Genomic DNA, 45,148 nt, shown 5'->3' on the forward strand with positions numbered 1-45,148 from the left:
TGTACGGCCCCGAGACGCTCGCCCAGGTGGCGGAGCAGTCGCAGCAGATCGCGGCGCTGCTGGACTCGGCCGATGACGTTCCGGTGCGAATCGTCTGGAAGCCGGTGCTCACCGATTCCGCGTCGATCCGGGCGCTCGTGCTCGAAGCGAACGCGGCAGAGCGCGTCATCGGCCTCATCGCCTGGATGCACACGTTCAGCCCGGCCAAGATGTGGATCGCCGGTCTCGACGCGCTGCAGAAGCCGCTCGCACATCTGCACACGCAGGCGAACGTCGAGCTTCCGTGGGCCGACATCGACTTCGACTTCATGAACCTGAACCAGGCGGCGCATGGCGACCGTGAGTTCGGCTACATCCAGACCCGGTTGGGTGTGCCGCGCAAGACTGTCGTGGGTCACGCCAGCGACGCCCGGGTGCGGTCGGAGATCGCCACCTGGCAGCGCGCCGCCGCGGGCCTTGCGGCCGCACGCTCGCTCAAGCTGGCGCGTTTCGGCGACAACATGCGCTTCGTCGCCGTCACCGAGGGGGACAAGACCGAGGCCGAGCTGCGCTTCGGCGTGCAGGTGAACACCTGGGGCGTCAATGACCTCGCCGCCGCCGTGGCTGCCGCGGAGGAGTCGGACATCGACGCGCTCGTCGCGGAGTACGAGGAGCTCTACGATGTGGTGCCCGAGCTCCGCCGCGGTGGCGAGCGTCACCAGTCGCTTCGCGATGGCGCAGCCATCGAGATCGGTCTGCGCTCTTTCCTTGAGGAGGGTGGCTTCGGCGCCTTCACGACCTCGTTCGAGGACCTCGGTGAGCTCAAGCAGCTGCCCGGACTCGCGGTTCAGCGCCTGATGGCCGAGGGTTACGGCTTCGGTGCCGAAGGCGACTGGAAGACGGCCGTGCTGGTGCGCATCGCGAATGTCATGGGCGCGGGCCTCCCCGGCGGAGCGAGCCTCATGGAGGACTACACCTACGACATGACGCCGGGCGATGAGCTCATCCTCGGTGCGCACATGCTGGAGGTGTCGCCCGCGCTCACCACCGCGCGTCCGACGCTGGAGATCCACCCGCTGGGCATCGGCGGCAAGGATGACCCGGTGCGGCTCGTGTTCACCGCCGATTCCGGTCCCGCCGTCGTCGTGGCGATGAGCGACATGCGCGACCGCTTCCGCCTCACCGCGAACGTGGTCGAGAACGTCGAGCCTCGCCAGCCGCTGCCCAACCTTCCGGTGGGGCGCGCGGTGTGGAAGCCGGCACCCGACTTCACCACGAGCGCTGCAGCGTGGCTCACCGCGGGCGCGGCGCATCACACCGTGATGTCCACCGCCGTGGGCCTGGAGGCCTTCCGGGACTTCGCCGACATGGCCGGGGTCGAACTCCTGGTGATCGACGAGGACACCACGCTTCCCGCGTTCCAGCAGCAGGTGCGCTGGAACCAGGCTTACTACCGCCTCGCGCAGGGGCTTTGAGCCGCTGAGAGGTGGAAAACACCGCTCCGACGCGCGTCGGAGCGGTGTTTTCCAGCTTCCATGCCAACAAATGCAGAATGCCCGCCCCAGCAAAGGGGCGGGCATTCTGTCGGAAGGCTCAGAGAGCGGCGACCTGCTTGGCGATCGACGACTTGCGGTTCGCAGCCTGGTTCTCGTGGATGACGCCCTTGCCGACGGCCTTGTCCAGCTTCTTGGACGCGTTCTTCAGCGCGGCCTCAGCGGCGACCTTGTCGCCCGCGGCGATGGCCTCACGCGTGCGGCGGACGGCATTCTTCAGCTGAGTCTTGACGGCCTTGTTGCGCTCGCGGGCCTTCTCGTTGGTCTTGTTGCGCTTGATCTGCGACTTGATGTTTGCCACGTGTGGTCTGACTTTCGTTCCGAATGGGATGAGGTGTGTCGAGCGGCAGAGAGAGGGCTGTCCTCGACGATGTGAGGGCGAACCCACACACAAGTCAAAGGCCGAGTCTATCAGCACAATGCGCATGCTTCCGACCGCGTCGAGCAGGAACGCTTGACGCGGCACCGCTGGTGCGGAGTATCGTCCGAACAGACACCCGAGTTCACTCGCACGACGCTGTCCGAGGAGATGCATGTCCGACCTTCCCACCACCGCCGATCCGCTTGCCGCCTTCCCGCCAGGATTCCGATGGTCCACCGCCACCAGCGCCTTCCAGATCGAGGGGGCTCGCGACATGGATGGTCGGGGTCGCAGCATCTGGGACGACTTCGTGGACTCCGGTCGGATCGTGGATGGCACCACCGCAGACGAGGGGCCGCAGAGCTATCACCGCTGGGGCGAGGACGTCGCGCTGCTGCGGGAACTCGGCGTGGACCGGTACCGCTTCTCGATCTCGTGGGTGCGTGTCCAGCCTGACGGTGTGCGCGGCGCGAACCCGGCGGGTCTGGACTACTACTCACGCCTCGTTGATGACCTGTTGGAAGCCGGGATCACCCCGTTCCCGACGCTGTATCACTGGGACCTCCCGAGCTCATTGGAAGCGCAGGGCGGGTGGCTCAACCGCGACACCGCGCTCCGATTCGCCGACTACGCTCGGCTGGTCGCAGATCGCCTCGCGGATCGCGTGCGCCACTGGTACACGATCAATGAGCCGGCCATGACCACCCTGCAGGGATACGCGGTGGGCACGCTGGCGCCGGCCCGAACGATGCTCTTCGACGCACTTCCGACCGCGCATCACCAGCTCCTCGCCCACGGGCTCGCGCTGCGCGTGCTGCGAGCGGCGGGAGCTCATGAGGTGGCCATCGCGAACAACCACACGTTCGTGCGTCCGTTGCATGACACCGAGGAGGATGCGGGGGCAGCGGCCGTCTACGACCTGCTGCACAACCGCCTCTTCGCCGATCCGGTGCTGACCGGACGCTATCCCGACCTCGCCGCCCTCGGACTGCCCGAGCTGCCGGTGCGCGATGGCGACCTCGATCTGATCTCGGCGCCGCTGGACGGGTACGGCGTGAACTTCTACAACCCCACGACAGTCACCGCCGATCCCGGGCTGGTGCCTTTCACCATCGTGCCCACCCCCGGTGCGCCGGTGACGGGATTCGGGCCGGAGTGGCCGATCGTGCCGGAGGCGCTCACCGCGCTGCTGGTGCAGCTCCTGGACCGATACGGGGCCACCCTGCCGCCGGTGATGGTCTCCGAGAACGGAGCCTCATTCCCCGAACCGGACGAGCCGACGACCGTAGACGATCGCGACCGGATCTCGTATCTGCAGGGGCACATCGCCGCGATCGGAGACGCGATCCGCGCCGGCGTCGTGGTCGACGAGTACACGGTGTGGTCCCTGATGGACAACTTCGAGTGGGCGGACGGTTTCACCCAGCGTTTCGGGCTGGTGCACACAGACATCGCCACCGGAACCCGCACGCCGAAGGCGTCGTATCGCTGGTACCGCGACCTCATCGCTCGGAGCCGGCCGTGACGGCCGTGGCGGGGCGCTCACGCGTGACACGCGGGTGGATGGCGCTGTTCGCCGTCGCCTGGCTCGCGATCTGGACCGTGCAGCTCACGCCGGTGCAGCTCCTGCTGCCGACGCAGCTGGACACGCCGGACGACGCGAGCGGATGGATCAGCGGTGTCGTGTCCACGGGAGTCGTGCTGGGCGTCGGTGGCCTGGCCGGTGTGATCGCCGGTCCGCTGGCCGGCGCGATGTCCGATCGCACGCGTTCGCGCTGGGGGCGGCGACGGCCGTGGGCGCTGGCCGGTACGTGGATCGCGGCGGTGTGCCTGGCGGTCACCGGCTTCGCCTCCGGGCCGATCGCCGTGGGCGCGTCGTGGACCGGCGTGTCCGTCGGCATCGCCGTGGTGTCAGCCGCGCTCACCGCGATGATCGCCGATCAGCTCCCGGACGCACAGCGGGGAGTCGCGGCATCGCTGGCCAGCTCAGCGCAGGCCGTCGGGATCATCGTGGGCGTCGGCACCGTCGTGGTGCTCGCACTCACGGTGGACGTGTCGTATCTCGTGCTCGGCGGCTTCATCGCCGTGATCGGGACGATCGCGGCCCTCGTGCTGCCCGATCCGCCGGGTCACGCGGCAGCAGCATCCGGTGGCGGCGGCGTGCTGCGTTCGCTGCGCGACCGGGACTTCGGCTGGATGATCTCGGGCCGACTCGTCGTGAACATCGGGAACGCCCTCGGCACCACGCTGCTGCTGTTCTTCCTGATGTACGGGCTCGGGCAGGGCGCGGCGGCAGAGGACAACCTGCTGATCGCGATCGTCGTCTACACGGTCTTCGTCGTCATCGCGTCGTTCGGCTCGGGGTGGTGGTCCGATCGCACCGGGAAGCGCCGGATGCCCACTGTCGTGAGCGCCATGATCCAGGCGGTCGCGTCACTGCTTCTGGCCTTCGTTCCCAGCTGGGAGATGACTCTGGTCGCGGCTGCGCTGCTCGGCGTCGGTTACGGCGCGTTCATGACCACTGGCCTCGCCCTGGCCACCGACCTGCTTCCCGACGAGACGGCACACGCGCGTGATCTCGGCCTGGTCACGGTGTCCGCCGCGCTCGGACAGCTGCTCGGTCCTCTCATCGGGGCGGCGCTGGTTGCCGCGGCAGGCGGATTCTGGCTGCTGTTCCTCGGCGGCGCGATCCTGTCGGTGCTCGGCGGGCTGATGACGGCCGGAGCGCGGGAGCCTCAGGCGGTGCGCGCGCCCTGATCGATGGTCGCGAGGGCCAGGTCCAGCAGCGCGTTGAACACGCGCGGACGCATCGCCGTGACCAGGTGCGAGGTCTTGGGCACGACGATCATCTCCGCGTGCGGGACGAGACGCGTGAAGAGCTGCTCATTGAGGCGGAGCTGATCGAACTGGCCGTTGATGAACCAGGTCGGAATCGCGATGCGAGGAAGCGCCTCGACCAGATCCAGCCGTGCGAGTGAGCGCAGCGCCGCGTCCTGCGCCGCGAGAGCGTAGCCGCCGGCACCGAAATCCTCCCGCGTCTCCTCCGGCAGCGTGGCGGCGAGCACCTGGCGGGTCAACCAGGCGCCCTGATCCGGCAGGGAGTTGAACCCGCCGGCGAGGAGGCGATAAGTCGCCAGGCCCGCGCCGCGGGGGAGCGCCGTGCAGGACGCGCCGATGAACGCGGTCACGGGAGGAGCGGTCTCGGCACCGACATACGCGGTGGTGAGCAGGCCGCCCATCGAGTGACCCACCAGCAGAACGGGGCCGCGCTCTGCCGCCCGCTGCACGGCGTCATCGATCGTCCGCCACGCTTCGTCGAAGGTGAACTGCTCGGACATCCGCGTCCCGTGCCCGGGAAGATCAAGGGCGACAGCCCTGGCACCGCGGGCGGAGAGATGATCCAGCTGCGCACGCCACATCGTCGCCGAGGTGCGGATGCCGTGCACGAGAACCACCTGCGTCACCATGCCGCCAGCGTAGTCAGCGTGCCCGACACGGGGGACGCAACGCTGCCGCGGCTGGAGATGCCGCTGGACGGCGTGAACGGGAGCACCGTGGACTTCGCCGACGAGTCGCGCGACATCTTCGTGAGTCTCTGACCGAGACTCGGAGCGGATAGACTCGTCCGGATATGTCACCACGCGCCCTGAAGCCGCTCCAGCCCGCCGCGACGCCGCCGGAGCAGATCCGAAACTTCTGCATCATCGCGCACATCGACCATGGCAAGTCGACCCTCGCCGATCGCATGCTCCAGATCACGGGATCCGTCTCTGACCGCGACATGCGGGCACAGTACCTGGATCGGATGGACATCGAGCGCGAGCGCGGAATCACCATCAAGAGCCAGGCTGTGCGCATGCCCTGGTCGCGCGACGGTGAGACCTTTGCACTGAACATGATCGACACCCCCGGCCACGTCGACTTCACCTACGAGGTGTCGCGTTCGCTGGCCGCGTGTGAGGGCGCGATCCTCCTGGTCGATGCGGCGCAGGGCATCGAGGCGCAGACGCTCGCGAACCTGTACCTGGCGATGGAGAACGACCTCACCATCATCCCGGTGCTGAACAAGATCGACCTGCCTGCTGCAGACCCGGAGAAGTTCGCGGCTGAGCTTGCCAACCTCATCGGCGGCAAGCCGGAGGACGTGCTGCGTGTCTCCGGAAAGACCGGCATGGGCGTGGAGGAGCTGCTCGACGCGATCGTGGCGCAGATCCCGGCACCGGTCGGAGACCCGGATGCCCCCGCGCGCGCGATGATCTTCGACTCCGTGTACGACGCCTATCGCGGCGTGGTGACCTACGTGCGCATGGTGGACGGCAAGCTGGAGCCGCGCGAGCGCATCCAGATGATGTCGACGAGGGCCAATCACGAGGCGCTGGAGATCGGCGTCTCCAGTCCCGAGCCGGTTCCCACGAAGGGGCTGGGCGTCGGGGAGGTGGGCTACCTCATCACGGGCGTGAAGGATGTGCGCCTGTCGAAGGTCGGCGACACCGTCACCAGTGCGCGCAAGCCCGCCGAGACCGCGCTCACCGGATACACCGATCCGAAGCCGATGGTCTTCTCCGGCGTGTACCCGATCGACGGATCCGACTATCCGGAGCTGCGCGAAGCACTCGACAAGCTGAAGCTGTCCGATGCGTCGCTCGCCTACGAGCCGGAGACCTCCGTGGCGCTCGGCTTCGGCTTCCGCTGCGGCTTCCTGGGGCTCCTGCACCTGGAGATCATCACGGAGCGTCTGGCGCGTGAGTTCGGACTCGACCTCATCACCACGGCGCCCAGCGTGATCTACGAGGTCACCACCGACAACAACCAGCACGTGACAGTCACCAACCCCAGCGAGTATCCCGACGGCCGGGTCGCCTCGGTCGCCGAGCCGATGGTGAAGGCGGCGATCCTCACGCCGAAGGACTACGTCGGCACGGTGATGGAGTTGTGCCAGTCGCGTCGCGGCACCCTCCTCGGGATGGACTACCTGTCCGAAGACCGTGTCGAGCTGCGCTACAACGTGCCGCTGGGTGAGATCGTCTTCGACTTCTTCGATCAGCTGAAGAGCCGCACGCAGGGCTACGCGTCCCTGGACTACGAGCCGGCCGGTCAGCAGGAAGCCGACCTGGTGAAGGTGGACATCCTGCTGCAGGGCGAGAAGGTCGACGCCTTCAGCTCGATCGTGCATCGCGACAAGGCCTACGCCTACGGCACCATGATGACCGAACGGCTGCGCAAACTCATCCCGCGTCAGCAGTTCGAGGTGCCGATCCAGGCCGCCATCGGTGCGCGCATCATCGCGCGTGAGAACATCCGCGCCATCCGCAAGGACGTGCTCGCCAAGTGCTACGGCGGTGACATCAGCCGCAAGCGCAAGCTCCTCGAGAAGCAGAAGGAGGGCAAGAAGCGCATGAAGATGGTCGGTCGCGTCGAGGTCCCCCAGGAGGCGTTCATCGCCGCACTTTCGGGTGACATCGAAACCAAAGACAAGTAAGCGCACACTCGTGTTCTCGAACGCGCGTTCACCTCGGTGGGCGCGCGTTCGTCGTCTGCGGAGGACGCGTTGAGGGCGGCGGCACGCCACGGGCGTGGATGCCTCCCACAGGCGAGGTCACGTTAGGCTGTACTTCATGCGGCGCGGAACGTTCAGGGACGAGACGGTGGACTATGCCGCCGTCGGAGCGACCCAGGCACCGGATCTGATGCAGTATCCGCCGGAGAAGAGCATCCCCGCCGAGGAATCCTGGCGCCTCGGCAGCGGTGAAGCACGTTTCCGGTCCGCATCGGAGGACCTGCTGAGCTGGGTGGCGCAGAAGGCCGCCGGAATGCAGCTGGAAGACATCCGACCGGCATCAGGACCGGCTTACCAGGGCGTCAGCTTCGACGATGAGGGCCACCCCATCACCCCCAGTCGCACGCAGGCCGAGCAGCGCTATGACGCGGACGGCACGCCGTACGTCGGTGCGGGCATGACCGTGCGCGCCCACGGGCGCGTCGGCGGGCACAGCGCCGAGGGCGAGTACCGCGTGATCTTCGTGGTGGAGGACAAACGACGCGTGGGCTTCGGCCTCGGGACCGTGGGCGACTGCGTCGTCAGCGGCGAGGAGTCGTTCATGATCGAGTGGTACTCCAACGACGAGGTGTGGTTCACCGTGCGTGCCTTCGACAGCCCGCGCGCGTTCCTGTACCGCACCATCCCCGGACTGACCAAGCGTCGTCGCAAGGCGCTGTTCACGCAGTATCTCCGTGCCATCTCGCCGCTTTACGCGACCACCACGTCCTGATGGGCGGACCCCTCGTCGACGGTGATCCGGTGCCGTCGGACGGCTCGTTGCCGCCCGGCACCCGCACCTTGAACGACATCGACTTCGGTGTCTACCTGCACGTCCCGTTCTGTCGGGTGCGCTGCGGCTACTGCGACTTCAACACCTACACCGCCACCGAACTGCGTGGCGCCAGGCAGGATGCGTACGCCGACACCCTGCTGCAGGAGGTGGCGCTCTCACGTGCCGTGCTGGCCGGGGTGGGGGAGCTGCGCCCGATCAGCACCGTGTTCTTCGGCGGCGGGACTCCCACGCTCCTGCCGGCGGGAGACCTCACCCGCATGCTCGACGGTGTGCGCGAAGCGTTCGGCATTCGGGAGGGCGCGGAGATCACGGTGGAGGCGAATCCCGACACCGTCACCGATGAGATGGTCGCGGAACTGCGTGCAGCGGGCGTGAATCGCATGTCGATCGGGATGCAGTCCGCGGTCCCGCACGTGCTGGCCGCGCTGGAGCGCACGCATGACCCCGCCAACGTCCGCACCGCCGTGGCGGCGGCCAGACGCGGCGGCCTGGATGTGAGTGTGGATCTGATCTACGGCGCGCCGGGAGAGTCGCTGGACGATTGGAGCGCCTCGGTCGAGGCCGCGCTGGCGCTGGAGCCCGATCACATCTCCGCATACGCCCTGATCATCGAGGACGGCACGAAACTCGCGCGTCAGATCCGTCGCGGCGAGGTTCCTGCACCGGACGATGACCTGCAGGCGGACATGTACGAGCTGGTGGATAACCGACTCGGCGTCGCCGGCTACGACTGGTACGAGATCAGCAACTTCGCTCGCGGAGATGAGCATCGATCCCGCCACAACCTGGCCTACTGGCAGGGCACGGACTGGTGGGGCTACGGGCCGGGGGCACACAGCCACATCGCCGGGACCCGGTTCTGGAACGTCAAGCACCCGGCCGCCTATGCGCAGCGCCTGGATGCCGGGCTCTCGCCCGCACACGCCCGGGAGCAGCCCGATGCGGAAGCCGCTCGGCTGGAGCGGGTGCTGCTGCAATCGCGGATCCGCTCCGGCCTTCCAATCACGGAGATCGCGCCCGAGTTCCGCGCGAACGTCGCGGGGCTCATCGCCGATGGTCTGATCGAGCCAGGTGCGGCACTGCGTGAGCAGCGCGTGGTGCTGACGCGCACCGGTCGGCTCCTGGCCGACGCCGTGGTGCGCGCCCTCACCGAATAGGCGTCAGATCCAGCCCTTGTCACGCGCCACGCGGGCTGCCTGGGCTCGATTCTGCGTGCCTGTCTTGCCGATGGCCGACGAGAGGATGTTGCGCACCGTGCCGGCTGACAGATAGACCTCCGCCGCGATCTGCGCGATCGTGCTGCCACCGTCGGATAGCCGCAGCACCTCCTGCTCGCGCTCGCTCAGCGGGCTGGCACCCTCGAACAGGGAGGCCTCCGCCAGTGCTGGGTCGACGACGCGCAGACCGTCGTGCACCCGACGTACGGCGTGTGCGAGCTGAGCTGCCGGCACATCTTTGGCGAGGAGTCCTGACGCTCCCGCATCGAGGGCCTCGCGCACGTAGCCGGGGCGCGCAAACGTGGTCACGATCAGCACACGCGTGTTCGGGCTGGCCTCGAGCACCAGGCGCGTCGCGGTGATGCCATCTATTCCCGGCATCTGGATATCCATCAGACACACGTCGGGGCGCAGCTCCCAGGCACGTTGGGATGCCTCCTCGCCCGTGGCGGCCTCTGCCACCACCGTCAGATCGTCCTCAAGGTCCAGCAGCGCGCTCATGGCACCGCGAACGAGCGCCTGATCGTCGGCAAGCAGGAGGCGGATCTGCCCACTCACCAGACCACCCCCACTCTCGTGCCGCCGGTCGGCGCTTCCTCGACGGTGAGCAGGGCACCGGCTGCAGTCGCACGCTCGTGCATGCCGCGAACGCCGTTGCCCGCGGGTTCCCGCACACCGCGTCCGTTGTCCTCGACGCGCAGCACGCCGGGTTCGATGTGGATGTGGACGCTGTCGGCATGCGCATGTCGGACGATGTTGGTGGTGGACTCGCGGAGGATCCAGGCGGCAGGGATCGCCTGTGCCGGCGACAGGGTAGTGGCCTCGCCGGTGACGGACACGCTCACGCCGGCCGATTCCAGCGTGGCGGTGCTCTCCCGGATCTGCTCGTCGAGTCGCGTTCCACGCAGGCCCGTCGCGGTGGCACGCACGCCCTGGATAGCCTCCGTGCTCAGGGCGACGATCTGCGTCAGCTCCCGGCGGGCCCGGTCCGGGTCCGCCGCGATGAGTCGCTCGGCGAGCTCCGCCTTCAGCTTCACCGCCGTCAGCGTGTGGCCCAGAAGGTCATGGACGTCACGGGCGATGGAGACGCGCTCGTCCGACGCGGCGAGTTCGAGCCGCACCTTGTCAGAGGCGATGGAACGCCCGATCAGCCAGCTGGTGACGCTGTTGATGGCGGCCATCAACAGCACGACGGCAAGGATCTGAAGGTGCTCCAGCACCCGTCCGCTGACGGCCGTGATGAGCACGGCGATCAGGACGGCGCTGACCGTCGTGATCGGATGCCACAGCCCCCGCAAGGCGTAGGTTCCGTAGGCCATGAGGTAGGGGACGAAGCTCAGCACCTGCGTCTCGATGGCGGGCAGCGTGATCAGCGCACACACGATCTGCACGCCGAACAGCACGATGGCCGTGCGCCCGCTGGGCCCCCACGCCGTCCGCATTCCCGCCACGAATCCCAGGACGTAGACGACGGCGAACGTGATGGTTGCGGCCCATCCGGCGATGATCCACGCCGACGGCGCCGGCGAGGAGATGAGCGAAAGCGCCGGATAGATGAGGAACACCATCCAGACGACGGCCATCAGCCAACCCCACCGCTCCCACGGCGACGTGTGCGTCTTCGCGCCCGGCTCGGGGTTGGTCATGTGCCCCACCCTACCCAGCGTCACCGACGACGCCGCGAGCGCAGAACCCCGAACCGCACCAGCAGCACGAACACCGCGGTCCAGGCGACGACATTCAGCAGCAGCGCCCACAGCGGATCCGTTCCACCGTCGACGAGAGCGCCCTCGGTGGCCGGCCAGCGCACGAGGGCGACGTAGCCGTACATCGGCGTCCATTTCGCCACGTCCAGCATCACGCCCGACAGGGGCACGAACACATTGCCGAAGAAGCCGAAGAAGGTGATCGAGATCGAGGCGAGCGCCGCCGCCGAGTCGGAGTTGAAGGCGAGCCCGACGCCCAGGCCGTACAGGCCGAACATCAGGCCGATGCCGAGCGACAACGCCGCCGCGGCCGGCCATCGCCAGGCGTCCGCTGCTTCGGCGCCGGTGGCGATGCCCGCGATGAAAACGAGCAGCACCGACAGGGCGGCGAACGAGACGGCCGCCAGCACCTTGGTCACAGCGTAGGTCGACATGCTCATCGGGGTCAGTGCGAGCTGACGACCCCACCCCTGGCCCACCTCGGATGCGGCCAGCGAGCACAGCGAGCTCATGGCTGTGGCCGTTCCGTAGGCGCCCATCGACACCATCACGTAGAAGGAGACGTTCGCCTGTCCCACGCTCTCGGAGGCGTAGGACATGCTGGCGCCGAACAACAGGTACATCGCCACCGGCATGCCGATGGTGAAGGCGAGGGTGTAGGGATTGCGGATCTGACGGACGAGCTCGGTGCGAAACAGCGCGGGTGCGACGATGGTGCTCATGACGGTTCCTCCGTGAGCGAGGTGAACGTGGATTCCAGGGTGGGAGCGGCGATCTCCAGATCGGTCGCGCCGAGTGCGAGCAGTCGCCCCGCGAGTTCGTCGGAAGCCGAGGTGCGCACCGTGAGACGGTGGGCGTCCACCCTCACCTGCGCGACGGCGTCCTCTGCCCGCAGCCGGTCGGCCAGTGCCGCGATGTCATTCGGAACCGTCGCCGAGACGGTGCGGCCGCCAAGCGACGCGCGCAATTGGGCCGTCGGTCCGTCGGCCACGATCCGGCCCCGATTCATCACCACGGTGCGCCGGGCGAACTGCTCCACCTCCTCGAGGTAATGGGTCGCGAACACGATGGTGCGTCCGGCGTCCGCATCGGCGCGCATCGTGTCCCAGAAGCGGCGGCGAGCCGTGACATCCATCCCGGCGGTCGGCTCGTCCAAAACCAGGACATCAGGGTCGGGAAGAAGAGCGAGTGCGAACTTGACGCGCTGCTTCTCACCACCCGACAGCCGGCCCACCCGTCGCTTCGCGAGGGGGGTCAGATCGGCGCGATCCATCACCTCGCCGATGCGCTGCGAGACGTGGTGCAGGCCCGCGATGACGGCGATGGTTTCGCGCACGGTGAGGTCGGAGAGCAGCCCGCCGGTCTGCAGCACCGCCGAGAGGCGGCCGCCGCGGACCGCGATTCGTGGGCTGGCGCCCAGCACCTGCACGTGGCCGGCATCGGGTTCGCTGAGACCGAGCAGCATGTCGATCGTCGTGGTCTTGCCGGCCCCGTTGGGGCCGAGCAGCGCCGTGACCTCGCCGCGCTCGATGCGCAGGTCGATGCCGTCGACAGCGGTCATGAGCTGAGCGCCGCGACCGAATCGCCGGACGGCTCCGACGACATCGAAGGCAGGCGCTGTGTCGGTCCGTTCTCGGCTGGACCCGGCGGCCGTGTGGTGAGTCATGAATCCAGCAAACCGGAGCACCACACCGGCGTCAGGAGGGAGATGTCATGACCTGGACGTGACGAATGTCATGCGCGAGAGGGGGGTGCCACCCTCACCTGCGAGAATGGCCGGATGGATGAGAACCCCGGATCGAACCTCAGCGCTGAAGTGATCGACGGCACGTTCGACCTGGCCCGCGAGGGCCGCGTAGCACCTCTCGGCGAGATGATCGACGCCGGGGTCCCGATCGACACACGGAACACCCGCTCGGACACCCTTCTCATCGTGTCCGCCTACGCGCGCCAGGCAGACGTCGTTCGCGAGCTGCTCCGGCGCGGTGCCGCACTGGACACCGAGAACACCATGGGGCAGACGGCGGTGTCGTGCGCGGTCTTCCGCGGCGATGCCGAGATCCTGCGTCTGCTGCTGGAGGCCGGCGCGAATCAGGACGTCGGCTTCCGCACCGCCGCGCAGATCGCCGAGCAGTTCGGACAATCGGAGATGTCGACGATCCTCGCGGAGTACGCCGCACGTTCCTGAACGCGCTCAGCGCATCGCGTCCACCACGGCGGCGCGCCGCACCGGCTCCGTGCGCGAGTGGGTGTCGAACACCCGCGTGAGTCGGTCGGCGTCATACGCGGGCCAGCCCGGGTCACCGGTGTGAGCGAAGGCGACCCACGCGGAGTGCATCTCGTCGGCCAGCGACTGCGGCGCGCCAGCCCCAGCCATCCGCTTCGTCTCCGCGTCGCCCAGCGCGTCGAAGACGAATCCGAGTTCGAGAGCGTGCGCGGCGCGCAGATCCCGGACCGGACTCGGCCACGCGAACTCGTACACGAAGGTGGGCGCGGGTCGAGCTGCTGCTATCCGCAGCATCGGCGCACGCAGCAGGAACTCCGTCGCGATCTGACCGAACACCTCACCGACGGACGCGTTGGGCCACACCCGTCGGCAGGCGGCCACGGCGGCTGCGGGGATCCGCAACGCGAGCCGGGCGAGGAGCAGCTTCGTGGCCGTGATGGACTGCAGCGCAGCGGGCGGGAACCAGAGGCGATACTCGTCCGTGTTTGTGCCGATCAGCACCGGGATGTCGACGTCCACGATCGCAGCCTCGGGTTCGCGGGGCAGGTCATCGGACAGCGCGAGGGTGAACGCGGGAGCACCCCCGATCGGGGACGACCCCGCGGCCTGCGCTACGCGCGCGGCGACGATCGCCTCCGGCGCCAGTTCCGCGAACGCCGCGCTGTTCGGTGCCACACCGAGGCGTTTCGCGAGAGCGCGTGTGATGCGCCCGGCCTTCTTCGGCTTGCCGGCCGACAGCGGTCCGGACTGGATGATCGCGCCGGCCGCGAGGTCTCGGGTGTCCGCCATCGACAGCAGAGCCGCGACGAGGGCGCCGCCGGCCGACTCGCCCATCAAGGTGATGCGCGCCGGGTCGCCGCCGAACGCCGCGATCTCCGCGCGCACCCAGCGCAGCGCGGCCGCGGCGTCGGAGACACCGAGGTTCAGCGGGGCATCGTCGTCGAAGACGGAGAACCCCTCCGAGCCGAGCCGGTAGTTGATCGAGACGAAGACGATGCCGTCACGGGCGAAGGATGCGCCGTCATAGGTGGACAGCGCCGCGGCACCGCGCTCCAGCGCGCCGCCGTGAATCCAGAGGATCACGGGCGCACCGTCTGCGGCCGTCGGACGCCAGATGTTCGCGGTGAGAATCTCCTCTCCCGCAATCTCGACAGAGCCCAGCAGCTCGGCCGTGGCGCCCTGATATGGCGCCTGCGGAGCCGTCGGTCCGAAGGTCAGAGCGTCGCGCACACCCTCCCACGCTGAGACGGGCTGCGGGGGTCGGAACCGGTTCGGGCCGAAGGGCGCGGCCGCGTAGGGAATGCCCAGATACCGCTCCGTGTCGCCGATGCGGGTGCCGCGGACACCTCCGGCGCTGATGACTCGGGTGACATCGTCGTCGCTCATTCGGCCATGCTAGTTGCACGGCTGCGGCGCGCGTCAGTCGCGATCCGCCGAGTCGGAGCGCGCATCCAGCCGAAGTCGGTAGAATTGGCACTCAGAGCATTCGAGTGCCAGCAGCAGAGGAGGCGACATGGTCACCGAGCGCGGCCTGCGCGTCCTCCGGGCCATCGTCGAGGACTACGTCGACACCAATGAGCCCGTCGGCAGCAAGTCCATCGTCGATCGGCACCATTTCGGCGTCTCCGCCGCCACCATTCGCAACGACATGGCCCTGTTGGAGGAGGAGGAGCTGATCGCGGCGCCTCACACCTCGTCGGGCCGTGTGCCCACCGACAAGGGCTATCGGACGTTTGTCGATCACCTCGCGGAGCTGCGGCCACTGACCGCGTCGCAGCGGACGGCCATCACGTCCTTCCTCTCCGATCCCACGGACCTCGACGACCTCCTCGGGCGCACCGTGCGCCTGCTCACCCAGCTCACCGGTCAGGTGGCGCTGGTTCAGTACCCCTCGTTCGCTCGCGCCACCGTGACGCATGTCGAGATCGTGCGCATCGCCGAACGTCGCGTTCTGGTTATCGTCGTGACCGATACCGGCCGCGTCTCCCAGCGTGTCGGCGGCATCAGCGAAGACATCGATGAAGCCGACACCGGTGTGCTCCGGGCCCGACTCAACACCCTCCTCACCGGGCACTCGGTCGGTCGAGCCGCCGAGCGCCTGTCGGCCGAGGTTCCTGCGACTCCGGAGCTGCGCTCCGTCTATCACGACGTCGCGGCCCTCGTCGCGGAGGAGCTGGAGGAGTTTCGCCAGGACCGGCTGGTAATGGCAGGAGCGGCAACCCTCGCGCGTCGCGAGCAGGACTTCCGCGGCAGCATCCATCCGCTGCTGGAGGCCATCGAAGAGCAGGTCACGCTGCTGCGGCTGATGGGGGAGATGACCGCGGGGGAGAACGGCCTGGCGGCCAGCATCGGACGTGAGAACGCGTCCTTCGGACTTGCGGAGGCGGCCGTGGTCGCCAGCGACTACGACGCCTCCGGATCGAGCGCGCGGGTGGGTCTCATGGGTCCCACGCGCATGGACTATTCCAGCAACCTCGCGGCGGTGCGGGCCGTGGCCCGCTACCTCACGCGGCTGCTGGACGAAGACGAATCGCGCCGCTGAGGCGCACGGGGACCGCCCCCAAGAAAGGTGACTGTGGCCGACCACTACGAAGTCCTGGGTGTCTCGCGAGAGGCCAGCCCGGAGGAGATCAAGAAGGCGTACCGGCGTCTGGCGCGCCAGCTCCACCCCGACGTGAACCCCTCTGCGGATGCCGAGGACAAGTTCAAAGCGGTCACTCACGCCTACGACGTGCTGAGCGATCCCGAACAGCGCCGCCGCTATGACATGGGCGGCGACGACGCGTTCGGCGGCGGCGGCTTCGGCGGATTCGGCGACATCTTCGAGACATTCTTCGGTGCGGCGGCCGGTGGTGGCGGACGCGGGGGCCGACCGCGCTCTCGTCGTGAGCGCGGCCAGGACGCGCTGGTGCGCGTGACGCTGGAGCTCGGCGACGTGATCTTCGGTGTGCACCGCGACATCGAGGTGGACACCGCTGTGCTGTGTGAGACCTGCCAGGGGTCGTGCTGCGCGCCCGGCACCTCGCCGCAGACCTGCGACATCTGCCACGGCACCGGCCACGTGCAGCGCCAGGTGCGCAGCCTCCTCGGCAACGTGCTCACCACCCAGCCATGCAACGTGTGCCAGGGCTACGGCACCACGATCCCGAGTCCTTGCGCCACCTGCGCGGGCCAGGGACGCGTCCGCTCCCGTCGGACCGTCGGTCTCGACATCCCCGCGGGCGTGGAGACCGGGCTGCGACTGCAGCTGCCGGGATCCGGTGAGGTCGGCCCGGCCGGCGGCCCCAACGGCGACCTTTACATCGAGGTCACGGTGGCACCGAACGCGGCGTTCTCCCGCGATGGCGACGACCTGCTCGCCACGCTGGAGGTGTCGATGACGGATGCGATCCTCGGCACCGAGACGCGTATCGACTCGCTCGACGGTCCGGTGGATCTGGAGATCCGCCCCGGCGTGCAATCCGGTGACGTCCTCACCATCAAGGAGCGTGGCATCACGCCGCTGCGCGGCAGCCGGCGCGGCGACCTCCGCGTGGGTGTCCAGGTGGTGACCCCCACGCGCCTAGACGCGAAGCAGCGCGCCCTCATCGAGGACTTCGCGGCGCGCGCCAAGGCGCCGAATCCGCAGCTGGCCGAGTTCCAGCAGGGCCTGTTCTCCAAGCTCCGCGATCGGTTCCGGTCGCACTGATGGCCCTGCACTTCCTCGTCGATGATTCGGCTGAGCTGGCCGGTGATGACGTCGTGCTGACGGGCGCCGAGGCGCATCACGCCGCCACCGTGCGTCGCGTGCGCGTCGGCGAGGCTGTCACCGTCGGCGACGGTCGCGGCGCGTGGCACACCGGTGAGGTGATTGAGGTCGCCCCGAAACGCGTTGGCGTGCGGCTCACATCGCGATCCACGGTGCCGGCGGCGACCCCACGCCTCGTGCTCGCGCAGGCCCTCGCGAAGGGCGACCGAGACGAGCGCGCCATCCAGGCGGCCACCGAGCTCGGTGTCGATGAGATCGTGCCGTGGCAGGCCGCGCGCAGTGTGTCCCGCTGGGACGCCGCCAAAGCCGCCAAGGGCGTGCAGCGCTGGGCGAGCATCGTGCGGGAGGCCGCCAAGCAGGCGCATCGTCCGTGGCTGCCCTCCGTGAGCGATCCGGTCACCACCGCTCAGCTCGCACGTCGTTCCGACGATGCCCTCATCGTGGTGCTGGAGCCCAGCGCGGACGCACCGCTCACGGGTGTCGAACTCGCCGGTGCGCGGGAAGTCGTGCTCGTGGTCGGCCCCGAAGGCGGCATCGCGCCCGAGGAGCTGGAGGCGCTGCGCGCTGCCGGTGCGCACATCGTGAAGCTGGGGGATACGGTGCTTCGCACGTCGACCGCAGGGCCTGCCGCCCTCGCGGTCGCCGCCGTCTCCCTGGGCCGCTGGTGAGAGCGGCCGATAGACTGACCGCATGAGCGAGCCCTCCGTCTTCACCCGCATCCTGAACCGCGAGATCCCCGCTGAGATCGTTGCGGAGACCGATCGCGTGTTCGCCATCCAGGACATCGCTCCGCAGGCGCCCGTGCACCTGCTGGTGATTCCGAAGACGGCGCAGTATCGCGATGTGACTGAGCTCGCCGCCGCCGACCCCGCCCTGCTCGCCGAGCTGGTGGAGGTGGCGAAGAGCCTCGCGGAGGAGCGCTGCGGCGGGCAGTTCCGCCTCATCTTCAATACCGGCGCGAACGCCGGACAGACCGTCTTCCACGTGCACGCGCACGTGCTCGGGGGAGACCTGGAGGAGAAGAGCCTCGTTGGCTGACGAAAACACTGCGACCGTACGCATCCTGGCGGATGGGGTCGCCATGGTCCGACTTCTCGGACCACAGGACCGCCTGCTGCGCATGATCGAGAAGGAGCACCCCTCCGTCGACGTGCACGTGCGCGGGAACGAGATCACCCTGAGCGGCGAGTCCGCCGCCGTTGCCGCGGCGAAGGGCCTCGTCGATGAACTGCTCACGATGACCCGAGATGGCCAGGACCTGGCACCGTCGGATGTCGCCACCTCGGCGCGTCTGATGAACGCCGAGGGTGGGCCGCGTCCGTCCGAGGTGCTCTCCGAGCCGATTCTCTCGTCACGCGGGAGGGTGATCCGCCCGAAGACGCTGGGCCAGCGCGACTACGTCGACGCGATCGATGAGAACACCATCGTGTTCGGCATCGGCCCGGCCGGAACGGGAAAGACCTACCTCGCCATGGCCAAGGCCGTGCAGTCGCTGCAGCGCAAGGAGGTCGATCGCATCATCCTCACCCGCCCCGCGGTGGAGGCCGGCGAGCGACTGGGCTTCCTGCCCGGCACCCTCACCGACAAGATCGATCCGTATCTGCGTCCGCTCTACGACGCGCTGAACGAGATGATCGATCCGGAGATCCTCCCCAAGCTCATGGCGACGGGAACGATCGAGGTGGCACCGCTCGCGTACATGCGCGGCCGCACGCTGAACAACTCCTTCGTCGTGCTCGACGAGGCGCAGAACACCACCCCCGAGCAGATGAAGATGTTCCTCACGCGTCTCGGCTTCGGCACGAAGATGGTGGTCACCGGCGACATCACCCAGGTGGACCTCCCCGGCGGCACCAGCGGCCTTCGCGTGGTCAATCGTGTGCTGGCCGACATCGACGACATCCACTTCGCCCGCCTCACCAGTGACGACGTCGTGCGGCACAGTCTGGTGGGTCGGATCGTGGACGCCTACAGCGTGTACGACGAGAAGCGCACCGCCGCACGACACGAGCGCGAGCAGGCGGCCGAGTTCGCCAACCGCGCTGAGCGTCGCGGCGCCCGGCCCGCGGGCCCCCGAGACCGACTCCCCAAGCGAGGCTGACATGATCGAGATCAACAACGAATCCGGAGTCGAGATCGACGAGACGGTGCTGCTGCGCCTCTCTGTGAACAACCTCGCCCAGCTGCACATCAGCCCGGACGCCGACATCGCCATCGTGCTCGTTGACGAGGGGGCTATGGAGGCCCTGCACGTGCAGTGGATGGATGAGCCCGGCCCGACCGACGTGCTGAGCTTCCCGATGGACGAGCTGCGCCCCGGCACGCCCGATCGCCCGACGGACCCCGGGCTGCTCGGCGACATCGTGCTGTGCCCGCAGGTGGCCGAAACCCAGGCAGCGCAGGCGAAGCACTCGTTGATGGACGAGCTCATCCTGCTCACCACCCACGGCACCCTGCACCTACTGGGCTTCGATCACGCGACGCCCGATGAGGAACGCGAGATGTTCGGTCTGCAGCGCGAGCTCATCGCCGCGTTCCATTCCGCCGAGCGACGACACCGATGATCCCGTTCATCCTGCTGGCGCTGGCGGTGGTCCTGGTCGCCGTGGGCGGTCTCATGGCCGCTCTGGATGCGGCGCTGTCCGTGACCAGCCGCTCGTCTCTGATCGAATGGAGCCACGAGGGTCGTCGGGGCGACGCGCTCCGACGCATCGCGGACGACCTGCCCACGCACGCGAACGCCGTCGTGTTCATGCGCATCCTGACGGAGACCGCAGCCGCGGTGCTGGTCGCCGCGGCGTTCATGCTGCTGTTCGACAACATCTGGTGGGCGATTCTCGCTGCCGCTGTGCTCATGACGCTGATCTCGTTCGTGCTGGTGAGCACCTCGCCGCGCAGCGTGGGCCGTCAGCACGCGACCGGTCTGCTTCGCTCGGCTGCCGGCGTGGTGCGCCTGTCGCGCATCATCATCGGTCCGCTGTCGCACGCGCTGGTGGCCTTCGGCGATCGTGTCACGCCGGGTGTGACCCGGGGCGCCTCCTTCACCTCTGAGGACCAGCTGCTCAGCATGGTCGACGAGGCCGCCAGCCACGACCTGATCGAAGAGGACGACCGCGAGCTCATCCACTCCGTGTTCGACTTCACCGACCGCTTCGTCCGTGCCCTCATGATCCCGCGCACGGACCTCGTGACGCTGGAGGATGGCGCGACCGCGCGCGAGGCTATGGATCTCTTCCTGGAGACCGGCGTCTCGCGCGTCCCCGTCGTCGATGGTGACGAGGTGCTCGGCGTGCTGTACGTCAAGGATCTCGTCCGTGCCGCCTACGGGCACGACGGTGCCGACGTGTGGGAGGCCTCTGCTCGCCCGCTCGCTCGTCGCGCGGTCTTCGTGCCGGAGTCCATGAAGGCCGAGACGCTGCTGCAGCAGATGAAACGCGATGCCATCCACGTCTGCATCGTGGTGGACGAGTACGGCGGTGTCGCGGGTCTGGTCACGCTGGAGGATCTCATCGAGGACCTCGTGGGCGACATCTCCGACGAGTATGACAAGGAGTGGAGCGAGGTCACCGATCTCGGCGACGGGCGATATCGCGTGAGCGGTCGCTCGCTTCTCGAAGAGGTCGGCGAGCTGTTTGACCTCGAGATCGAGGACGACGAGGTCGACTCGATCGGCGGGCTGCTCGCGAAAGAACTCGGCCGCGTCCCCGAATCCGGTGCCTCGGCCACGGTCCAGGGCGTGGTCATCATAGCCGAGCACGGTCGCGGTGGTCCGCGAGACCTCGCCACCTTCATCGTGGAACGCGCAGAAGAACCAGCAACCGAGGCGGAGCCGCGCACGCGCGACATCCCCGTGATCAGGAAGGCCGAGTGATGCGCAGCGGATTCGTCACGTTCGTCGGACGCCCCAATGTCGGAAAGTCGACCCTCACCAATGCCCTCGTGGGTGAGAAGGTCGCCATCACCAGCGACAAGCCGCAGACCACGCGGCGGGCGATTCGCGGCATCGTCAACCGTCCCGTCGGTCAGCTCGTGATCGTGGACACCCCCGGCATCCACAAACCGCGGACGCTCCTCGGTCAGCGCCTCAACGACCTCGTGGAGCAGGTGCTCGGGGATGTCGACGTGATCGCGCTGTGCGTGCCGGCGGGGGAGAAGGTGGGTCCTGGCGACCGCCGTATCGCCGCGTCACTGGACGGCTACGGCCGCGCGAAGAAGGTCGCCATCGTCACCAAGACGGATGACGCCTCCAAGGACGAGATCATGGAGCGGTTGATGGAGGTGGATTCGCTGCGCGAGGACTGGGCGGCCGTGATCCCGCTGTCGGCCGTCAGCGGAGACCAGCTCGACGTGCTGGCCGACGAGCTCCTGCAGCTCATGCCGGAAGGCCCCGCGCTGTATCCCGAGGGGATGACGACCGATGAGGCCATCGAGGATCGGATCGCGGAGATCATCCGTGAAGCCGCACTCGAAGGCGTTCGCGACGAGTTGCCGCACTCCATCGCGGTGACGATCGAGGACGTCTCCGAGCGGGAGGACTCCGACCTCACGGATGTGTTCGCAAACATCGTCGTCGAGCGGGACAGCCAGAAGGCGATCATCATCGGTCGCAAGGGGTCGCGCCTGAAGGATGTGGGTGCCCGTGCTCGGGCACAGATCGAGCCGCTGCTGGGCACGCGGGTGTTCCTGTCGCTGCGTGTGCGCGTCGCGAAGGAATGGCAGCGCGATCCGAAGCAGCTCGGTCGCCTCGGATTCTGACCCAACGCCGCCGTTGTGATCACAACGCGGCATTTGATCGTGAAAAATGTTGGTGACTCGACACTGCGTCGGATAGTGTGAGATCACTCCACACGGAGGGCTTTCTGCCGCTTCGCTGTGGGGCGACGAGACGCATATTGCGTGGGGACGCTGGGGGTGTCTCGTCACGCCGGGGCGGAGGATGATCTTCCAAAGCCCCGGCTTCAACTTTTTCCGGGACGCTTCGCTCCGATCCTATGTGGCCGATGACCCCCGCGTGTCTCCATCCGCGTGCGTTCATCCCTCGAGACTTCCGTCTGTGGGCGGGAATCGCCGCAATGCGCGGATTGTCGCCCACAGACGGAAGTCTCGCGGTCAAAACAGCGCGTGTTAGCATGGCTGAATGCTCATGGGTGTGCTTCTTCTTAGCCGCCGCGACGAGACCTTGATCTAGGGCCTTCCTCGTCGCGGAGTCTGGCGTTGGCCCGCACATCTGCAAGAGAGAAGCGAAGCCATGAAGAACACCCAGCAGCCGTCGTCCATGCCGATCCACAAGTACCGTCCGTACAGCGAGATCATCAACGTCGATCTGCCCGATCGCACCTGGCCGTCGCGTCAGATCACCGAAGCGCCTCGGTGGTGCGCCGTCGACCTGCGCGACGGAAACCAGGCGCTGATCGATCCGATGAGCCCCGAGCGCAAGAAGGTCATGTTCTTGCTGCTCGTGGAGATGGGCTACAAGGAGATCGAGGTCGGCTTCCCGTCGGCCAGCCAGACCGACTTCGACTTCGTCCGCGAGCTGATCGACGAGAACCTGATCCCCGACGACGTCGTCATCCAGGTGCTGACCCAGGCACGCGACCACCTGATCTCCCGCACGTTCGAAGCGATCGCGGGTGCGAAGCAGGCCATCGTCCACCTGTACAACTCGACCAGCATCCTGCAGCGCGACGTCGTGTTCCGCAAGAACAAGCAGGGCATCATAGACATCGCGCTCGAGGGCGCGCGCCTGTGCCGCGAGTACGAGAAGCGCATCCCCGAGACCGAGGTGTTCTACGAGTACTCGCCCGAGAGCTACACCGGCACCGAGCTGGAGTTCGCGGTCGACATCTGCAACCAGGTGATCGAGATCTTCGAGCCGACTCCCGAGCGCAAGGTCATCATCAACCTGCCCGCCACGGTGGAGATGGCGACGCCCAACGTCTATGCCGATTCCATCGAGTGGATGAGCCGTCACCTCAATCACCGCGAGAACGTCATCATCTCGCTGCATCCGCACAACGACCGCGGGACGGCCGTCGCCGCGGCAGAGCTCGGCTACATGGCCGGCGCCGACCGCATCGAGGGCTGCCTGTTCGGCAACGGTGAGCGCACCGGCAACGTCGATCTGGTGACGCTCGGCATCAACATGTTCACGCAGGGCATCGACCCGCAGATCGACTTCAGCGACATCGATCGCATCAAGCGCACCGTGGAGTACTGCAACCAGCTGCCCGTTCCCGAGCGCAGCCCCTGGGGCGGTGACCTGGTCTTCACCGCGTTCAGCGGATCGCACCAGGACGCGATCAAGAAGGGCTTCGAGGCGATGGCTGCCACGGCGGCCGAGCGCGGTGTGTCGGTGGACGAGCTGGAGTGGGCGGTTCCCTACCTGCCGATCGACCCCAAGGACCTGGGGCGCTCGTACGAGGCGGTCATCCGCGTCAACTCGCAGTCGGGCAAGGGCGGCGTCGCCTACCTGCTGAAGACCGACCACGCGCTGGATCTGCCGCGCAAGCTCCAGATCGAGTTCTCCGGTGTGGTGCAGCAGAAGACCGACGAAGAGGGCGGCGAGCTCACCAGTCGCCAGATCTGGGAGATCTTCTCCGACGAGTATCTGCCGGCCGACGTGTCCGAGCAGAAGTGGGGCCGCTTCGAGCTCCTCGCCACCCGCACCGCCAGCGACATGACCGGTGACGTCATCCTCGACGTCACGATGCGTGACGGGGAGGAGCGGATCGAGGCCCACGGCGTCGGAAACGGTCCCGTCGCCGCGTTCCTCACGGTCGCCAACGAGGCCGGCTTCGACATCACCCTGTACGACTACGTGGAGCACGCGATGAGCGCCGGCGGTGACGCCCAGGCGGCGGCATACGTGGAGCTCTCCGTCAACGGCGACCGGTTGTGGGGGGTGGGCATCGATGGCGACATCTCGACCGCGTCGCTGAAGGCGATCGTGTCTGCCGTGAACCGTTCGATCCGCACGCGCGAGCTGTCGGCCGCGCTGGTCTGACACCGACACGACGACAACGGGCCCCGGCGATCGCCGGGGCCCGTTCTCGTCGGTTCAGGGCTTGACGATGCGGATCACGCCGGTCTCGGCGGCCACCTTGCGGCGGTGAAGCATCCGCTGCTCGGGAAGCGAGAGGTCGAAGACGACGGCCAGCAGCCGTACTCCCGCCGTCACCAGGATGCCGAGGATCGCGGCCGGGCCGAAGGCCATGCCGAAGGCGTTCGCGACGACGATCGCGACGCACCCGACTCCGGCCGCGACCGCGTACAGCGAGCCGACATGCATCACCGCGACCGGCAGCCCCATGATCACGTCGCGCAGGACCGATCCACCGACCGCGGCGCAGACGCCGACGAAGATCGCGGGAACGATGGGGAGGCCCAGTCCCAGCGCTTTGGTGGTGCCGAAGGCGCCGAACATGCCGATCGCGAAGGCGTCGAGCACCACGATGATGGCGTTGGCGCGGTGCAGGAGCCCGGCCAGAAGCATGCCGACGAGTGAGGCGCCGCTGGCGGCGATCAGATACCAGTTGCTCTGCAGCGTGGCCGGCGCAACTCCGAGCATGAGGTCGCGGATGAGACCGCCACCCATTCCCACCAGCACGCCGATCAGCGCTACGCCCAGGAGGTCCAGGCGCCGCTGCCCCTGGAAGCCGGCGGCGAACATCGCCCCTTGCAAGCCACCCAGACCGACGGCGGTGAGGTCCGCCCACAGCGGGATCATGAACGCATCCTGTGTCACTCCTCCATTCTCGTCTTCTCCGGGCACGGCTGCGGCCTTGCATCCGACCGTGTCCAGCGCACGGGGATAGGTTGGGCGCATGCCGATGCGTCACACGAGACTCTCCGACACCAGTACCGAGATCACCGCGGGCCTGGAACGGATCCGCACCGAACTCGCGTTGCCCGACGGGTTCTCGGAGGCCGTCGAGAAGGAAGCGGCCGCGTCCGTCGCCGCGATCGCGCTGCCGGACGCCGATCTCACCGATATCGAGTTCGTGACCATCGATCCGGAGGGCTCTCGCGATCTCGATCAAGCGCTGCACATTGCTCCGGACGGCGACGGACACATCGTGCACTATGCGATCGCCGACCTGCCCGCTGTCGTCCCTGCTGGTGGCGCTGTGGACACGGAGTCTCACCTCCGCGGGCAGACGCTGTACGCGCCGGACGGCTCTGTACCGCTGCACCCCCGCATCATCAGCGAAGACGGCGCGAGCCTGCGCGAAGGCCGCGTGCGCTCCGCGTACGTGTGGCGGATGCACCTGGACTCGGACGGAAACACCGTGCGCACCACGTTGCAGCGGGCGCGCGTGCGCAGCCGGTCGCAGCTGTCGTATCGCGAAGCGCAAGAGCGGATTGCGGCCGATGACGGGCTGCTTGCGCCACTGCGCACGGTCGGGGAGCGGCGACTGCGCCTTGAGGCGGCGCGCGGTGGGGCATCGCTCGACATGCCCGAGGAGGAGATCGTCCACGCGCACGGCTTCTGGCGCATCGAGCGGCGGGACCTGTTGCCGGTGGAGCAGTGGAACGCGCAGATCTCGCTGATGACCGGCATGGAGGCCGCGAACATCCAACTGGCGGCCGGTGCGGGCATCATCCGCACCATGCCGCGTCCGGCTGCCGCCGACATCGACCTCTTCCGTGCCCAGGTGTCCGCTCTCGGCCTGGTGTGGGCTGCGGGGCAGACCTATGGCGAGTTCCTGCGCGGGCTGGATCGGGAGCGTCCCACGACCCTCGCGGTGCTGAGCGCAGCGCGTCGTCTCTTCCGGGGCGCGGGGTATCGCGTGATCGACGGACCGCTCTCCGAGGCGGACGCCGTGCACGCAGCGATCGGTGCACCGTACGCGCACACGACCGCACCGCTGCGTCGTCTGGTGGATCGCTATGCTCTCGCGCACTGCGAGGCGCAGGCGAACGGAAACCCGGTCCCGGCCTGGGCCACGGCGGGACTGGCGGAACTGCCGGGCATCATGCAGCGCACCGGACAGCTGGCCGGGCGCCTGGAGCGAGAATCGCTCGATGTGGTCACAGACGCGATCCTCGCCCCACTGGTGGGGCACCGGTTCGACGCGATCGTGATCGAGCAGCGCGGTGAGAAGCCGGCGCGGATCGAGCTGGTGGCGCCGCCGCTGGAGACCGACGCGCGCGTCACCGCGCCGGCCGGCACCCGCATCCGCGTCAAGCTCGACAGCTTCGACACCGAGAAGGGCCAGCCCACCTTCGTCGTGGCAGACGACTGACACCCGTGTCCGCGGCCGCAGTGTCCGTGGTGCGACCGATAATGGACTGTGCCCACCTATCGAGATGAAGCCGTCGTGCTGCGAACCCACAAGCTGGGTGAAGCCGACCGCATCGTCACGATGCTGAGCCGCCGCCACGGCAAGATCCGGGCGGTCGCGAAGGGGGTGCGGCGCACATCGTCTCGGTTCGGCGCACGACTGGAACCGTTCATGGTGGCCGACGTGCAGCTCTACGCCGGGCGGTCGCTGGATACGGTGCAGCAGGCGGAGTCGATCGGCTCCTATGGGGCAGAGATCGCGGTGCACTACGACCGTTACACCGCCGCCCACGCGATGGTGGAGGCGGCGGATCGGCTGGGTGATGCCGAGGCCACAGCGCAGCAGTATCTGCTGCTGGTCGGGGGACTGCGTGCTCTCTCGCGCGGCGAGCACGCCTCACGATCGATCCTCGACTCGTATCTGCTGCGCGCGATGTCGCTGTCCGGATGGGCGCCGGGACTCGACGACTGTGCCCGCTGCGGGGATCCGGGTCCGCATCAGATGTTCATGGCGCAGGCGGGCGGCATGGTGTGTCGTTCGTGCGCGCCCGCGGGAGCCGCCCGCGTCGAACCGGCCACCATCGAGTTGTTGCGTGCCCTGATCCAGGGCGACTGGGAGCAGATCGACGCAGCGTCCCACCGCGAGCACGCGGCCGCCGCCGGACTGGTGGCGGCATATACCCAATGGCATCTGGAGCGCGGTATCCGCTCCCTGGCACACGTGGAGACTCCGTGACCCCGAAGCCCTACACGCATCGGGACGCCGTCCCGTTTCGTCCGGTCGACTGGACGGGCGAGTATCCGCCGGCGTATCCGAAGGGCAGCGTTCCGCAGCATGTCGCCGTCGTGATGGATGGCAACGGTCGGTGGGCGAATCGACAAGGACTCTCCCGCATCGAGGGTCACAAGGCAGGCGAAGCCGCGCTGCTGGACGTTGTCGCCGGTGCGCTGCAGGCGGGTGTGAAGCATCTGTCGGTCTACGCGTTCTCCACCGAGAACTGGGCGCGATCGCCCGAAGAGGTCCGCTTCCTGATGGGCTTCAATCGGGACGTGCTGCACCGCCGGCGTGACCAGCTCAACGAGTGGGGAGTGCGCGTGCGATGGGCGGGTCGTCGACCGCGGCTGTGGCGCTCGGTGATCTCCGAACTCGAGTACGCGCAGGAGCTCACGAAGCACAACTCGGCGCTCACCCTGACGATGTGCGTCAACTACGGCGGCCGTGTCGAGATCGCCGACGCGGTGCGCTCGATCGCGGATGACGTCTCAGCGGGACGCCTGCGGCCCTCCGCGGTGACGGAGAAGCTGATCGCCAAGCGGCTTTACCAGCCCGATATGCCCGACGTCGACCTGTTCGTGCGATCCTCCGGTGAGCAGCGGACCTCGAACTTCCTGCTCTGGCAGTCGGCCTACGCGGAGATGGTGTTCCTCGACACACTGTGGCCCGATTTCACGCGCCGTGACCTCTGGCGCGCGATCGACATCTACACCGGTCGTGAGCGTCGTTTCGGCGGTGCCGTCGACGTCCCCGACGCCACGGCCTGACGCGAGACACCCCTCTGCGGTCGAGAAACCCCGCGATGCGGGGTTTCTCGGACTTGCTTGGGTGTCTCGCGGGGTGTCTCAGGGGAAGACGAGCTCGGCGTCCGTGTAGAGGTACAGGCGCTGCAGCGACGTGCCGAAGGGCTTGAGCGCGAGGCAGGACTCGTCGGTGGTGCAACGCGACACCGGATCGTCCTCGGAGTAGATCCGGAACGCGTCGATCTTCAGACGGAGATCCTGGCCCTCGACGTTGGCCTCCAGGTCGCGCCCGGGGTATCCGACCGCGTAGCGGACCGTTCTGGCGTCGTAGCCCATGCCGATCCACGCGGCGCGCACGAGAGAGCCCACGGCACCGTGATCGGAATGGTCGGGACGCCGCGGGTCGTCTCCCACGTGCATCGTGGCTTCGGTGGGAACCAGCGTGATCAGCTGGTGCGGCTGGAAGGCGGCGATGATCTCCTGCACACTCGCCAGCAGCTGATCACGCGTCACGATCGCACCGGTGTCCACCTGGGTCATCTCGGAGATCGTCCCGGCGTTCATCGACGCCAGCGAAGCGCGTCCGGTGGCGTCGAACCCAGAACCGTTGAGGTTTCCATCCGGAAGGCGAAGGAGGGTGATGGTGAGGCGCGCATCGTCGGCCGGGGCGATCACTGTGGCGTGCATTCCGGTCAGGAGCGTGACATCCCGCGTGGTCCACTCGACCCCCGAGACGCCGCGCATCGCGTCGTACGCGTTGCGCAGTCCGCGTTCGCGACCCTCGACATAGCCCATGCCCTTCCCGGCGTCGCCGGCGGTGAGAAACACCGTGTGCACGCACTCACCCGAGCGCAGCGCGGTGATGAGCTGCGGGTTCGCGAACAGCAGGTCGTCGTCGTAGTGCGCCATGATCGACACCGTCGTTGATGCGCCGTCGGGGCATGGGGCCGCGAGAGGGGAGACAGGCTGCGGGGCCTCGGTCGGCGTCGCTTCGACCAGGGGAGTCGGTGCGCTCGTGGGGGCGTCGGGGGTGAGCGGCGGGATCACGGGAGCACTCGCGGGGGTCGCACATCCGCCGAGGACAAGTGCGACGACGATGGCCGCTGTGCCGAAACCCGCTCGTATCGCTCCACGAATTCGTCCTCTTCCTGACGCGCCGGTCCGCACGGTCCGATCTCCCCCTGATAGCACTGTCAGCATCCTCGCACAGCAGATCGAAAGGAAGGTGTGCGATCGGCTGTGTGTCTACCCTACGGCGGCGACGACACGCCGAGGAGTGCGACGGCTGACCAGGATGCCCACCACGATGACCGCGCAGCCCACCGGCTCGTTCCAGGTGATCGCCTCGCCGCGCACCAGCGCGCCCAGGGCAACGCCGACGACGGGGGAGAGATACGTCACTGTCGACGCGTTCGTGGCTCCCCAGGCGGTGATGACGTTCGTGTTCCACACATATGCCAGGCCTGTCCCCAGCGCTCCGAGCGCCAGCATGCTCACCACCACAGGCCAGGTCAGCGTGACGGGAGTCAGGGCGGTGAACGGCGCGACGAGGAGCATCACGACGGCAGCGATGCCCACCTGCATCGTCGCCACGGGGACCGCGGGCAAGCGCAGCGGGGTCACGTAGCGGCGGAGGTAGACGAACGCGATCCCGTAACACAGTGTGGCACCGAGACACGCGGCTTGAGCGAGCACGGCGTTCTCACCTGAGAAGCCATGCCAGGGTCCGAGGACGAAGATGACGCCGGCGAATCCGAGCAGCAGGCCGATCAGTCGCGGTGCCGTCAGTCGTTCCTCTCGCAGCGCCAACAGAGCAACGAGCATCGTCATCAGCGGCGTCGTCGCGTTGTAGATGCTGGCGAGGCTCGAGTCGATGAACTGACCGGCCCACGAGTAGAGCAGGAACGGGATCACACACAGCAGCATCGCCACCACGCTGAGGTGAGCCCAGGTGCGTGGTTCGCGGGGGAAGCGTGCTCGAGTGACGGCGCAGACGGTGAGCAGCACGATCGTGCCGATGCCGACGCGTCCCAGCACCACCTGGACTGGACTGAGTCCCCGCACAGCCTCGGCGATGAAGAGGAAGCTGGAACCCCAGATCAGCGCGGTGGCGATGAACTGAGCCAGGATGCCGATGCTGCGCGGATTCATCACCCCAGTCTGTCGGTACGCGGCGCGGAGCGCTGGCGGGAATCCGACATCGCACCGCGGAATCCTGCCGAAGCTGCCCCTATGAGAGCGCCGCGACGAACCGCGCTGTCTCCCGCGGGTGCCCGAACCGCACGATGCGCAGGTGGGGATGCTCCGATCTCAGCATCGGGATGTACGTGTCCCGCCACATTCGGTGCGTGCGCGCTTCCCAGCGCAGCAGATGGTCCTCATCGGTGAACGCGTGCCAGAGCGGCGGCTCGATGTTGCCGGTGCCGGGCCACACCTCGCGGCGGCTGAGGCTGCGCTTCACGGTGCGGCGGATCAGTCGGGTGCGAGCGATCCGTCGCGGGTAGTCGAGCCACAGCAGCAGCTGGCCGCGCTGCGCCAGGAGCATGCCCACCCCGGAACCGAGGTACTGCAGTTCGCTCACCCACCGATCGCGCGAGGCGATCTCGGCGACGTCCTGCTCGAACTGCGGTCGCGGCGTCCAGTTCGGACCCCAGTGCAGGCGGTCGAGTTCCGTGTAGGGCAGATCTAGATGCTCGCTGACGGCGCGACACAGGGTCGACTTGCCGATCCCCGTGACCCCGCACACGAGAACGCGTTCGTGTCGGGGTGCTCTGCTCACCGCGGGAGGTTGGCTTCGATGACCTCGACGATGCTCGGGTCATCCGGACGCATCTGCGGACGGAAGCGGTGGATGCTGCCGGCGGGCGTGAGGACGAACTTCTCGAAGTTCCAGAGCACGGGACCGCGCTTGCCCTCCTCGTCCTTGGCCTTCTTCAGCGCCTTGTACAGCGGCGCGGCACCCGGGCCGTTGACCTTGACCTTGTCCTCGATCGGGAAGCTGATGCCCCACGTGACCGAGCAGTACTCCAGGATCTCCTCCATGCTGCCCGGCTCCTGTCCCAGGAACTGGTTGCACGGGAAGCCGAGAACCGTGAAGCCGCGGTCTGCATAGTCGCGCTGCAGCTGTTCGAGCTGCTCGTACTGAGGGGTGAGACCACACTTGGAGGCCACGTTGACGATCATCACGACGTCGTCGGAGAACTCGGACAGAGTGTGCTCGCTGCCGTCGGCAGCGAGGAACGGGATCGCGCGCAGATCTGTGGTGGTGTCGGTCATTCTCCGAGCCTACGACCGTCTCGGACTGCAGCGGCGCTCCTGGTCCGCGACTCTGGAAGAATAGGGGAGTGAACACGATGCTGGCAGAACAGAACACGGCGGATTCCGCCGCAGCGCCGGCCTTGCGCATCGGACCGATCGAGCTGGATGCTCCCGTGGTCCTCGCACCCATGGCCGGCATCACCAACACGGCGTTTCGACGCCTGTGCCGCGAGTACGGTGCCGGTCTGTACGTGAGCGAGATGATCACGTCGCGCGCGCTCGTGGAGCGCAACGCGGTCACGATGCGCCTGATCACGCACCACGAGTCCGAGACGCCGCGGTCCATCCAGCTTTACGGCGTCGACCCGAAGACGGTTGCCGAGGCTGTCCGCATCATCGTCGCCGAGGATCGTGCCGATCACATCGATCTGAACTTCGGCTGCCCCGTCCCGAAGGTCACCCGAAAGGGCGGTGGTTCGGCGCTTCCGTGGAAGCACTCGCTGTTCAACGAGATCGTCACCCAGGCCGTCCGGGCCGCTGAGCACCTCCCACTCACCGTGAAGATGCGCAAGGGCATTGACGAGGACCACCTCACCTATCTGGATGCGGGGCGCATGGCGGAGAACGCCGGCGTGGCAGCGATGGCGCTGCACGGTCGCACCGCGAGCCAGATGTACTCCGGGCACGCCGACTGGTCGGCCATCGCGAAGCTCAAGGAGACCGTCACCTCCGTGCCGGTGCTCGGCAACGGCGACATCTGGTCCGCGGAAGACGCCCGGCGCATGATGGCCGAAACCGGCTGCGACGGTGTCGTGGTGGGTCGCGGCTGCCTCGGCCGACCGTGGCTGTTCGGCGAACTGGCTGAAGAGCTGGGGCACGTCGCGAGCCCGAAAGTCGATGCCACCCTCGGCTTTGTCGCGAACGCCTTCAAGCGCCACGCCGAACTGCTCGTGGAGTTCTTCGAAGATGAGGGACGCGGCTGCCGTGACATCCGCAAGCACGTCGCCTGGTACTTCAAGGGGTACCCGGTGGGTGGCGACACCCGCGCCGCACTGGCCACCGCCTCGAGCCTGCAGGAGATCGACGACCTGCTCGGTACGCTCGACCTCGACGCACCCTATCCGGGCGCGGGAGCCGAAGGCCAACGCGGCCGGGCGGGAACGCCGAAGCGCACCGTCCTTCCTGATGGCTGGTTGGAGTCGCACGACATCGCGTCCGATCACCGGAGCAATTTGACCGAGGGAGAAGCGGACACCAGTGGCGGCTGAGCAGACGTCGAGCGCCGGCCGGCGTATCTCCGAGGGATATGTCGCCGCCGACGTCGAGCGATTCCACGGCGAGACCCACCGATCCGAACGTGACGACTTCGCGCGCGACCGCGCACGGGTGCTGCACTCGGCGGCCTGGCGACGTCTGGCCGCAAAGACCCAGGTGCTGAGCCCGGCGAGCCCGGCTGACTTCGCGCGCAATCGTCTGACCCACTCCCTCGAAGTGGCCCAGGTGGGTCGCGAACTGGCGACGAATCTGCGACTCAACCCGGACGTCGTCGATACCGCCTGCCTCAGCCACGACCTCGGCCACCCGCCGTTCGGTCACAACGGCGAGCGCGCCCTGAACGACTGGGCTTCGGGCATCGGAGGGTTCGAGGGCAACGCGCAGACGCTGCGCATCCTCATCCGCCTGGAGCCGAAGGTGATGGACGAGACCGGGACGGCGTATGGACTGAACCTCACGCGGGCCAGTCTGGATGCCTCGTGCAAATACCCGTGGACGGTCGATGCACCCGTTCCCGATCCGGGTGGTCGGCTGAAGTTCGGCGTCTATCCCGATGACGAGCCGGTGTTCCGCTGGATGCGCGAGGGTGCCCCCGGGCGCGTGCGGTGTATCGAGGCGGAGGTCATGGACCTCTCCGACGACATCGCCTACTCCGTTCATGACTTCGAGGATGCGATCGTCAACGGCTACCTCAACCCCGCGCGGCTGTCCGACCCGGCGGAGCACGAGGCGCTGGTGAGCGCGATCCAGTCGTGGGTGGGCTATGACTTCACCCGCGACGAGCTGGATGACGCGCTGTACCGGCTCACTCGTCTCCCGGTCTGGCTGCGCAGCTTCGATCACTCCCGCGCGGCCCTGGCGCGGCTGAAGAACCTCACGTCGGAGCTCATCGGCCGGTTCGCGCGCGCGGCCACGTCAGCCACGCGCGAGGCGTACCCGGTGGAGGTCATGACGCGCTATCACGCGCACGTCGTGGTCCCGCGGGTCGTGGAGGCGGAGGTCGCCGTGTTGAAGGGCATCATCGGCGCCACCGTGGTGTCCATCGAGGGTCGCAAGTCCATCTATAAGGAACAGCGACGCGTGCTGAAGCGCCTGGCCACCGCGCTCTGGCAGGACGGTGCGCACGCGCTGGATCCGGTGTTCGCCGCGGACTTCGGTGATGCCGTGGACGACACCGCGCGCAAGCGGATCATCGTCGACCAGGTGGCGAGTCTCACCGACCAGACGGCGCTGGCCTGGCACCGTCGCTACGTCGGCGACATCGACCCTGCGGACGTCGGCATCTGGTCGCCCGGATTCGGTGTCGGAGACCGGCGGCCCTGATGGTCGGACGCATCTCGCAGGCGGACGTCGAAGAGGTCAAGTCCCGCACCAACATTGGCGACATCATCGGGGAGCGGGTGGCGCTGCGCTCTGCCGGGGTCGGTTCATTGAAGGGGCTCTGCCCGTTCCATGATGAGAAGAGTCCGAGCTTCCACGTCCGCCCCCAGGTCGGCTTCTACCACTGCTTCGGCTGTGGTGCCTCCGGCGATGTGTACACGTTCCTGCGCGAGATGGATCACGTCACGTTCACGGAGGCGGTCGAGCGGTTGGCCGCGCGAGTCGGCATCACGCTGCACTACGAGGAGGGCGGGGGGCCCGCTCCCGAGACCAGCGGACGATCGCGCCTGTATGCCGCGAATGCCGCGGCGGCCGAGTACTTCCGAGCGCAGCTGGGGACCGCAGAGGCCGAAACCGGCCGCCGGTTCCTCGGTTCGCGCGGGTTCGATGCGGGAGCTGCGGCGCATTTCGGCGTGGGCTACGCACCGCGCGGCTGGAACGGATTGCTGGACGCGATGCTCACCCAGGGATTCACTCGGGACGAGCTCAGCGCAGCCGGACTCGTCTCCTCCGGGCAGCGCGGTGTGTATGACCGTTTCCGCGGCCGCGTGATCTGGCCGATCCGTGACGTCACAGGTCAGACCATCGGGTTCGGCGCCCGCAAGCTGTACGACGACGATCAGGGCCCCAAGTATCTGAACACCCCCGAGACCACCATCTACAAGAAGGCCCAGGTGCTCTACGGCCTGGATCTCGCCAAGCGGGACATCTCTCGCGGCGACCCGAAGCGCGTGGTCGTGGTGGAGGGCTACACGGATGTGATGGCTGCGCACCTCGCGGGCGTCACGACCGCGGTCGCCACCTGTGGCACGGCGTTCGGCACGGATCACATCACCGTGCTTCGACGGGTCATGGGCGATGAGTCTGCGGCGGGCGAGGTGGTCTTCACCTTCGACCCGGATGCCGCGGGTCAGAAGGCTGCGCTGCGGGCGTTCGGTGAGGCGCGGCGGTTCCAGGCGCGCACGTATGTGGCGGTGGGGCCGGACGGCCTGGACCCGTGCGATCTGCGCCTGGAGCGCGGCGATGCAGCCGTGCGCGCGCTGATGGACGCCAAGGTCCCGATGTTCGAATTCGTCATCGACCGCAAGCTTGAGGGCTTCGATCTGTCCAGTGTGGAGGGCCGTGTCGCGGGCCTTCGCGCCGCGGCGCCGATTCTCGGTGACATCTCCGATCCCGCGGTGCGCAGCGGCTATGAGCACGTGCTCGCGCGCCGGCTGGGCAGCGATCTCACCGACGTGCACCGTGCCGTGAGCTCGGCAGCGCGTCGCGAGAAGCAGCGCGAGGAGAAGGGGCCGGGGGAGCCGGCACCCGAGACAGGACCCGAGCCGATCCAGCGCGTCACGCTGGCCACCCTCCCGCGGACGGGTGATGTGATGCGCGAACGCGATGCGCTGATGGCGTTCCTGCAGTATGGGCATCAGATGGACACCCCTCTGCTGGTGCGCGCGCTGAGTCGTCCTCTGCTGCATCCGGGGCTCGAGGCGATTCGCGTGGCGATCCTGTCGGTCTCGGATCGGTCGCGTCCCGGGTGGGCGATGACCGCGATCGAAGCCGTGCGTGAGCCATATCGTGTACTGGCTGGTGAGATGCTCGCCGCGGAATTCCCGGCGCGAGACGAGCAGTCTGCGCTCGCCGCGGCAAACGACCTGGCTCTGGCGCTGGTCGAGCGTCAGCTGCGCGCGGAGAAGACGGAACTGCTGAGCGCCGTCCAGCGCGTGCCGGCGGAATCCGAAGAGGGCCGAGCGCTGCGTGTGCAGCTCCGGGATCTCGACATCGAGACGCGTCGGCTGCGCGGCGAGTAGCGCTTACCCCGTTCGTAGGTCAGGATGGACGCATGGCACGACGTCAGGACGAGTCCGCAGCCATCCGCGCAGACGATCTCAGCATCGGGGGACCCGGGGGTCTGCGCATTGTCGATGGGGTCTCCTTCTCCGTAGCGCCCGCCGGCACTCTCGTGGTGTCCGGTCCCACCGGCTCCGGCAAGTCCACGCTTGCGAGCGTCTTCGCCGGTGAGGCAGCCGACGGCGTGAGCGTGATCGGAGGCTCCGGCGAGGTGGCGGGCGTGAACGTTCGTCGTCCGGGACGTCGGGGCCGCCGCGAGTGGGATTTCCGCACCGGTTACCTGCCGCAGAGCGCAGGCACCGCGATGCCTCCGCGGCTGACCGTGGGGGAGCACATCGCCTTTCCCATCACCAGCCGTGATCGGAATGTGAACCACACGGCGCTGTCCGTGCGCATCGCCGCCCTGCTCGATGAGATGCATCTCCCGCTGGGTGCTGCCGACAAGTACCCCTACGAGCTCAGCGCCGGCATGCTGCAGCGGATCGCCTTCGCACATGCCGTCGTGCTCGATCCGAAGGTGTTCGTGGCCGACGAGCCCATGGCGAACCTCGATGTCGAGGTGCGCCACGTGGTGTATGACGCGATCCGTCGTCGCCAGCGTGCCTGGGGGATGGCGTCACTCCTGGTGACCAACGACCCCGACCTCGCACGTGAGCTCGCCGCCGACACGATGACGCTCCGTGCCGGTTCCGTGGTCGCCGTCGGCGATCACACCACGATCCCGCGGCCGCCGTCCACGTCGGCGATCTCGACCATCCCCGCGCGCTGATCAGCGACACTCCCGGGTCTCTTGCCATGTTCTGAGGCGATGGAATTCTTTGCTAGAGTTGATGTGTCGCCGCCACGGTGGTGATGATCCTCCATAGCTCAATTGGCAGAGCAATCGGCTGTTAACCGATAGGTTCTTGGTTCGAGTCCAAGTGGGGGAGCAGTAAACTCCCCGAAGCTCACGCTTCGGGGAGTTTTTCGTGCGGCGAAGACGCGGCGACGCGGCTCTGGCACCTGCCGGCGTGCGTCAGCGGGTGTCGCGAAAAGAGGGCATCGCGTCGAAAAGAGGACGACAGCAGTCGTGTCGTCCTCTTTTCGCGACGTCGTCCTCGTCTCGCGACATCGCCGTCACCTCGGCCGCGCGCGAAGCCGTCGACTCAGCCACAGGTCGCGAGCGCGGGGGCGGAGCCGCGGGCACGGCACCGTCACGCCGGCGGTGTGGCGTCTCGCCAGTAGGTCTGCACTGAGGCACCCGTCGCGAGGCGAACGATGTGGCGGGGACCGTAGCCCAGTCGTTCGTAGCGCGCATCGTTCGCGGGATTCGACGATTCCAGGTACGTCGGGATGCCAGCGGCGTCGTACTCGGCAAGCGCAGATCGCAGCAACGCCATGCCGTAGCCGCCGCCCTGTGCCTCCGGCGCGACGGCCAGCAGGGTGAGATACGCGTGGGGTTCGCTCGGGCGAGCGGCCACGAACTGGGCTCCGGCGCGATTTAGGGCCGCGGCCGCCTCGGTACCGAGCAGTTCGTGGATGAGGGCGTCGTAAGCGGGGTGGGCCTCGGGGGAGATCTCCTCTGCGCCTGGCGGATACCACACGGACACGGCGCGAAGCGGGCTCGCTTCGGTATCATCGCGCTTCTCGTCAAGCACGCGGGACTCCGAGAAGCGAAGCGCCTCGGTGATCATGAAGCGCCAGTAGGCGCTGGCGACCTCGGGGCGTGTGGAGGGGTCGGGGAATGACGGACCCCAGACAGGGTCATCGAAGAATGCAGACGTCACGATGCGCGTCATCTCATCGATGTCGGAACGAAGCGCCCGGCGAGCGGTGGGCTCGTCTCTCACAGTCAATCCTCGCTCCGAGTTGGTGGGGCTCGCCTGGACACGGGCATGCGGCCGGCGACGATCTCCTACGATACTGGGCTTGCGCCACCTCGCCGGGTGCGCGAGACCTCACAACACAGGGCCGCCCCGTGCGTCGAAGCCCGCGCACCCGCGAGTGAGCTATCGCCGCCGGACTATGCGCCCGCGCTGCTGAGCAGAGCGACAGCCTGAGCGAGGCGCTCGGCCACAGCGGCAGGCGCGACGCCCAGCAACTGTTGAGCGCTGCGGTCCGCCGAGATCACATGGCCCGAGAGCATGTTGAGCGCCTGGTACAGACCGACGACAGGCCCCGTGCTTTCGGCGCCGAACAGCGGCAGGATCAGGGTCCCGAAGTGCTCCGGGTCAATCGCCTCGTACACCACGTCGCGCCCAACCAGCGTCGCGAATGCGCTTGCGAGGTCGTCGCCCGTGAGCGCCGGAAGATGACCGACCGACACCACTCCCGTGATGGCCGTATCGGTCAGCAGACGCACCGCGACCTCGGCCACATCTGCGTGGGAGCTCCACGACACGGGGTAGTTCGAGGGCAGGGGATAGCGCAGCACTCCCGCCTCCTGCGCGGGACCCGCGACGACAGGAAGGAGAAGATTCTCCAGGTAGAGGCGGGGAGCAACGACCGCCAGAGATGTTCCCGAGCTGCGAACACCGTCGACGAGCTTGCGGATCGGGCTGGTCGCGTCAGCGGCGAGAGGCGATGCGGGGTCATCGACGATCTGCCCGCTGGTGGAGATGACGACGCGTCGCGGCGTGGCGATTTTCATCGCCGTCACGATCGCGTCGGCGTAGCGGTCGATCTGATCGGGGCTGCCGAGCGGGAGATGGACGAAGACTCCCTCGGCATCGTGATAGGCGGCGGCCAGCGACACGGCGTCGCCCAGATCGACGCGCACGGTTCGCACTCCGTCGGGCACGCCAGCGGGGGTGCGCACGGCGGCCGTGACGGGCAAGCCGGAATCGAGAAGTCGGGACAGGACGGGGGCGCCTTGGGCGCCGGTTGCGCCGTGAACGATGTAGGTCATGGCTCTATTAGTGCATGTGATGCACCGGTTACGGCAACTGCACTAATGGCGTATTCTGCAAACTGTGAGAAATGATCCCCTGCCCGAATGTGGCGTTGCGCGCTTCCTGATTCTGCTGGACGGACCCTGGGCCACATTGATCGTGCGCGAGCTGCTCCACGGGCCACACCGGTTCACCGAACTGCGCGAGGCGCTGCCCGGCATCAGTGCGCACACCCTCACGCACCGGCTGCGGGGGTTCGTTGCACATGGGATCGTCACGCGTACCGCCTTCGCCGAGATCCCTCCGCGCGTCGTGTATGAGCTCACCGAGCGCGGACAGCAGCTTCGACCCGTTCTCGACGCCATGAACGAGTGGGGGATCAACACTCCCGACGCGGTGTTTACGGGCGTCTGATCGAGGAGTCATTTGACATACCGCCCGTGCGGTTTTATAGTTGAGGCCGGGAGGCGCACATGACTGGTCGCACAGCAAAGGGGGAGGACACTCGACAGAGCATCCTCCAGGCGGCCAGTGAGGTGTTCGCTCGCCGCGGTTACGCCGGCGCACGGATGGAAGAGGTGTTCGAGGCGGTCGGTCTCACGAAGGGGGCGGTGTACTTCTACTTCCCCTCGAAGGAGACTCTGGCTCGGGCAGTGGTCGAACATCACAAGCAGCGATGGCTGGCCCTGGGGGAGGAGGAGGTCGCGCGTCACAGCGATCCGCTGGTTCAGTTCCGGGAGCTGGCGCGCCTGCTCATCACGCTGTCGGCATCCGATGCCGCCGGGTGGAGCGTCGTGCGTCTGGCTGACCAGCTGCCCTCCTCCGGTGAACCCTCGGAAGTTGGGGCAGGCAATCCTCTGGTGGACTGGATCGAGCTCATGGCGGGCATCATCCAGCGAGGTCAGGATGTCGGTGTGTTCGCGGCAACGCACCCGGCTGCCGATCTCGGCTTCGTCGCGGTTGCAGCCTTCGACGGCTTGAAGACGGCGTCTGACGCCGTCTCCCCGGGTGACATGGCGGAGTTTCGGCGCCGAGCGGAGATCCTGGTCGGCACCCTGGAGAGCGCGCTGCGCGGATAACGCTTCCGGCGTCCGTCAACTATTCATTTGTCTACAAAATAAACCATCTATGCGGTTTGGAGAAAACACATGCACACCCTCATCACGGGCGCTTCGTCGGGAATCGGTGAGGAGTTCGCCCGACAGTTCGCGGCACGCGGGCACGATCTCGTCCTTGTCGCGCGGTCGCGGGACCGTTTGGAAGACCTCGCCACGAGGCTGCGTGCGCAGCATTCGATCGCGGTGACCGTGGTGCCGCTCGACCTCGCGCAGCCGGGGTCCGCCGCCCAACTGCATCATGCGACCGTCGAGCTCGGCCTCGAGATCGACACGCTCGTCAACAACGCCGGCTTCGCCACCCACGGCGATCTGGCGGACGCCGATGCGGACCGGCTCGCGGCGCAGATCCAACTCAACTGCGGCACCCTCGTCGCGATCACGTCGCTGTACCTCCGCGCGATGAAGCAGCGCGGGCGGGGAACGGTGATCAACGTCGCCTCGACCGCGGCGTTCCAGCCGGTGCCACACATGGCCGTCTACGGCGCGACGAAAGCCTTCGTCCTCTCCTTCACTGAGGCGCTCTGGGGTGAGGTGAAGTCGCAGGGAATCCGTGTTCTCGCCGTCTGTCCCGGTGCGACGGATACGCCGTTCTTCGACGTGGCGGGCGAGGCGGCCGCTGCGGGATCGAAGCGCACGCCGCAGCAGGTTGTCGCGCGGGCCTTCGCCGCGCTGCGCAGCAACAAGCCGAGCGTCGTGGACGGTGCCGCGAACGCGCTCGTCGCCCGACTCGCCACGCGTCTTCTTCCCAAACGAGCACTCATCGCCGTCGCTGAACGCAGCGTCCGGCCCTAACTATTCACGTCAGGATCAACCACTCATGAACGCCAACACACCCCAGTCCACTGAAAACCCGATGCGACGTCGCCGGCGCGGCCGGATCGCCCGGCGCGTCGGCGTCATCGCCGCCGCGGTGGTCGCCGCTGCCGTGATCGCGGTTGCGATCGTGCCATCCCCGATCGACGCGGTCGCCTGGGCTCCGGCCCCTGCTCCCGCCCCGTCCGACGACCGCTCGCTGAGCAACCCCGATACGGTGACCGACGCGGTCGCTCACGCCGAGTTCCTGGCCTTCGACGCCGAGGGGCAGCTGTACTCGGGCGATGAGACCGGCTCCATCTTCCGCACCACGTTCGACCAGGACGACAAGCCGATCGCGACGACCACCTTCGCGACGACGGAGGGTCGCCCCAATGGCCTGGCTTTCGCTCCGGATGGCACCCTTTACGTCGCGGACATCGAGAAGGGACTGCTCGCCGTCGACCCTGAGGGGAATGTGACAACGCTCGTCGACCGAGACAGCCCCGCGAAGCTCCTCCAGGCGAATGAAGTGGTGGTGACCGCAGAAGGACAGGTCTATGTCACGGACACCACCACCTATCCCTCGGTATCGCTGGTGGAAGTGCTGGAGCACCGTCCGCACGGTCGGCTCCTGCACTATGACCCCGATACCGGCACGACCGAGGTGCTCATGACCGATCTCTACTTCGCGAATGGTGTGACCCTCTCACCGAACGAGGACTCGCTTCTCGTCGTGGAGACCTACTCCTACGATGTGCTCCGATACTGGCTCTCGGGTCCTCGGGCCGGGCAGCAGGAGGTCTTTGCCGAGAATCTCGTTGGCTTTGCTGACAACATCACCACGAACGCCGACGGAACGTACTACCTCGGCATGTTCACCGAGCGGGTTCCGCTCGTCGATACGCTCCACACGACGCCGTGGCTGAAGAACACGATGGCCAAGATCCCCGAGAGCGTGTTGAACGGCATGTCGGCCCCCACCGCGGCCGGTGTGGTTGTGCAACTCGGCGCCGACGGGAGTGTCGTCCGGACCCTGGCTGATCCTGCGGGCGACACTTTCGGGGTCACAACCGCTGTGGAACGGGATGGCTGGCTCTACCTCGGCACGGCACCGGGGGGAAGCGCAGGCATCCACCGAGTCGCGCTCGCTGCCAAGGAGTGAAGCACGCCCCTCGCGGTTCGTTCGTTCAGCGCCCTGCCCGGACGAACCGCGAGGGTTCACCCCCGATGCGTGTCAGCAGAAGCCCGAGCGTCAGCTGAACGAGTGCGCCACCCGCGAGGATTCCCAGCACCGGCGTCCACGAACCGGTGGCCTGGTGGATCGCGCCGGCACCGAGTGGCCCGACCGTTGCAAGCGTGTAGCCGACCGATTGGATCACACTCGACGCGCGCGCGGAATCTGCCGCGTCGCGCCCGAGTCCGGCGATCAGCACCAGGGCGAACGGGAACGCGCACATGCCGAGACCGAGGCACGCTGCCCACACCTCGGGCAGTGCCGTGGGTGCGAACGTCAGGCCGGCCACGCCTGCGATCGTGGCGGCGGCGATCAGCGTGAACCCGATACGCATCCGCACCGGGGTGCGGGTCAGCGGGACCACGAGCACCGTGGCCGGGGCACCGACCGCCATCATCACGGCGAGCAGGACACCGGCGCGTTCCGACGAGAGTCCGGAGCTGACTGCGATGCTCGGCAGCCAGCCCATCAGGATGTAGCTGAGCAGCGACTGCGTCGCGAAGAATCCGGCGAGCAGCCAGGTGCCGCGCGGCAAGGGCCGGCGCCCGGACTCCCCATCCGGGAGCGGAGCGTTGGTCGTCCGCCGGGATGCACCGAGCGGCATCGCGAAGGCCCACACACCCACCGCGATGATTGCCGGCACCGCCCACACGGCCAGTCCGATCGAGGCGCTGTCGAACGCTGTCGCGATCGGCACGGCCGCTGCCGCAGCCGCAGCGGCGCCGATCGACATCGCCGTCGAGTACACGGTCGTGATCGGCCCGATGTGTCGGCCGAAATGTGCGCGAACGACCGCGGGGAGCAGGATGTTGACGATCGCGAGACCGGAGGTGGCGATCACGGTTCCCGCCACCACGATCCACGGCGAGGGTAGTGCGCGCATCAGCAGGCCCGTGGTCAACACGATCATCCCGAGTCCGATCGTTCGCTCCACGCCGAGGCGCGCCGACAGTCGCGCCGTGCTCAGTCCCGCGATGGCGAAGACCGCAGTGGGGACTGCGGGCACGATCACGACCGTGACGTCGGTGAGTGCGCCACTCTCGGTGAGTGCCGTGAGCAGCGCGGAGGTGCTCGTGATCGCGAGTCGCAGGTTGAGGGCGACCAGGACCAGGGCGACCACCATGAAGGCCAGTCGACTCCGGCTCGGTACGGGGGAGTCCGTCATATTCATCCAAACGTCTAACGTCTAATCATTGAGCCGTACTATCATTGCATGCATGACCCTTACTCCGGTTCGCCAGAGCTCCCTGAGCGATCAGGTCGTCGACCGACTCCGCAGCGAGATCGTGGAGGGTCGCTGGCCCGTCGGCGAGCGCATCCCCCCGGAGCCGGAGCTGATGGAGAGTCTCGGCGTCGCTCGCGGCACCCTGCGTGAAGCGCTGCGGGCGCTGCAGTACAGCGGCATGCTCGACATCCGACGCGGCGATGGCACGTTCGTCAACGCTCGCAGCGAGGTGCCGGGAGCGCTCGCCCGTTCCGGCGGAACGCTCGCGGACGTGTTGGAGGCTCGCGCCGCCCTCGAGCCGCAGCTGGCGCGCCTTGCCGCGCTGCGCGCCACGGCCGCGGACATCACCCTCATCGAGACAGCGCTCGCACAGCGCGCGATAGCGCATCCCGACCACTGGGCCTCATCCGACGCGTTCTTTCACGAAGCCGTCGCGCGCGCCGCGCACAACCCGATCCTCTTCGAGGTGTATGCAGCCCTACTGCCCCGACTGCAGGAATCGGTTGAGGCGGCGATTCGCCGCTCCGGCTTCCAGGTGGATGATCCGCGCGGGCACGAAGAAGTTCTGGACGCGATCATCCGGCGCGACCCCGACGCCGCCAGCGCGAGTGCGGCGGCGAATCTCGCGGCGACCGAGCGCTGGGATCTCGAGGAACGTCAGGGCCTGGCGACTTCCTGACGGCATGACGTCGCGGTCGCCATCCAGTCACGCGGCGGCTGCCCGCTCAGATGCGCTGGGCAGTGCGCCTACTGAAGGCGCAGAGGGCGCTGGATCGCCACGGACGTCGCGAGCGCCTCGTCCAGCACGCCGATCAGGGATCGACCATCCGCGGTGACGTGGTAATCGCGAAGCGTGCGGATGGTGGCGGCTATACGGTCACCCCACGGAGGAGTCTGTTCGGGGTGTTTCGCATCCCAAACCAAGTCGGCGACAGGGAGCGCCTGCAGCCCCACAGCGACGTCTGCGAGCTCGTTGCGGGCACGCACGGCATCTTCAGACGCTAACTCGCCAGACGAGTAGAGGGCGGCGAGGGCGGGGAAGTCGCGACCGCGCTGTCCGCTCTCGAGCCGCACCTCAATGGTGTCGAAGAACGACCCGAGGAACGAGGCGGTGCCCACCGGATAGGCAATCGGCCCGACGCGGAAGGTGAGCATGCGCATCAGGGTAGCCGATCGCGCAGAACCCGCCACCGTGGTCAGACGCGGCGCTCCCTGCCCATCGCTCGGCCCTCGATCCAATACGCCTGGATGTGAACGGACTTCCGGTTACCCGGGGCTCGCTCCTTCACAACCGGACGCAGCGCCTTCAGCGAGCCCGTCTCACCGACGGCCCACACCTGCATGCCAGGAGACAGCATCTCCGCTGCCGCCCGAGCAAGGGAGCTCGATCCGTCACGCGGAATCCAGCGCACCTCGGCGCCCGGGTGGGGCGTGAGGGGGATCAGCTCGTCCTCGTCGTGCGAGCGCTCCAGCAGCACTCGCACCTCCCGCTGCGGGTCGAGTGAACGGAGGATCGAGTTGATCGCGGGTACCGCTGCCGCGTCGCCGATCAGTATCAGCCCAGATGCGTCGGGTGCTGGCGCGAACGAGGTGGACCCCAGCGACTGGGCGATGACCCGATCACCCGCGCTCGCGGACGACGCCCATGCCGACGCGGGGCCAGCCGGCTCGTGCAGGAGGAAGTCCACATCGATGCGTGCCTCGGGCACGTCCGCCGCTGAGATCGTGTAGGCACGCTGGAACTCCACGCCGGTCAGGGGATCCTCGATCCAGAGCCGGATCCACGCCGCGGGGGAGTCTGTGGCCTGCTGGAACAGCGTGGGAGCGTCGAAATGCACCCGGGCGAAATGCGGAGCGAGCCGGGTGGTGCCACGCACTGTGAGGGCGTGCTCTTTCGCGCCGAGGGCACGGAGGACCGCTCCGTCAAATCCGTGAGGCATCGGTGTGCTCCTGTCTTGATCGGGCGCTCGCGGACACTCGGGAGCGCCACCGCGGCTCACTGTGCGGGCGATTGGTCGGGTCCGCGTAACGTGTTCACCCTAGTAAAGCTATTTAGGTTAGGCAAGCCTTACTTGTACCGATCGGTGAATGCCTTCAGAAGACATACGAAGGCGGGCCCGTCGCTGTCGCGACGGGCCCGCTCTTGTTTACCGCTGTTACTGCTGGCTGGTGCGGCGGCGTGCGATGATCGCACCCGCTCCGGCGAGGAGCAGCAGGGCGGCGAGGC

The 45,148-nt window shown here is 67.7% G+C and carries 45 protein-coding genes and 1 tRNA gene (1 of these 46 running past the window's edge); 29 read left to right on the forward strand and 17 right to left on the reverse strand.

Features of this window, described 5'->3' with window-relative positions; all coding sequences use genetic code 11:
- Positions 1 to 1,454, forward strand: the 3' portion of a protein-coding gene (gene araA / locus ACI3KU_RS07300) for an L-arabinose isomerase (protein ID WP_404921641.1). 70 nt of this gene lie to the left of the window's left edge; the window shows 1,454 of its 1,524 coding nt (coding positions 71–1,524); its start codon lies off the left edge, out of view; the stop codon is at positions 1,452 to 1,454.
- 118 nt (positions 1,455 to 1,572) lie between these two features.
- Here araA and rpsT read toward each other — a convergent pair whose 3' ends face one another.
- The gene (gene rpsT, locus ACI3KU_RS07305) at positions 1,573 to 1,833 is read right to left on the reverse strand and encodes a 30S ribosomal protein S20 (protein ID WP_404921642.1); all 261 of its coding nucleotides are present in this window, start codon (positions 1,831 to 1,833) and stop codon (positions 1,573 to 1,575) included.
- 232 nt (positions 1,834 to 2,065) lie between these two features.
- Here rpsT and ACI3KU_RS07310 point away from each other — a divergent pair, with 232 nt between their 5' ends.
- Together ACI3KU_RS07310 and ACI3KU_RS07315 are read left to right on the forward strand one after the other, a co-directional pair.
- The gene (locus tag ACI3KU_RS07310) at positions 2,066 to 3,418 is read left to right on the forward strand and encodes a GH1 family beta-glucosidase (RefSeq protein WP_404921643.1); all 1,353 of its coding nucleotides are present in this window, start codon (positions 2,066 to 2,068) and stop codon (positions 3,416 to 3,418) included.
- Complete coding sequence (locus tag ACI3KU_RS07315; RefSeq protein WP_404921644.1) at positions 3,415 to 4,650, forward strand: MFS transporter; 1,236 nt, start codon at positions 3,415 to 3,417, stop codon at positions 4,648 to 4,650. The genes ACI3KU_RS07310 and ACI3KU_RS07315 overlap by 4 nt, the downstream gene beginning before the upstream one ends.
- Here the strand turns inward: ACI3KU_RS07315 and ACI3KU_RS07320 are convergent.
- Positions 4,629 to 5,360, reverse strand: a complete 732-nt coding sequence (locus tag ACI3KU_RS07320) for an alpha/beta fold hydrolase (RefSeq protein WP_404921645.1) — start codon at positions 5,358 to 5,360, stop codon at positions 4,629 to 4,631. The two genes, ACI3KU_RS07315 and ACI3KU_RS07320, sit on opposite strands and share 22 nt — an antisense overlap.
- 164 nt (positions 5,361 to 5,524) lie before the next feature.
- Here ACI3KU_RS07320 and lepA point away from each other — a divergent pair, with 164 nt between their 5' ends.
- The 3 genes from lepA to hemW all read left to right on the forward strand — a co-directional run bounded on the left by lepA (position 5,525) and on the right by hemW (position 9,382).
- Positions 5,525 to 7,372: a translation elongation factor 4 gene (gene lepA, locus ACI3KU_RS07325; protein WP_404921646.1), complete on the forward strand. Its 1,848-nt coding sequence runs from the start codon at positions 5,525 to 5,527 to the stop codon at positions 7,370 to 7,372.
- Positions 7,373 to 7,508: 136 nt separating this feature from the next.
- The gene (locus ACI3KU_RS07330) at positions 7,509 to 8,162 is read left to right on the forward strand and encodes a DUF1990 family protein (RefSeq protein WP_404921647.1); all 654 of its coding nucleotides are present in this window, start codon (positions 7,509 to 7,511) and stop codon (positions 8,160 to 8,162) included.
- Positions 8,162 to 9,382 carry a radical SAM family heme chaperone HemW gene (gene hemW, locus ACI3KU_RS07335; protein ID WP_404921648.1) on the forward strand — a complete coding sequence of 407 codons (1,221 nt, stop codon included), beginning with the start codon at positions 8,162 to 8,164 and terminating at the stop codon, positions 9,380 to 9,382. The genes ACI3KU_RS07330 and hemW overlap by 1 nt, the downstream gene beginning before the upstream one ends.
- Positions 9,383 to 9,385: 3 nt before the next feature.
- Here hemW and ACI3KU_RS07340 read toward each other — a convergent pair whose 3' ends face one another.
- The 4 genes from ACI3KU_RS07340 to ACI3KU_RS07355 are packed head-to-tail and all read right to left on the reverse strand — an operon-like array spanning position 9,386 to position 12,814.
- Complete coding sequence (locus ACI3KU_RS07340) at positions 9,386 to 10,000, reverse strand: response regulator (RefSeq protein ID WP_404921649.1); 615 nt, start codon at positions 9,998 to 10,000, stop codon at positions 9,386 to 9,388.
- A complete protein-coding gene (locus tag ACI3KU_RS07345) occupies positions 9,997 to 11,088 on the reverse strand; it encodes a sensor histidine kinase (RefSeq protein ID WP_404921650.1) in 1,092 nt (363 codons plus the stop codon). The genes ACI3KU_RS07340 and ACI3KU_RS07345 overlap by 4 nt, the downstream gene beginning before the upstream one ends.
- 20 nt (positions 11,089 to 11,108) lie before the next feature.
- Positions 11,109 to 11,870 carry an ABC transporter permease gene (locus ACI3KU_RS07350; RefSeq protein WP_404921651.1) on the reverse strand — a complete coding sequence of 254 codons (762 nt, stop codon included), beginning with the start codon at positions 11,868 to 11,870 and terminating at the stop codon, positions 11,109 to 11,111.
- Complete coding sequence (locus tag ACI3KU_RS07355) at positions 11,867 to 12,814, reverse strand: ABC transporter ATP-binding protein (protein WP_404921652.1); 948 nt, start codon at positions 12,812 to 12,814, stop codon at positions 11,867 to 11,869. Before ACI3KU_RS07355 ends, ACI3KU_RS07350 begins: the two co-directional genes overlap by 4 nt.
- A gap of 114 nt (positions 12,815 to 12,928) precedes the next feature.
- Here ACI3KU_RS07355 and ACI3KU_RS07360 point away from each other — a divergent pair, with 114 nt between their 5' ends.
- The gene (locus ACI3KU_RS07360) at positions 12,929 to 13,336 is read left to right on the forward strand and encodes an ankyrin repeat domain-containing protein (protein WP_404921653.1); all 408 of its coding nucleotides are present in this window, start codon (positions 12,929 to 12,931) and stop codon (positions 13,334 to 13,336) included.
- 6 nt (positions 13,337 to 13,342) lie between these two features.
- Here the strand turns inward: ACI3KU_RS07360 and ACI3KU_RS07365 are convergent, their stop codons facing one another.
- A complete protein-coding gene (locus ACI3KU_RS07365; RefSeq protein WP_404921654.1) occupies positions 13,343 to 14,761 on the reverse strand; it encodes a carboxylesterase/lipase family protein in 1,419 nt (472 codons plus the stop codon).
- A gap of 127 nt (positions 14,762 to 14,888) precedes the next feature.
- On the opposite strand from ACI3KU_RS07365, the gene hrcA reads away from it, so the two are divergent.
- The 9 genes from hrcA to leuA all read left to right on the forward strand — a co-directional run bounded on the left by hrcA (position 14,889) and on the right by leuA (position 24,126).
- Positions 14,889 to 15,917 carry a heat-inducible transcriptional repressor HrcA gene (gene hrcA, locus ACI3KU_RS07370; protein ID WP_404921655.1) on the forward strand — a complete coding sequence of 343 codons (1,029 nt, stop codon included), beginning with the start codon at positions 14,889 to 14,891 and terminating at the stop codon, positions 15,915 to 15,917.
- 33 nt (positions 15,918 to 15,950) lie between these two features.
- Positions 15,951 to 17,063 (forward strand): molecular chaperone DnaJ, encoded by a 1,113-nt coding sequence (dnaJ, locus tag ACI3KU_RS07375; RefSeq protein ID WP_404921656.1) that lies wholly within the window; start codon positions 15,951 to 15,953, stop codon positions 17,061 to 17,063.
- A complete protein-coding gene (locus ACI3KU_RS07380) occupies positions 17,063 to 17,791 on the forward strand; it encodes a 16S rRNA (uracil(1498)-N(3))-methyltransferase (protein ID WP_404921657.1) in 729 nt (242 codons plus the stop codon). The genes dnaJ and ACI3KU_RS07380 overlap by 1 nt, the downstream gene beginning before the upstream one ends.
- A 22-nt stretch (positions 17,792 to 17,813) precedes the next feature.
- On the forward strand, positions 17,814 to 18,161 hold the full coding sequence (locus ACI3KU_RS07385; protein WP_404921658.1) for an HIT domain-containing protein: 348 nt from the start codon (positions 17,814 to 17,816) through the stop codon (positions 18,159 to 18,161).
- Between the two features lie 43 nt (positions 18,162 to 18,204).
- Positions 18,205 to 19,224, forward strand: a complete 1,020-nt coding sequence (locus tag ACI3KU_RS07390; RefSeq protein ID WP_404921687.1) for a PhoH family protein — start codon at positions 18,205 to 18,207, stop codon at positions 19,222 to 19,224.
- A 1-nt stretch (position 19,225) separates the two neighbouring features.
- On the forward strand, positions 19,226 to 19,687 hold the full coding sequence (ybeY, locus tag ACI3KU_RS07395) for an rRNA maturation RNase YbeY (RefSeq protein ID WP_404921659.1): 462 nt from the start codon (positions 19,226 to 19,228) through the stop codon (positions 19,685 to 19,687).
- A complete protein-coding gene (locus ACI3KU_RS07400; protein ID WP_404921660.1) occupies positions 19,684 to 20,994 on the forward strand; it encodes a hemolysin family protein in 1,311 nt (436 codons plus the stop codon). The genes ybeY and ACI3KU_RS07400 overlap by 4 nt, the downstream gene beginning before the upstream one ends.
- The gene (era, locus tag ACI3KU_RS07405; protein ID WP_404921688.1) at positions 20,994 to 21,878 is read left to right on the forward strand and encodes a GTPase Era; all 885 of its coding nucleotides are present in this window, start codon (positions 20,994 to 20,996) and stop codon (positions 21,876 to 21,878) included. The genes ACI3KU_RS07400 and era overlap by 1 nt, the downstream gene beginning before the upstream one ends.
- 493 nt (positions 21,879 to 22,371) lie before the next feature.
- Positions 22,372 to 24,126: a 2-isopropylmalate synthase gene (leuA, locus tag ACI3KU_RS07410; protein ID WP_404921661.1), complete on the forward strand. Its 1,755-nt coding sequence runs from the start codon at positions 22,372 to 22,374 to the stop codon at positions 24,124 to 24,126.
- A gap of 54 nt (positions 24,127 to 24,180) precedes the next feature.
- Here the strand turns inward: leuA and ACI3KU_RS07415 are convergent, their stop codons facing one another.
- Positions 24,181 to 24,867, reverse strand: a complete 687-nt coding sequence (locus tag ACI3KU_RS07415; RefSeq protein ID WP_404921662.1) for a trimeric intracellular cation channel family protein — start codon at positions 24,865 to 24,867, stop codon at positions 24,181 to 24,183.
- A 79-nt stretch (positions 24,868 to 24,946) separates the two neighbouring features.
- Between ACI3KU_RS07415 and ACI3KU_RS07420 the strand changes: the two genes are divergently transcribed.
- The 3 genes from ACI3KU_RS07420 to ACI3KU_RS07430 are packed head-to-tail and all read left to right on the forward strand — an operon-like array spanning position 24,947 to position 27,948.
- Positions 24,947 to 26,368 carry an RNB domain-containing ribonuclease gene (locus ACI3KU_RS07420; RefSeq protein WP_404921663.1) on the forward strand — a complete coding sequence of 474 codons (1,422 nt, stop codon included), beginning with the start codon at positions 24,947 to 24,949 and terminating at the stop codon, positions 26,366 to 26,368.
- A gap of 48 nt (positions 26,369 to 26,416) precedes the next feature.
- Positions 26,417 to 27,142 (forward strand): DNA repair protein RecO, encoded by a 726-nt coding sequence (gene recO, locus ACI3KU_RS07425; RefSeq protein ID WP_404921664.1) that lies wholly within the window; start codon positions 26,417 to 26,419, stop codon positions 27,140 to 27,142.
- Complete coding sequence (locus tag ACI3KU_RS07430) at positions 27,139 to 27,948, forward strand: isoprenyl transferase (RefSeq protein ID WP_404921665.1); 810 nt, start codon at positions 27,139 to 27,141, stop codon at positions 27,946 to 27,948. The genes recO and ACI3KU_RS07430 overlap by 4 nt, the downstream gene beginning before the upstream one ends.
- Before the next feature lie 78 nt (positions 27,949 to 28,026).
- Here the strand turns inward: ACI3KU_RS07430 and ACI3KU_RS07435 are convergent, their stop codons facing one another.
- The 4 genes from ACI3KU_RS07435 to ACI3KU_RS07450 all read right to left on the reverse strand — a co-directional run bounded on the left by ACI3KU_RS07435 (position 28,027) and on the right by ACI3KU_RS07450 (position 31,200).
- The gene (locus ACI3KU_RS07435) at positions 28,027 to 28,971 is read right to left on the reverse strand and encodes a PIG-L deacetylase family protein (protein ID WP_404921666.1); all 945 of its coding nucleotides are present in this window, start codon (positions 28,969 to 28,971) and stop codon (positions 28,027 to 28,029) included.
- Between the two features lie 198 nt (positions 28,972 to 29,169).
- Complete coding sequence (locus ACI3KU_RS07440) at positions 29,170 to 30,075, reverse strand: DMT family transporter (RefSeq protein ID WP_404921667.1); 906 nt, start codon at positions 30,073 to 30,075, stop codon at positions 29,170 to 29,172.
- Positions 30,076 to 30,154: 79 nt separating this feature from the next.
- Positions 30,155 to 30,703: an AAA family ATPase gene (locus tag ACI3KU_RS07445; protein ID WP_404921668.1), complete on the reverse strand. Its 549-nt coding sequence runs from the start codon at positions 30,701 to 30,703 to the stop codon at positions 30,155 to 30,157.
- Entirely contained in the window at positions 30,700 to 31,200 is a 501-nt protein-coding gene (locus ACI3KU_RS07450) for a glutathione peroxidase (RefSeq protein ID WP_404921669.1), read from the reverse strand. The genes ACI3KU_RS07445 and ACI3KU_RS07450 overlap by 4 nt, the downstream gene beginning before the upstream one ends.
- Before the next feature lie 77 nt (positions 31,201 to 31,277).
- Between ACI3KU_RS07450 and dusB the strand changes: the two genes are divergently transcribed.
- From dusB to ACI3KU_RS07475, 5 genes are all read left to right on the forward strand, one after another.
- The gene (gene dusB, locus ACI3KU_RS07455; protein WP_404921689.1) at positions 31,278 to 32,450 is read left to right on the forward strand and encodes a tRNA dihydrouridine synthase DusB; all 1,173 of its coding nucleotides are present in this window, start codon (positions 31,278 to 31,280) and stop codon (positions 32,448 to 32,450) included.
- Positions 32,440 to 33,780, forward strand: a complete 1,341-nt coding sequence (locus tag ACI3KU_RS07460; protein WP_404921670.1) for a deoxyguanosinetriphosphate triphosphohydrolase — start codon at positions 32,440 to 32,442, stop codon at positions 33,778 to 33,780. The genes dusB and ACI3KU_RS07460 overlap by 11 nt, the downstream gene beginning before the upstream one ends.
- Positions 33,780 to 35,639: a DNA primase gene (gene dnaG, locus ACI3KU_RS07465; RefSeq protein ID WP_404921671.1), complete on the forward strand. Its 1,860-nt coding sequence runs from the start codon at positions 33,780 to 33,782 to the stop codon at positions 35,637 to 35,639. The genes ACI3KU_RS07460 and dnaG overlap by 1 nt, the downstream gene beginning before the upstream one ends.
- Before the next feature lie 32 nt (positions 35,640 to 35,671).
- Positions 35,672 to 36,448 carry an ATP-binding cassette domain-containing protein gene (locus tag ACI3KU_RS07470; RefSeq protein WP_404921672.1) on the forward strand — a complete coding sequence of 259 codons (777 nt, stop codon included), beginning with the start codon at positions 35,672 to 35,674 and terminating at the stop codon, positions 36,446 to 36,448.
- 87 nt (positions 36,449 to 36,535) lie between these two features.
- A tRNA-Asn gene (locus ACI3KU_RS07475) sits at positions 36,536 to 36,608 on the forward strand.
- Between the two features lie 264 nt (positions 36,609 to 36,872).
- Here the strand turns inward: ACI3KU_RS07475 and ACI3KU_RS07480 are convergent.
- Together ACI3KU_RS07480 and ACI3KU_RS07485 are read right to left on the reverse strand one after the other, a co-directional pair.
- On the reverse strand, positions 36,873 to 37,508 hold the full coding sequence (locus ACI3KU_RS07480; RefSeq protein WP_404921673.1) for a GNAT family N-acetyltransferase: 636 nt from the start codon (positions 37,506 to 37,508) through the stop codon (positions 36,873 to 36,875).
- A 173-nt stretch (positions 37,509 to 37,681) separates the two neighbouring features.
- The gene (locus tag ACI3KU_RS07485; RefSeq protein ID WP_404921674.1) at positions 37,682 to 38,566 is read right to left on the reverse strand and encodes an SDR family oxidoreductase; all 885 of its coding nucleotides are present in this window, start codon (positions 38,564 to 38,566) and stop codon (positions 37,682 to 37,684) included.
- 64 nt (positions 38,567 to 38,630) lie between these two features.
- Between ACI3KU_RS07485 and ACI3KU_RS07490 the strand changes: the two genes are divergently transcribed.
- From ACI3KU_RS07490 to ACI3KU_RS07505, 4 genes are all read left to right on the forward strand, one after another.
- Positions 38,631 to 38,963, forward strand: coding sequence for a winged helix-turn-helix transcriptional regulator (locus ACI3KU_RS07490; RefSeq protein WP_404921675.1), 333 nt, complete (start codon positions 38,631 to 38,633; stop codon positions 38,961 to 38,963).
- Between the two features lie 59 nt (positions 38,964 to 39,022).
- Complete coding sequence (locus ACI3KU_RS07495; RefSeq protein ID WP_404921676.1) at positions 39,023 to 39,628, forward strand: TetR family transcriptional regulator; 606 nt, start codon at positions 39,023 to 39,025, stop codon at positions 39,626 to 39,628.
- A gap of 69 nt (positions 39,629 to 39,697) precedes the next feature.
- A complete protein-coding gene (locus ACI3KU_RS07500) occupies positions 39,698 to 40,459 on the forward strand; it encodes an SDR family NAD(P)-dependent oxidoreductase (RefSeq protein ID WP_404921677.1) in 762 nt (253 codons plus the stop codon).
- Between the two features lie 25 nt (positions 40,460 to 40,484).
- Entirely contained in the window at positions 40,485 to 41,624 is a 1,140-nt protein-coding gene (locus ACI3KU_RS07505; protein ID WP_404921678.1) for an SMP-30/gluconolactonase/LRE family protein, read from the forward strand.
- A 25-nt stretch (positions 41,625 to 41,649) separates the two neighbouring features.
- Here ACI3KU_RS07505 and ACI3KU_RS07510 read toward each other — a convergent pair whose 3' ends face one another.
- Positions 41,650 to 42,861 (reverse strand): MFS transporter, encoded by a 1,212-nt coding sequence (locus ACI3KU_RS07510; protein WP_404921679.1) that lies wholly within the window; start codon positions 42,859 to 42,861, stop codon positions 41,650 to 41,652.
- A gap of 52 nt (positions 42,862 to 42,913) precedes the next feature.
- Here ACI3KU_RS07510 and ACI3KU_RS07515 point away from each other — a divergent pair, with 52 nt between their 5' ends.
- On the forward strand, positions 42,914 to 43,600 hold the full coding sequence (locus ACI3KU_RS07515) for a FadR/GntR family transcriptional regulator (RefSeq protein ID WP_404921680.1): 687 nt from the start codon (positions 42,914 to 42,916) through the stop codon (positions 43,598 to 43,600).
- Between the two features lie 68 nt (positions 43,601 to 43,668).
- Here the strand turns inward: ACI3KU_RS07515 and ACI3KU_RS07520 are convergent, their stop codons facing one another.
- Together ACI3KU_RS07520 and ACI3KU_RS07525 are read right to left on the reverse strand one after the other, a co-directional pair.
- Entirely contained in the window at positions 43,669 to 44,082 is a 414-nt protein-coding gene (locus ACI3KU_RS07520; protein WP_404921681.1) for an Imm70 family immunity protein, read from the reverse strand.
- A gap of 35 nt (positions 44,083 to 44,117) precedes the next feature.
- Positions 44,118 to 44,861 (reverse strand): siderophore-interacting protein, encoded by a 744-nt coding sequence (locus ACI3KU_RS07525; protein WP_404921682.1) that lies wholly within the window; start codon positions 44,859 to 44,861, stop codon positions 44,118 to 44,120.
- Positions 44,862 to 45,148: the final 287 nt, after the last annotated feature.

The organism is Microbacterium sp. ZW T5_56 (assembly GCF_044987425.1).
GTDB lineage: Bacteria > Actinomycetota > Actinomycetes > Actinomycetales > Microbacteriaceae > Microbacterium.

What these genes read in the sequence shown, in the direction of transcription:
- ACI3KU_RS07310 (WP_404921643.1), top strand. Translation starts at nt 2,066, where the DNA reads ATGTCCGACCTTCCCACCACCGCCGATCCGCTTGCCGCCTTCCCGCCA.
- ACI3KU_RS07320 (WP_404921645.1), bottom strand. Translation starts at nt 5,360, where the DNA reads ATGGTGACGCAGGTGGTTCTCGTGCACGGCATCCGCACCTCGGCGACG.
- lepA (WP_404921646.1), top strand. Translation starts at nt 5,525, where the DNA reads ATGTCACCACGCGCCCTGAAGCCGCTCCAGCCCGCCGCGACGCCGCCG.
- ACI3KU_RS07330 (WP_404921647.1), top strand. Translation starts at nt 7,509, where the DNA reads ATGCGGCGCGGAACGTTCAGGGACGAGACGGTGGACTATGCCGCCGTC.
- hemW (WP_404921648.1), top strand. Translation starts at nt 8,162, where the DNA reads ATGGGCGGACCCCTCGTCGACGGTGATCCGGTGCCGTCGGACGGCTCG.
- ACI3KU_RS07345 (WP_404921650.1), bottom strand. Translation starts at nt 11,088, where the DNA reads ATGACCAACCCCGAGCCGGGCGCGAAGACGCACACGTCGCCGTGGGAG.
- ACI3KU_RS07350 (WP_404921651.1), bottom strand. Translation starts at nt 11,870, where the DNA reads ATGAGCACCATCGTCGCACCCGCGCTGTTTCGCACCGAGCTCGTCCGT.
- ACI3KU_RS07355 (WP_404921652.1), bottom strand. Translation starts at nt 12,814, where the DNA reads ATGACTCACCACACGGCCGCCGGGTCCAGCCGAGAACGGACCGACACA.
- ACI3KU_RS07360 (WP_404921653.1), top strand. Translation starts at nt 12,929, where the DNA reads ATGGATGAGAACCCCGGATCGAACCTCAGCGCTGAAGTGATCGACGGC.
- ACI3KU_RS07365 (WP_404921654.1), bottom strand. Translation starts at nt 14,761, where the DNA reads ATGAGCGACGACGATGTCACCCGAGTCATCAGCGCCGGAGGTGTCCGC.
- hrcA (WP_404921655.1), top strand. Translation starts at nt 14,889, where the DNA reads ATGGTCACCGAGCGCGGCCTGCGCGTCCTCCGGGCCATCGTCGAGGAC.
- ACI3KU_RS07380 (WP_404921657.1), top strand. Translation starts at nt 17,063, where the DNA reads ATGGCCCTGCACTTCCTCGTCGATGATTCGGCTGAGCTGGCCGGTGAT.
- ACI3KU_RS07385 (WP_404921658.1), top strand. Translation starts at nt 17,814, where the DNA reads ATGAGCGAGCCCTCCGTCTTCACCCGCATCCTGAACCGCGAGATCCCC.
- ACI3KU_RS07390 (WP_404921687.1), top strand. Translation starts at nt 18,205, where the DNA reads ATGGTCCGACTTCTCGGACCACAGGACCGCCTGCTGCGCATGATCGAG.
- ybeY (WP_404921659.1), top strand. Translation starts at nt 19,226, where the DNA reads ATGATCGAGATCAACAACGAATCCGGAGTCGAGATCGACGAGACGGTG.
- ACI3KU_RS07400 (WP_404921660.1), top strand. Translation starts at nt 19,684, where the DNA reads ATGATCCCGTTCATCCTGCTGGCGCTGGCGGTGGTCCTGGTCGCCGTG.
- era (WP_404921688.1), top strand. Translation starts at nt 20,994, where the DNA reads ATGCGCAGCGGATTCGTCACGTTCGTCGGACGCCCCAATGTCGGAAAG.
- leuA (WP_404921661.1), top strand. Translation starts at nt 22,372, where the DNA reads ATGAAGAACACCCAGCAGCCGTCGTCCATGCCGATCCACAAGTACCGT.
- ACI3KU_RS07420 (WP_404921663.1), top strand. Translation starts at nt 24,947, where the DNA reads ATGCCGATGCGTCACACGAGACTCTCCGACACCAGTACCGAGATCACC.
- ACI3KU_RS07440 (WP_404921667.1), bottom strand. Translation starts at nt 30,075, where the DNA reads ATGAATCCGCGCAGCATCGGCATCCTGGCTCAGTTCATCGCCACCGCG.
- ACI3KU_RS07450 (WP_404921669.1), bottom strand. Translation starts at nt 31,200, where the DNA reads ATGACCGACACCACCACAGATCTGCGCGCGATCCCGTTCCTCGCTGCC.
- dusB (WP_404921689.1), top strand. Translation starts at nt 31,278, where the DNA reads ATGCTGGCAGAACAGAACACGGCGGATTCCGCCGCAGCGCCGGCCTTG.
- dnaG (WP_404921671.1), top strand. Translation starts at nt 33,780, where the DNA reads ATGGTCGGACGCATCTCGCAGGCGGACGTCGAAGAGGTCAAGTCCCGC.
- ACI3KU_RS07470 (WP_404921672.1), top strand. Translation starts at nt 35,672, where the DNA reads ATGGCACGACGTCAGGACGAGTCCGCAGCCATCCGCGCAGACGATCTC.
- ACI3KU_RS07485 (WP_404921674.1), bottom strand. Translation starts at nt 38,566, where the DNA reads ATGACCTACATCGTTCACGGCGCAACCGGCGCCCAAGGCGCCCCCGTC.
- ACI3KU_RS07495 (WP_404921676.1), top strand. Translation starts at nt 39,023, where the DNA reads ATGACTGGTCGCACAGCAAAGGGGGAGGACACTCGACAGAGCATCCTC.
- ACI3KU_RS07500 (WP_404921677.1), top strand. Translation starts at nt 39,698, where the DNA reads ATGCACACCCTCATCACGGGCGCTTCGTCGGGAATCGGTGAGGAGTTC.
- ACI3KU_RS07505 (WP_404921678.1), top strand. Translation starts at nt 40,485, where the DNA reads ATGAACGCCAACACACCCCAGTCCACTGAAAACCCGATGCGACGTCGC.
- ACI3KU_RS07510 (WP_404921679.1), bottom strand. Translation starts at nt 42,861, where the DNA reads ATGACGGACTCCCCCGTACCGAGCCGGAGTCGACTGGCCTTCATGGTG.
- ACI3KU_RS07515 (WP_404921680.1), top strand. Translation starts at nt 42,914, where the DNA reads ATGACCCTTACTCCGGTTCGCCAGAGCTCCCTGAGCGATCAGGTCGTC.
- ACI3KU_RS07520 (WP_404921681.1), bottom strand. Translation starts at nt 44,082, where the DNA reads ATGCGCATGCTCACCTTCCGCGTCGGGCCGATTGCCTATCCGGTGGGC.
- ACI3KU_RS07525 (WP_404921682.1), bottom strand. Translation starts at nt 44,861, where the DNA reads ATGCCTCACGGATTTGACGGAGCGGTCCTCCGTGCCCTCGGCGCGAAA.